Here is a 54,352-nt window from a genome sequence, read left to right as displayed (position 1 = left end):
TCCGGCATCCTGCCGTCGGGCCAGATGTACGCCTACATGCCCGACGGGAAGGGCGGCTTCGAAGCCCGTTCGGGCGCCTACGTATGGCCGCACCTCAAGTACGGGGTGTCGGTCGACCCTGACCTGACGGGTTACCAGGACGGCGCGTACCACGTCATGGACGACGGCACGCTGAACCTGTGGCGTGGCGGGAAGCTCAAGCGGGTGGCCACCGGCTGGGGCGGGTACGACAGCATCATGTCGCCCGGCACCCTGGGCGGCGCCACCCACCCCGACCTGCTGGCCCGCGACAAGCAGGGCGTCCTGTGGCGCTTCCAGACCAAGGCGGACGGTTCGCTGGCGCCCCGCGTCAAGGTCGGCCCCGGCTGGAACCAGTACACCCAGATCACCGGCCTCGGCGACCTGAGCGGTGACAGCAAGCCGGACATCGTCGCCCGCGACAAGCAGGGTGTCCTCTGGCTGTACAAGGGCACGGGCGATCCGCGGAAGCCGTTCGCCTCCCGCACCCGGGTCGGTAGTGCCTGGAACCAGTTCAACAAGCTGGTGGCCACGGGTGATGTCGACGGCGACGGCCGCAGCGACCTGCTCGCCCGCGACCCCAAGGGCAACCTCTGGCTGTACAAGGGCACGGGCAAGGCCTCCTCGCCGTACAAGTCCCGGGTCAAGATCGGCACTGACTTCAACCAGTACCGTGACCTCTTCTAACAGCCCTTACTGATGCACTGATCCGGGGGCCTGAGCATTTCTCCTCAGGCCCCCGGCCATCGACGATCCTGCTGGGGATCGCACCCTCAGCCGCGCTTCTGCTGGACACACGCGCCCGCCAGTAGTACGCCCAGCTCATGGCCGCGCGTCGCTCCTATCCCAGCCATCTGTCCGATGCCCGCTGGGCGCTGATCAAGCCGGTGCCGGCCGCCTGGCGGGCCGAGCGCCGGCGCCATGCGCTGGACATTGGCCGCCCGGCAAGAAGATCGTGGGCCGCAAGCGGAGCATCGTGACTGACACACTTGGCCTCCTGCTCGCGGTGCTGGTCACCGCGGCCAGCGTCCAGGACTCCGTGGCCGGCACCCGGCTGCTCGGGTCGCCGCCACCCACCCCGGCATCCGCAAGGTCTGGGTTGACGGCGGCTACCGCCAGCACTTCGTCGAGCACGCTGCCACCCCTCGGCATCGACACGGAAATCACTGCCCGCCGGGACCTGGGGATTCATCCCGATATCGAAATGCTGGACAGTCGAGCGGACCTATGGTGGCTCAGGCTCCACCGCCGCCTGGCCCAAGGCGCCGGCAGTTCCCGGTCAGCACCGGCACCGGTGTCGCCGAGCGGGATGTACCGGGCCGGGCAGTGCCGTGGCTGCGACCACTGCCCGGCCCGGGGGCCTCAGTCCTGTAGTACGAGTGCGGGGTGCTCGTGCTCGCAGGAGTCGTCGATGCCGTAGGTGTCCCACGCGGGGAACGGGTCGGCGGCCGGGAGGTTTTCGCCGTCCTGCATGAGACAGCCCGCCAGGGCGGTCCGAAGTTCCCCGGCGCGCAGGCCGGTGCCGATGAAGACCAGTTCCTGACCCTGCGCGCTGTCCGCGTCCCGTGCTCCGGAGGGTTCGAAGCGGGCGACGGAGCCGGCCTGCGACCACAGGCCCGTCACCCGGGGGCGGCTGGCCAGCCAGAAGAAGCCCTTGGAACGCAGGATCCGGCCGTAGGCCCCGCTGTCGAGGCCTTCGGTGACGAACTCCCACAGGCGGCCCGGGTGGAACGGGGTGTCGGAGCGGAAGACCGTGCTGGAGATCCCGTACTCCTCGGTCTCCGGGACGTGGTCCCCGTTGAGTTCCATGACCCAGCCTGGAGCCTGCTGCGCGCGCTCCAGGTCGAACAGCCCGGTCCCGAGCACGTCGCCGAGTGCCACGCGCCCGCGGGTGGCACCCACGATGCGGGCCGGCGGGTTGAGCCGGGCGAGGGCGGCCCGCAGCCGTTCGGCGCTCTCCGCGTCGACGAGGTCGAGTTTGTTGAGCACGATGACGTCGGCGAATTCGATCTGGTCCATCAGCAGGTCGCTGACGGTGCGTTCGTCGTCCTCGTACTGGTCGAGCCCGCGCTCGGCGAGCCCGTCACCTCCTTCCAGTTCCGGCAGGAAGTTGGCGGCGTCGACGACCGTCACCATGGTGTCCAGGCGCGCCAGGTCGCCGAGGGTGGCGCCGTCGTCGCGGGGGAAGGCGAAGGTCGCCGCCACGGGCATCGGTTCGGAGATTCCGCTGGACTCGATGAGGAGGTGGTCGAAGCGGTCCTCGCGGGCGAGGCGGTCGACCTCCTCCAGCAGGTCGTCGCGCAGGGTGCAACAGATGCACCCGTTGGTCATCTCGACCAGGCGCTCCTCGGTCCGCGACAGGGCGGCCTCGCCGCCGCGCACGAGGGCGGCGTCGATGTTGATCTCGCTCATGTCGTTGACGATGACCGCGACGCGCAGGCCCTCGCGGTTGCTCAGCACGTGGTTGAGCAGGGTGGTCTTGCCCGCTCCGAGGAAGCCGGACAGGACGGTGACGGGCAGTCGTCCGCGCATGCCCGTCAGCCTTCGGGGTGGAGCAGACCGCGCTCGTAGGCCTTGACCAGGCGCTGCGGCACCAGATGGGCGACGCCGTCGACGGTGACCGGCACGAGCTGCGGTGTGACCGCCTTCCACTGGGCGCGGCGGTGGCGGGTGTTGCTGCGGGACATCTTCCGCTTGGGTACGGCCATGGGTTCGGGGTCCTCTCCGGTCGGTGCAGACCCCGACGCTATATGAAAATGGATCCCATTACCAACTCATCTCCCACGGTTCCCGAGCCTCCGCTGGAAGGCACGCGGCCGCGCGGGGACAATGAGGTGATAACCGTTCCGGTTTCCTCTGTTCCCGGAGGACGCGTATGCGGATGCGGGCCCCTGGACCGGTCCTCCTCGCCGTGCTGTGCACGGCGGCGGCCTCCGGCTGCGGCGACGGGGCGGGGACCGGCCCCGGACCCACCGGCGGCACGGGCGGCACCGCCCCGGCGTCCGCCGTGCGGGTCGTGGCGTCCACGAACGTGTACGGCGACATCGCGCGGCAGGTCGGGGGCGACAAGGCCGATGTCGTCTCGCTCATCGACGACCCCGCCCAGGACCCGCACTCCTATGAAGCCGACGCCCGTAACCAGCTGGCGCTCTCCAGGGCGCGCGTCGTGATCGAGAACGGCGGCGGCTACGACGACTTCGTCGGCAAGATGCTCCGCACCGCGAAGAACCCGTCGGCCGAGGTCATCAACGCCGTACAGGTCTCGGGGAAAACGGCCCCGGCGGGCGGCGAGCTCAACGAGCACGTCTGGTACGACCTCACGACGGCCGGCCGGCTCGCCGACCGCGTCGCCGACGCCCTCGCGAAGGCCTCGCCCGGCGACGGTGACCTCTTCCGGAGGAACGCCAGGGCCTTCAACGACAAGCTGGCGCCCCTGCGCGCCGCGCAGGCCCGTATCAAGGCGGAGCACCGGGGCGCCGCCGTGGCGGTCACCGAGCCGGTGCCGCTCCACCTGACCGAGGCGTGCGGGCTGCGGAACAGCACACCGGCGGAGTTCAGCGAGGCCGTCGAGGAGGGCAGCGAGGTCTCCCCGAGCGCCATGCGGCAGATGCTCGGGCTGCTCACCGGAAAGCGCGTGGAGGCGCTGGTCGTCAACGAGCAGACGGCCGGGCCGCCGACGCAGAAGGCCGAGCGGACCGCGCGGGACAACGGCATCCCGGTGGTCCCGGTGACCGAGACCCTGCCCCGCGGCCAGGACTACATCAGCTGGATGCAGAACACCGTCGAGGCGCTCAGGAAGGCCCTGGACTCGTGACGGGCCGCGACGGATCCCCCGAGCCGGTGGTCAGCCTGCGCGGCGCCGAACTCGCCTACGACGGGAAGGCGCTGTGGCGCGGCCTGACCTTCGACGTGCGGCCCGGGGAGTTCCTCGCGGTGCTGGGCCCGAACGGCTCCGGCAAGACCAGCCTGCTGAGGGTCCTCCTGGGCCGGCAGCCCCTCACCGCGGGCTCGGTGACTGTGCTCGGCGGGCCCCCGCACAACGGCAGCAAGCGCATCGGCTACGTACCGCAGCACAAGACCCTGCCCGCCGTCACGGCGCTGCGGGCACGTGACCTGGTGCGGCTCGGTCTGGACGGCCACCGCTGGGGCCCCCGGCCCGCCTCCGCCGCCACCCGCAGCCGGGTGAACGAGCTGCTGGAGGTGGTCGGGGCGACGGTGTACGCGGACGTACCGCTCGGCAGTCTCTCCGGCGGTGAGCTGCAGTGCGTGCGGATCGCCCAGGCCCTTGCCACCGACCCGCGGATCCTGCTGTGCGACGAGCCGCTGCTCTCCCTGGACCTGCACCACCAGCGGTCGGTCACCGCGCTGGTGGACCGGCGGCGCCGCTCCGCCGGCACCGCGGTGGTGTTCGTGACGCACGAGATCAACCCCGTGTTGAGCATGGTGGACCGGGTGCTGTACCTGGCCCGGGGAGGATTCCGCATCGGCCCGCCGGACGAGGTGATGACCTCGGCGTCCCTGTCCCGGCTGTACGGCACCCGCGTCGACGTGGTGCGGGTGAGGGACCGGATCGTCGTCGCCGGAGCCCCGGACGAGAGCACCGTGCACAACCATGCGGGTGGCCCGGACAACGACAGGCCGGACGGCGGCGGGCCGAGCAACGGTGCGCCGCCGTGACCGGCAGCGTCCGTCCCGGAGGCTGCTCGGTCGGTCGCGTGCTCGCCGACGGGGAGCACGACATCGGCATCCTGGGGCAGATCTTCGGCTTCGACCACTACGGCGAACTGCTCGCGCTCGCCCAGGACGCGCTGCTCGCCGGCGCCCTGCTCGGGCTGGTCGGCGGGCTGGCCGGGGTCTTCGTCGTCATGCGGGACCTGCCGTTCGCCGTGCACGGCATCAGCGAACTGTCCTTCGCGGGCGCGTCGGCCGCGCTGTTCCTGGGGATGAACATCGTGGCCGGGTCCATCGTCGGCTCACTCGTGGCCGCGGGAACCATCGGCGCCCTGGGGGTGCGGGCGCGCGACCGCAATGCGGTCATCGGCATCATCATGCCCTTCGGCCTCGGCCTGGGTGTGCTGTTCCTGTCGCTTTACAAAGGCCGTGCGGCGAACAAGTTCGGCGTCCTGACCGGCCAGATCGTCGCCGTCGCCACCCCGCAGACGGCATGGCTCGTCGGCACGTCCGCCGTGGTACTCGTCGTTCTCGCGATCATGTGGAGGCCGCTGACTTTCGCCAGCGCCGATCCGGAGGTGGCCGCGGCCCGGGGCGTGCCGGTGCGGGCCCTGTCCCTGGCGTTCATGCTCGTCCTCGGCCTCGCCGTGGCGCTGTGCGTACAGATCGTCGGAGCGCTGCTGGTCCTCTCGCTCCTCGTCACCCCGGCGGCCGCCGCCGCGCGCCTGACGGCGTCGCCCGTGGTGCTGCCGCTGCTCAGCGTCACTTTCGCGCTGGTGTCGATGGAGGGCGGTCTCCTGCTCGCCCTCGGCAGCACGCTGCCGGTCAGCCCGTACGTCACGACGATCTCCTTCGCGATCTACCTCGGCTGCCGCCTGGCGGGCGCGCGCCGGACCGCCGGGGCCTGACGCGCCACGGAGCCGGAGCGGCTGCCGGTGCCGAGGCCCGTACATCCCGTACACCTTGTATGCCTCGTCCGTTGATCAGGCGCACACTGGATACGAGACTCCGAACAGCCCCGTCCCGGCAGGTACGGAAGGAGCGCTCCATGCACCCCGTCGCTCTCGCCGGCGCCGCAGCCGGCCGTCTCGCGCACTACGCCGTCTCCGGGGTGGTGGGCGGACTGATCATCCAAGGAGCCTCCAAACGCCTCCCGGAGGCGAAGCCCGCCGCCAGAAAGGCGCTCGTGGGAAGCCTCGCCGGCGGCATCGTGGCCGGCCGGTGGCTTGCCTCCGCCGCCGAGGAAGCGCGGCTGAAGGCCGGGGACATGCTCGCCGAGGCCCGCACCACGCTGGGCGAAGAGGCGCCGCCGCCGTCCGCGGTCGGCACCGAGGACCACGACCACGGACACGAGCACTGATCATGTCCGGTGTGATCGTACGTTCCGTGGCGGCAGGCCGCGCCCGGCTGACGGTGCCATGGCTGCGGGCCCGCCCCGGCAGCGCCGGTCAGGTGGACGAGCGGATGGCGGGCGTACCCGGCTTCCGTGCCCTGCGGGTCTTCCCCCGCACCGGAAGCGTCGTCATCTGGATCGCGCAGGACGACCTGGACGTCGCACGGCTCGTCGCGGCACTGGAGGAGGCGCCACCTGCTTCGGCGCCGGTCAAGGCCACCCGCTCCCTGCCCGACTCCTCCACCGGTGAGGTCGCCCGGCTGGTCGTCGGCGGCGCGGTGCTCGCGCTCATCGCGCTGCGCCGCCTGCTGCGCCGGCCGCGCCTGGCCTTCGGCTCCTCCGGGTTCGCCGCCACCGTCACGATCTTCACCGGGCTGCCCTTCTTCCGCGGCGCCCTGCGCTCGCTCCGGGGCGGCAGCTCCCCCGGCACCGACACCCTGGTCACCGCGGCCACGCTCATCTCGCTCGTCCTGCGCGAGAACGTCGTCGCCCTCACGGTGCTGTGGCTGCTCAACATCGGCGAGTTCCTCCAGACCCTGACCCTGCGACGCACGCGGCGCGCCATCGAGGAACTGCTCACCATCGGCGAGGAACGCGTCTGGCTCGTGCGGGACGGCGTCGAGGTCGAGGTGGCGCTCGCGGACGTCGAGCCGGGGGACGAGGTCGCCGTGTACGAGCATCACCGCATCCCCGTGGACGGGCACGCCGTCGCCGGGGAAGCGCTCGTGGACCAGGCGGCCGTCACCGGCGAGGCGCTGCCCGTCTACGCCCGCACCGGCTCCCACGTCTACGCCGGCACGATCCTCACCTCCGGTTCGCTCACCGTCCGCGCGGCCTCGGTCGGGCGGGACACCACCGTGGGGCGGATCATCACCCGGGTCGAGGAGGCCCAGACGGACCGGGCGCCGATCCAGACCGTGGCCGCCCGCTTCACCCGGCGGTTCGTCCCCGTCTCCTTCGCCCTGGCCGCACTCACCTACGCCGTCACCCGGGACGCGCGCCGCGCGATGACCATGCTGCTCATCGCCTGCCCGTGCGCGGCCGGCCTGGCCACCCCCACCGCCATCAGCGCCGCCATCGGCAACGGGGCGCGCCGCGGCACCCTCATCAAAGGCGGCACCCACCTCGAGGGCATCGGGCGGGTGACCACCGTCGTCTTCGACAAGACCGGCACCCTCACCTTCGGACGACCGCTGGTCACCAGCGTGGTGACCCTCAGCGACAGGTTCACCGCCGACGAGGTCCTGAGCCTGGCCGCCTCCGGCGAGCTGCACGCCCTGCACCCCCTGGCCCAGGCCATCGTGGCCCGCACCGAGGAGGAGCGGCTCCACATCCCCATCCACCAGGCCTGCGAGGTCGTCCTCGGCATGGGCATGCGCGCCGAACTCGACGGCACCCGCCTGCTGGTGGGCAGCCCCGCCCTCCTGCGCCGGCACGGCGTGGAGCTCACCGAGAACGCCCAGGGCTGGACCGAACGCCTGCGCAGCGGCGGCGAGACCGTCATCTGCCTGGCCCGCGACGAGGACCTCATCGGCATGCTCGGCGTATCGGACGCCGTACGGGACGGCGCCGAGACCGTCATCCGGCAGCTGCGGGACCTCGGCGTCTCGCGGCTGATCCTGCTGACCGGCGACGCGCCCGAGACCGCCCAGGTCGTCGCCGACGCCCTCGGCATCACCGAAGTGCACGCCCACGCCCTCCCCGAGGGCAAACTCCAGCTCATCCGCGACCTCCGGGCCGAGGGGCACACGGTCGCGATGGTCGGCGACGGGACGAACGACGCCCCCGCCCTCGCCCTGGCCGACGTCGGCATCGCCATGGGCGAGCACTCCTCCCACGTGGCGCTGGAGACCGCCGACATCGCCCTGGCCGGCAACGACCTGCGTCAGGTGGCCGCCGTCGTCGAACTCAGCCGCCACACCCTGCGCGTCGTCCGCCAGAACTACGGACTCGCCATCGGAGTCAACCTGATCGGACTCCTCGCGGGCGCCGGCGGAACGATGAACCCGGTCCTGGCGGCCCTGCTCCACAACACCAGCAGCATCGCGGTCGTCGGGAACTCCGCCCGACTGGTCCACCACGCCCCCCACTTGCCCCCGATCACCGGTCACGAGCGCCGGGCAGCACCGTTCGAGGGCCACCGGGTGCAGTGACGCTCGCGCGTTGGCGTCACGCACACGAAGGGCCGGTCGACACCTGGCCGACCGGCCTCATGCCATCCGGGTGCCCTACGTCTGCACCCGGGTCTCCGTCATCCGCTGCACTGACAAGGGCTGCCCGACTGGCATCCACAAGAGCAGCCCGGTCCGCATGTGCAATCGGCGCTGTTCGCCGGGGCGGGCTCGTAACGGGTCATGGCCGGCTGTCCTCCTTCGACGCGCGGTTCTCCTCGCTCCAGCGAACACCCGTCCGGTTCCGGCTGCAAGAGGCTGCGCACGGCTCGGGGAAGATCGCGTTCGTGATCTCGCGCAGGTCGTGTTCGGGCGGGCGCCCGATGTCCAGCGCATGGCGCCGGCGCTCGGCCCGCCAGGCGGCCGGCACCGGCTCGGTCAGCGCCCAGCGGGCATCGGACAGATCGCTGGGGCGCCCCCTGCTGCGATGAGTTCCGGCCGGGCCGCGAGTCTGTTCCGGTGAGCGTCGTAGGACGTGGTACGACGCTGCCTGGCACGAGACACCACGGAGGACGCCATGACGACCACGCCCGGCAACGCGAGCAGCAACCTCCCCGGCAAGCCGCCGGTCGTCGACCTGGCCACCTGGCAGGCGGCGCGCGAGGAGCTGCTGGTCCGCGAGAAGGCGCACACCCATCAGGGTGACGCGATCGCCGCGGCCCGGCGGCGGCTGCCGATGGTCGAGCTCGACGGGACGGTCGAGGTCGTCGGACCCGACGGGCCGGTCCCGTTCCTCGACCTGTTCCAGGGGCGCGACGAGCTCGTGGTCTACCAACACATGTGGTACGACGGCGCGCCGCACCAGGGGCAGTGCGAGGGTTGCACCACCACGGCCTGGCACGTGAAGGACGCCGTCTACCTCAACGCCCGGGGCGTCTCGTTCGCCGTCCTGACCTCGGGTCCGTGGGAGGAGGTGGCTCCCTACGTCGAGTTCATGGGTTACACCCAGCCCTGGTACTCGGTGCGGGGCGTGGAGGCGCCGGTCGGCGGTGAAATGGGGCACCTCGTCTGTTTCCTGCGGGACGGCGATCGCGTGTTCCTCACGTACTCCACGACGGGCCGTGGCAACGAGGCGGTCAACGGGTCCTTCGGCCTGCTCGACATGACGCCCTACGGCCGCGGCGAAGCGTGGGAGGACAACCCCGACGGCTGGCCCGTGATCGGCGATGTCCGCGAGGGGTACCCGGCCGAGGGCCGCCAGGCCTGCTGGTACTGGCGCTCGGACGCGGATGGGAACGCCACCTGGGGCCCGACCAGCCGGCCCGTGCCGCAGTGGACCCGCCCCGGCGCGACCCCCGTGAAGACTCTCGGCCGGCACGGCCACCACCACTGACGCGCCTTCGTCGACGGCGCCGGCAAAGGGTGTCAGGTCTCAGGTGTCGGGCGGAACCTCTGGACGATGCGAACGGCCCCCCTCGCGTGCTTGATTGGTGGGCGATTCAGACCGGCGCCCGGCCCGACGGTGGTGCGTGCCCAAGGGGCGCCTCGCCGGCGTTCGGTAGGACGTCGTTTCCCTCCCGGCCCGTGAATGATCGGCGCCCTGTATAAATTCCTGTATGACGCATGCATTATCACGCCGTTCCATGACGCTGACGCTCGCTCTGGCGGCCCTCGCGGCCCCGTCCGTTGCTACCGCGGCAGCGGCCGGGCCGCGGTCCGGCCGTTCCCCCGCCGCGGGTCGTTCCCCCGCGCCCGGTCCCTCGTCGGGCCCGGACGTTGCTGTGGTGGCCGGGCTGGAGCGGTGCGCCCATCCGTTGCGTACCGCCGAGCCCGGCGGGCCGGGAGGTGATCTCGCCGCGTTCGCCTCGATGACCCGGGGCGCGGCGATCGTCGGGGTCGGCGAGGCCTCGCACGGCTCGAGGGAACTGTTCACTCTCAAGGACCGGTTGTTGAGGGAGCTGGTGAAGCGGGAGGGGTTCTCCGCGTTCGCCACGGAGATGACCTGGTCGGCGGCGGCCCGGATCGACGCCTGCGTTCGTACCGGCGAGGGCGACCTGCGGCAGATCATGCGGGAGGAGCTCCAGGACGCGTACTCCCTGTTGAACACGGAGCAATTGCTGAACCTGTTCAGCTGGGTGCGGGAGCACAACCGCACCAGTCCCCGCCCGGTCCGGATCGTGGGCCTGGACTTCTCCGATGCCGGACCCGAGCAGTACGAGCGGATCCTCTCCTGGGCGGGGCGCAACGCGTCCGCGCTCGTGCCCGAGCTGAGCCGGCGGTATGCCGCCCTGCGTGCTCTGCCGGCGGGGGTCGGTGCGCGGCTGGCGGCGTACAGCGCGCTCCCGCTCGCCGAGCGGAAGGCGATCGCGCAGGACGCCGATGCCGCACACCGGCTGCTGGCGGGCGCCGGCAAGCGGGATCCCTGGGTGCTCCAGGAGGCCCGGGTCCTGGCCGAGATGGCCAGGTCCTTCGCCTTCGACACCGACGACCCGGCCCAGGCCACGGCCGTGAACCGCCACCGTTCCCGGACCATGGCCGAGTTCGCCGTGTGGTGGCAGCGGCAGACCGGTGACCGGGTCGTCGTGTCGGCCCACAACGGGCACATCGCCTACGAATCGCCGATGCCCGCCTTCTACCCGGTTGCGATGGGCGGGGTCCTGCGTGAGCTCGTGGGCCGTGAGTACGTCGCCGTGGGCACTTCCCTCCACGGGGGTGACTACCGCGCCCGGACGGCGACCGGCGGGGTAGGAGTGTTCAGCGTCGGCCCGGCGGCGCCCGGCAGCAATGAGCACACCCTCGACCAGGTGCGCTACCGCGACTTCTACATCGACCTGCGCACGGCGGCCCGCGACCGGCTTCTGGGCGAGTGGCTGAACACGGCGCGCCCGACGTTCGTCATCCCCGGGCGCTACCCCAACCAGCCGACGGCGCCGCTCGCGCTGGGCCGTACCTTCGACGTCGTGGTGCATCTGCACAAGGTGCGGGCATCGGTGCCGGTGCCGGTGTCGGTGTCGGTGTCGCAGCCGGGGTGACGGCCGGCCGGGGGAGGGGGAGAGGGGGATTGGTGGTCATCGTGCCTGACGTCAACCCCGAGCCCCCCGGCCCCCCGGCGCGCTCCCTCCCGCCCTCGCCCGGGCACCGGTCCTACCGTGTGCTTGTCTCCTACCGGTATCGCCGGGCCATTTCCTCGTAGAGGGGGTCGGTGAGGTCGGTGCGGACGCCGCCTGCCACGGCGGGCGGCGGGCCCAGTGAGGAGTGGCGGGCGATCGAGGTGAAGGGCATGTTGATCTGCGGGAGCCCGAGAGCTGTGAGGCGGGCGTTGGACGTGCCGAAGGCCACGGCACGAACGCCCGCCCACAGCAGGGCGCCCGCGCACATCGGGCACGGTTCGGCTGTACTGACCACCGCGTGCTCCGGCATCCGCAGGCCCCTGGTGGCGGCGGCTCGTAGCAGGTTGACTTCCGCGTGGGCGGTGGCGTCCCCGCTCTCCACACTGTTGGCGGCTCTGGCTACTAACTCGCCACTGTTCACGTTGACCAGTACCGCCCCGAACGGCCAGCGTGCTGTGCGCGCGCACGTCACTGCCTGGGGCATGGCCCGTGCCGTCGCCGCTTTCAGCCCTGGTGGCCATGGCCCGCTCCGCTCCTGCCCGTTCGGCTCCTGCCCGTCCGGCTCCTGTCCGTCCCACGGCTGATGGGCAGCCGCTTTCCCGGTCCCCGGCAGTACTCCCGCAGCACCGGCCGCCATCGACAGGAACCATCGGCGCGAAGAGAAGAATGAGTTCACCCGGCCTGATCTACCAGACCGCGATTACCCTGCCTGCACAGGCGCGTCTGATTGCCCTGCGATTCGTAGGCGCTGTTGCGCCCCCACGTCTACGAATTGAAGGGAGTGAGTCGGCTCTACCTTTACCTTGATCATCTGTCCCTCCTTGTCGGCCTGCGCTCTTTGCTGAGCGCTTGGCGCCTGCCTGGGCCCGTGCTCGTCCCACCCACCCGCCAGGGCAGCACGTTCACTCCGTTGCCACCGATACCGCCTGGCAGCCTTGTCCGGCGTTGGGTCGCGCTGCCTGCCGTGAATCGTCCGGTCTTCCTCCGGCCTCAGGGCTGTCCCGTGATCACTGCGGAGCGTCTGTTCCTCTGACGTGCGTGATGCGGTCTGGTTGGCCCAGGCCGGCGGTGTCGATCCACCCGCCGCCGCGGTCGAACCCGTCGGCGGTCAGGCGGTCGGTCAGTCCGGGCGGGGCGAGGCGTGTCACGTAGCCCTGGCTGAGGCCGAGGCCGGTGTCCGCGTAGAGGTACCGGGTCGCGTACGTCTGCCCGGCGTGGAGCCACTCGTAGCGGACCAGGGGCCGTCTGAGAATGGCCTCGAACCAGTCCGCTGTCCGGATCGCTGTGCCGTGGGGGCTCCCGGTGACCTCAAGGGCCAAGGCGGACGGGCTGCTGGGGAGGGTGAAGTCTTGGTTGTGGAGCTTGTCGCCGCGGGCCCCGGCACCGTCGAAATGGGCTCCGACCGTCAGCACGGTGCGATTGCGCTGCGGGTCATCGATGTCCAGGTAGGCCAGTAGCCGGCCGTATGGAGTGTGGTCCGGGGGCAGCAGCACGGTGTCGATCGGCTGGACGGGCCAGGACCGCGCGCGGTCCCTGAGGACGTGGACGAACTCACGCTGGGCGGGGTCCAGCTCTTCGTCGTCGCACTCGAACCAGGGGATCTCTTCCACCCTCGCACCCTATGGCGCGTCGGTTGGGCCGGGGGCCGGGGTTGGCTTGCGCGGCATCGAGCTGACCGAGCTGACCGACGGGACCATCACCGAGCTGGAGATGATCGTCGGCTTCGATGACGGCCTACCTCTGCCTGGCCAGACGCCGTGTCGACGTCCTGTTCGTCGTGCTCCGCGACGGCACCTTCTACGAGCCCTGGCCTGCCGCGGCGGTCAGTTGAACTCCGAGGGGATCCGCCAGCAGCACCACGCGATCGGCCCCGGGGTCGAACCCGAGCACCGGGTTCCCATAGTCGCCTTCTCCAGTCATCAGCACGGGCCTGCCCAGCCGGCGCCCGATCGTGCCGAGGAGGCCGCACAGGACGTCCACTCCTTCCTGGCCCTGCAGCTCCCGAAGGTCGACATCGAAGTCGATCTCACCGGCCGACATCGGCCAGAAGTTCACCTGCACATCTGCGACGGGCCATACCTTCAGCAGGGCCGTGTCCGCGTCTGTGGGCCGTGACAGCACCTCCTGCGCCGAGGGCAGGGGCATCCGAATGCAGCCTTGCTCGTACTCCCATGTCCATCCGCTCGACCGGACCAGGTCGAACACCGCCTGCCAGTCATCGACCGAGGTGTCGGCCACGGACACATCCGGCAGAGCACCCATCAAGTCAGGGTCGAAGAAGTTCCTGACGTCATCCCACAGCAGATCCGGCATCCCGCCATACTGCCCGGCAGGCCGCCCAAACGCAGCTCGATTCCTTGACGAACCCCATAGAGGTCCCCCCCGCACCACAGGCCCCGGTGATGGCGTTCGCACCTCGTTTGACTTGGAGCGCGCTCCAGCACCTAGCGTCATGGGCAGATGATGACGAGTTCAGGAGGCTGCAGCATGACCGACGTTCCTACCCGGTACCTGGGCGATCTGGTGGTCTCCGCGCAGGGCCTGGGGTGCATGGGCATGAGCCACGGCTACGGGGCCACGGACGATGCGCAGTCGGTCGCGACGTTGCACCGTGCTCTCGAGCTCGGGGTGACGTTCTGGGACACCTCCGACTTCTACGGTGCCGGGCACAACGAGGAGCTGATCGGACGGGCGGTCGCCGGGCGCCGTGACGAGGTGGTGCTGGCCACGAAGTTCGGCTTCGCGAACCGTCTGGGCGAGCCCACCCGGGTCCGCGGCGACGCCGCCCATGTGCGGCAGGCGTGCGAGGCGTCGCTGCGCCGGCTCGGGGTCGACCACATCGACCTCTACTACCAGCACCGGGTCGATCCGCGGGTGCCGATCGAGGAGACCGTCGGTGCCATGGCCGAGCTGGTGAGGGCCGGGAAGGTCCGCTACCTGGGGCTGTCCGAGGCCGGCGAGCGAACCATCCGGCGGGCGCATGCGGTGCACCCGATCACAGCGTTGCAGAGCGAATGGTCGCTGTGGACCCGCGACCTGGAGGCGGAGATCGCCCCGGTCTGCCGTGAGCTGGGCATCGGCCTGGTCCCCTTCTCACCGCTGGGGCGCGGCTTTCTGACGGGCCGATACAGTTCGGTCGAGGGACTGGCGGAGACCGATTTGCGGCGTGGCCAGCCGCGTTTCGCCGACGGCAACCTCGAGCGGAACCTGGCGATCGTCGCGAAGCTGAACGAGCTGGCCGCGGCGAAGGGAGTCACCGCCGGCCAGCTCGCCCTGGCCTGGGTGCAGCACCGGGGCGAGGACGTGGTGCCGATCCCCGGTACCCGGCGGCAGCGGTACCTGGAGGAGAACGTCGCGGCCGTGGCCGTCGAGCTGTCCGCCGAGGACCTCGCCACCATCGAGGCCGCCGCCCCGCCCGGGCAGGTCGCGGGCACCCGCTACGACGCGACCAGCCTCACCTTCGTCAACGGCTGAGCCCGCCCGGCGGCGCCCGGTCCCGGGGACCGGTTCCCGCGGCCCCCCAGAGCCGGCCCAGTGAGCCGGTCCCTGGAGGGGACGGGTGACGATTCCGCCGTCACCCTTCAGGATTCGTTCGGACCTGGTTCTCGTGGAGCCGGCCGGCAGCCAGGAGGAGGTTCGGCCCGGGCGTCGTCCTCGGCTTCTTCACGTCCCGCCCTGAGCTCTGTCCGTTGGTGCTGGGACTGCCGTCTCACCCAGGAGGAAAGCCCCCGGGGGCCGCGGGGTAGGGACCCCCCGCGACCCCCGGCTGCTGTTTACCAGCTCCAGTATCCGTGCGAGATCCAGCCGGAGACGCCGGTGTTCACGTCGTAGACCTTGTCCCACTGACCGTCGCCCGAGACGTCACGGTGCGCCAGGCGGTGGTCGCTGTAGCAGAGGCCGACGACCGAGCTGGACGTGCTCGCGGCGGCGCGGATGCGCACGCCCTCGCCCGTGCAGTGGCCGTAGACGTCGTCGGCGTACGCCGGCGCCGCCAGAGCCGCGCCGCCGAGCGTGGCGGCGACCAGCAGGCCCGCCACGGCAGCGGCACGCTTGCCCGCGCTCTTCCCCCGAATTACGGAATTCACTTGTTTCTCCTCAACGATGGTCCAGCCGGGTGCAGATGATCTTGAACCCGACGAGACGGGAACCTATCAGCGAGATGATCTTGAAAAGGGCCCTGAAACGGTTTCAAGACATGTCCATGACCGATTGGTGACAGTCTGTCGCGTCGCAGGTGCGGCGGGGATGTCCCTCTTGGCGGCGCCGGCAGCGCTGGCGGGCTGGCGGGGGCTGGCGGCGGTCTGTGGTCTGCTGCTGATGTGGCGCGAGCAGCCAGGGGGGCGGGCGATTCTGGACAGACCGCCTCACGGGACACGAGCCCTACCGCGTACGCGCCCGGGGGCCGGGTCGAACACCGCGGCCGGTACTCCATTGGGCCGGACCGGATGCCGTGACGTGCGCACGGACGTAACCTGCAATCCTCCGGCCTTCTTCAACTCAACCGATGAGGAGTGATGGAGGTGCCCCCCGCCAACGAATCACCCTGCGCCATGATGAAGCGTCTGGCAAAGGAACTCGAGAAGGAAATTCGTCGCACGGAAGAGCGAACTGGCGAGCTCGAAGACAAGATTGCGAGCCTCCAGGCTCAGCCGGACCCACCTGAGAAGGAGATCCAGGCCCTCAAGCAGACTCTGGAAAGCCTCCGCTCCAAGGTGGCCGAAGACAACAACTCCCTCGCGACCCTGCAAGACGTGATCACCGAGAACTGCTGAGCTTGTTCTTCGGCCCTTCAACCGTTGCAGGGCGATGAGTCATGTCGCAGCGGGGCGCCCGCCGCCCGTTCCCCATCCCCTGCTTTTGGCTTCCCGGTCCGGTCCGGGCCGGGGTGTCGGGGATGCGGTGCGCTACTCCTCGTACTGGATGCCGTAGGGGGCGGCGATGGGGTTGAGGCTGGCAGGGTTGAAGGTGCCGTCGGGGTTGTGGGTGGTGGGTCCGGCTTCGGCGAGGTCTTCCAGGTAGCACTCCCAGCCGCCGGGTGAGGAGATCTGCAGTACGCGGGGCGGTATGTCGGTGGCGCGGCTCAGTGCGTGCGGGACGCCCTTGGGCAGGAGGATGAAGGAACCGGCGGGGACGGTGAGGTCTTCGCCGTCGAAGTGCACGCCGAGTTCGCCTTCCAGGACGTAGATCATCTCGTCCGCGAGGTGGTGGGTGTGCCGGGGAATGTCACGGACCAGCGTGACTTCCAGCAGGGACAGGCGGCCTTCGGTGTCTTCGGTGCGGGCCTTGAGCTGGAAGGGCGGGGGTAGCACGACGCGGCCGGGCCTGCGCTCGCCGGGCAGCAGCTTGATGAATCGCTCGTGTGACATGAGGGTCCTGTCTCTCGGTGCCGGAGGAGAGGGTGTCTCGAGTGGTGGTTCACCGGTCGGGGTCGGCGGCCTGGAGGACCTCGGCCAGTCGGGTCAGGGCGGCCACGACCTGCTCACGGTCCTCGCCGAGGCCGGCCAGTAGCTCGACCTCACGCTCCAGCAGGCGGGGGAAGAGCGTGTCGATGGCCTGTGCGCCCGCCTCGGTGATGACGACCTCCACCGACCTGCGGTCCGCCTCGCTGGGGGTGCGCCGGATGTAGCCGCGGTCCTCCAGGCGGGCCAGGCTCTTGCTCACCGCCACGCGCGAGATCCCCAGATGTGCGGCCAGACGGCGGGCGATGACCGGCCCCGACGCGTGCCGCAACGGAATGAGCAGGTCCAGTTCCGGCGCCGTGACCGGCGCCGCCTCATGCAGCGGACGCAACGCCCGTTCGTGCAACGTGTGAACCCGCCGGATCAGCGCGATCACCTCCATCGGGGAGGTGTCCATGTCCGGATGCTGCGCCGTCCACCGCGCACGCATGTCCTCAAGGGAAGGAAGCACACCCAACCAATCGTTAACCGGTGAACAATAGGTTTCACTATAGGTCACTCGGGTTGCCGTCCCCGGACCGGGTGCCGCCCAAGCGATCGCCGAATCCGGCGCGCGGAAGCGGGAACCGGCAGAGCCTGCAGGTTTGTTGACCGGACAATCAGGTGGGGGGCAGGAGTGCCAGTGTGGAATTCCGGGGATCCTGATCGTCCTGGCCGCCGCCGTCGGGGTTCTGCTCAGCCGCTGGCTGGGTCGGCGAGTTGTCGTTGGTGGTGGGTGTGCCGGCCGGCCGGCCATGGCATTGTCGGGGGCGCGGGTGGTGGCTGGACCGGGGTGTTGTTCTCGGTGATGGGCTGGGCGCCGATGACGCTGAGGAGCCTGAGCCGGGTGGAGGCGTCGCTGCCGGGGGCGGCGGTGTAGGCGACGATGCGCAGGTCGCTGCCGGGAGTCGTGAGGACGTCGCAGTCGAGGGTGAGTGTTCCGGCGTCGGGGTGGTGGACGGTTTTGGTGTCCGTATCGTGAACCCCCACGATGCCTGTGTTCCACAGGTGTGCGAAGTGGGTGCTGTTGTCCCGCAGGTCCTTGATCAGGGAGCGCAGGCCGGCATCGGTGGGGTAGCGGGCGGTCGCCGCTCTGAGGTCGGCGACTACGGCCGCCTCGAAGCGGGCCTCCTGTGCGGGGGTGTGGCTGACCCGGCTGGGGAGGTCGGTGAAGTGGCGCCAGGCGACGTTGCGCTCGCGTCCGCGCTGTGCGGAGGCGTCCCCGAACAGGGCAGCCCACAGCGGGTTCCACAGGATCAGGTTCCAGGCCGCGTCGTGAACGCTCAGCGGCGTACCGTCGAGCTGGTCGAGCAGTCTCCGCACCCCCGGCGGTATGTGTGCCGACAACTGTCCGGGGCCCGGTGCCGTCTGGCCCGCGAGCAGGTACAGGTGCTCGCGCTCGGCCGCCGACAAGCGCAGGGCGCGGGCCAGGGCGGAGAGGACCTGCGGGGAGGGGGAGGTGGCCCGGCCCTGTTCCAGGCGGACGATGTAGTCCACTGACAGGCAGGCGAGCTGGGCCAGTTCCTCGCGTCGCAGTCCGGCGGCGCGCCGTACTCCGCCGGCGGGCAGTCCGGCCTCGGCGGGAGTGGTGCGGTCGCGCCAGCCGCGCAGCGCTCTGCCGAGTTCCCTGGATTCATTCACGCCCCCAGTATCCGGCCGCCGCGCCCGGACAGCCTGGTACTGGCAGTCCACAGGCAACGGCGAGTACTGCCTGTTCGCGCGCGGTGCGATGAGGGTGGAGGCATCACCGTCCCACCGATTACCGGAGTGAGCGCATGACCACCACACTGATCACGGGAGCGAACAAGGGCCTCGGGTTCGAGACGGCCCGCCGTCTGGTCGAGGTCGGGCACACCGTCTACGTCGGGGCCCGTGATGCCCGGCGCGGCCGGGCGGCGGCCGCGGAGCTCGGCGCGCGCTTTGTTCAGATCGACGTCACCGACGAGGACTCCGTCACGGCTGCCGCCGATTTCGTTCGTGAGGACGCCGGGCGCCTTGACGTCCTGGTCAACAACGCCGGGATCTCGGGCGCGGGCAAGCCGGTCGGCGAGGTCACCGGGGCCGATATGCGGACCACTTACGACACGAATGTCTTTGGCGTCGTACGCGTCACGCACGCGTTCCTGCCGCTTCTGAGCGCCGGTGACGCGGCTGTCGTGGTCAATGTGAGCAGCGGTCTGGGCTCGCTGGCGGCGACCGCCGACCCGGGCCGTGTGGAGTTCCATGTGGCGCTGCTGGACTACAACTCCTCCAAGACGGCGCTGGTGATGGTCACCTCGCAGTACGCCAAGGCCTACCCCGCCATCCGGTTCAACGCTGTCGACCCCGGCTACACCGCCACCGACCTCAACGGCCACCGGGGCACCAGCAGCGTCGAAGAGGGCGCGGAGATCATCGTCCGTATGGCCGTCATCGGATCCGGCGGCCCGAGCGGCGGTTTCTTCGACAAGGCCGGTCCGGTCGTCTGGTGACCCGGAGCGACCCCCCCCACTTCAGGAGGAAGGAAACCGTGGCGCGATGCCGGGGCGGTGTTACTCCTCGAGTGCTGCCGTCATGTGGTCGAGGTCGGCGAGGAACTGGGCGAGGCGTTGGGTGGGGACGGCTTGGGTCATGCGCTGGTCGATGGCGTAGACGGCGGAGCGTGCCGCGGTGAGGCGGTGGTGGCCCTGTTCGGTGAGGTGGGCGGGCAGGGCGCGGCCGTGGTCGGTGGTGGCGGGGCGGGTGATGAGGCCGGCGTCCTGCAGTCCGCGCAGGACGGTGTTCATGGACTGGCGGGTGACGAAGGTGCCGCGGGCGAGTTCGGCGTTGGACAGTCCGGGGTGCTGGTCGAGGAGTTCGAGGCAGGCGTACTGCGGCACCGTCAGGCCGTGTTCGCGCAGTGCTTTGTCCATCGCGCCGCGCAGGGCCGAGGCGGTGCGCTTGAGGCGGTATCCCAGGCGCTGGGTGACGTCGGCGGGCGGGGTGTGACTGGAGGGCGTCCCATCGTGCATGTCAGGAGTTTGACATACCGGTGCGGCGCCGCCTAACTTCCCCCATGTCAAAGTCCTGACATGCAAAAGATCGGGGAGAACTCATGACTGCCACCGTCACCGGGCCGGACTTCATCGCTGTGCAGGTACGCGACGTCGAAGCGGCCGCCGCCTTCTACGAGAAGCACCTCGGGCTGCGCCGGACGCCCGCCTCGCCGCCCGGCGCCGTGGTGTTCGCCACCGAGCCGGTTGCCTTCGCCGTCCGCGAGCCGCTGCCGGGAGTGGATCTCGACGCCGTCGAGCGGCCCGGCCTCGGAGTCGCCCTGTGGTGGCGGACCAGCGACGCGCAGGCGCTGCACGACCGGCTCCACGCCGCCGGGGTCCCCATCCTCAAGGCGCCTCAGGACGGTCCGTTCGGCAGGATGTTCACCTTCGCCGGCCCCGAGGGCTACGCGATCACGATGCACGACGCCTGACCCGGTCCGGCCAGGGTCGGTCCGGCCAGGTTCGGGCCGGGAACCTGACGGGCCGGGGCGCCGGCGGTGCCTAGTCCTTGCCGCCCGCCAGGGCGCGTGCCCCGGGCGCGCAATGCTCCCGCAGGGCGGCGAGTTCAGCCGCGGGCAGCCGCCGGGAGGCGCCTCGGCGGCTGCTGTCGAGGCGGGCGCTTGCGGCGTCGAGCCATTGCGGGAGCGGCTCGACGCCGATGAAGCGTGCCAGCCGGGTCAGTTCCTTGCGGGGCTCGTCGAGCAGGTCCTCGTAGGCGAGCGTGGTCCGCATCGCTGCGGGCACCTGGCTGAGATGGTCCACGCCCCGGGTGACGAGTTCCGACCACAGGGCCCCGAACCGGGTCAGCGGCAGGTCGCGGTCCAGCACGAGCGCGGGGTCGAAACGCTCCGCCAGCAGCTCGGACAGCTCGGGCGGCAGGGAACGGACCTGGTCCTCGGTCAGGTCGCCCGGGCGCTCGGCACCGGTTCGCGCGAGGATTTCCCGAAGCAGGAGGATCAGCCGGAAGCCGGTGTGCCGGCTCATGGACAGGGCGCAGTCGGGCCCGTCCCTGAACAGGTGCACGAAGTGCGCCTGTGGGAAGACCTGGCGCAGGAGCGGGATCCGCTCCGCCGAATAGCCGGACCGCTCGACGACGGCTGTGCGCCCGAATCGCGCGCACAGCAGGTCGAACAGGGCCTCGTAGTGCTCCGCGGCGGTACGGTCCGGCCAGCGGCATACCTGCTTTTCGAGCTCGTCGAACAGCCCGTCCGGGTCGTCGGTGAGGTGCGGAAGCACCATCAGACAGAGGGCGGGGATGCCGGTGGTGTCCGTCGCGAACCGTCCGGGGCGGCGGGTGTAGAGGAACTCCGGCATCGGTACCCCGCTGCGGATCATGCGCTCGAACATCGCATTGGGGCCGGCGAGCAGCCTCCAGAACTCCTCACCCCCGAGGGGTCCTTCGGGGAAGCCCCGGCTCTGCACCGACGACAGCAGCTCGTTGAGGCTGAGCACGTCCGGATGCGCATTGACGATGCCGGACAGTGCGGTCGACCCGCTGCGGCCCGTACCGACGACGAACGTCAGAGTGCGCATGTGGCCGTTCCCCTTCGACGACGGACCGTGCCGATCGCGAACAGGCTTCCCCCGGCGTCGCCGCCCGACTCCTTGCCCAAGGGGAGGAGCGCCCCTGGTGACCACTGATGACCATGCCGGTCGACAATTGGAACAGCCGACCGGTCCCGCTCGACAACCACCGTCCAGCACCGACTGCACGCCGGACACCGCTGTCGACTGGCGATCACATCGTGACGATCTGATGCCAGATCGTCACTGCAGTCGCCGCCTGCAAGGTGAGGAAGGCGATCTGCCCGGAGAGGCCGTGCACCTGGTAGATGGATGTCAGCAGACCGAGGCGCTTTGTCCAGTAGTGCCGTTCACGGCTGAATGTGTCGGTGTCCATCCACATGCTCGTCAGTGTCAACACCATGAGCATGAGGACTACGTTCAGGACTGCCAGGGCCAGTTCCCTGCGGTCGATACCGTGGTTGAGCGCCGCCACCAAACCGATGGGGACGAGCCAGGCGATGAAAAGGTTGAAGGCCCGCACTGGGCCGCGCTCTCCAGGTAGTACGCGCCACAACGCCCCCAGGACCAGCCCCGCACCGGCGAAGGAGATCTCCTGCGTCAGGAACTTCCCGACCATGTCGGGGATGCCCATGGATGAGTTGAGGGTGAACGTCCAATGCTCAATGTCGTATGCGTTTTCGTACCAGGCGGTTACCATGCTCGGGAGAATTCCGAAGATGGAGGCCCAGCGCGCAGCTTTGAGGGCATTGTTCCACCAGTGCCGGCCTGGTCCCCAACTGAGGGCGACGTCGACCACGGATACAGGATCCGGTAGGCAGTCGCGGCTGCATCCGCTGGGTCGCCAGTGGTGCAGTGAGCGGAGCTGTTTCTCCAGGTTTCGTCTCGTCGTCTTCTCCTCGCGGCCCTGATCGACGAGGTGCAGGCGGCGGAGCAGATCACGGCAACGGCGGGCGTCTTCCATCAGCTGCCGGTACCCTGCCGACGTGCTCAGTTCTGCTACGACGCAATTCTCTTCTTTCTTTACAGTGAGGCAATTCGCTGCTTTTTGGCCCACTCGGCCCAGTACCGACCATCGATTCCCCGCCTTCACCGTGGCGTAGAGTACGACCATGTTGAGAGGGAGCCAGAAGCCGTACACCGCAGAAGAGCTTCCGGCGAACTTGGTCCCCCTCAATGCCACGGCGACAGCGAAGATGCCTGTCACCAGCAGCAGATCCCATCCCTCCGGCCCGAGCGTTTTTTTCGGGTTCAACCGGTAGCTGCTGTGGAGTAGCGCGACGAGTGCGATTCCCGACAGTACCCATGTGTGGGCGTATGCCCATGTTGGGCCAGCGGATGAGAGCTGTACAAGCTGTTGACTCAGAGCGCTTCTGTGGTCGTGGCCGAAAATTGTGCTTGCTTCCCCCATCCAGTTGGCGCGTTCCCACCTGAGCTCGAAGGACAGCACACGGCAGCCCACCACTGCGACCGCGGCCGCAGCGAGTATGACGCCGATTGCAGTGATATTGCGGAGGCGATGCTCGGACTCGGTTGTGATCGAAGCTTCACCCAATCTTCCTTCTCGGGTAAAGCGCCATGCCCATGCGGCCATCGCGGTAAACCACAGCCACAACATGGACATGTCCAATAGGGCCAACCCGGCAATTCCTAGGGGCGGAGGTTGGGTTGTCGGCATGAGGTTCGGCGGGAGGCCGAATAGGTGGGGGGCTATGATCACCAGCAGGCCGATTACTGCCGCTGCGGAGACGGTGGCGACCACCACTGTGCGCCTCTTCGTCCCTTTCTTGATTTCATCGGAGCCCTGTGCCGATGGAAGCCATGGCCGCGCGAGGAGTACGAGAGCGAGTCCTGAAGAAATTCCGATGAGGGCGCGCCAGCGGTTGGCGCTGGGAGAGGGCTGAAGCAGGAGCAGCAAGGTCAGACCGAGGGCTGCACTCAGCCCGGCCCACTGCAATACAGTGGTGGCCAGGACCCTGGCAGCGGCATTCTCGGGTTCGCCGGCGGTCTTCTTGCCAAGAAAAGGCCATGCTGACAAGGCGATCACGGCCGAGGCGCACACCCACCAGGAGACGACACCCAGGGACCCGACCCAGGGGGCATGGCGGCTCAGCGCCGGGGCAAGATGCTGCGGTGGCACGATCTTGGCCTCGGAGTCCGGGCCGTGTGCGATCCATACTCTGCTGGCTTCATTTGCGCTCGACGCTCCGGGGGCGTCGCTGATTTCCAGACCGCCTGGGTCGATCTCGATCGTCTTCCGCGGGACTCTGCTCAGAGCGTCCGGTGAGTGGAGGACGGCCTTCCAATCCTCGCCGGGTGCGACTTTGAGGTCCCATGGACCCACTTCGAATTCACCAGGGCTGTTGATCAAATTCCATGACTCGTACTGCACCGCGACAACGCCTTTTTGCTTGGTTGCCGGGGAACCGGTTGTTCGCCATTCTGGGTGCCATTCGCTGGACTTCGTCTGCGCTTTTCTGTCCTCACGCAACAAGCAATGCATAGCATTTCGGTGTTTGGGGCTATCCGTGCTCAGTGTCAGGTTGTTCGCAGGCGCCCACTGCCGTTCGGGAACCTCGATTCGTGTTACCTGTCGCACCTCAACGAAATCGGGGTGATGCTGATCGAAAGTGAGCTTGTACTTTACATTTGTTTCTTCGGGATGTTGGATTGCCGGACAGTTGGTCGTATCGGCGGCATACGCCTGTGTTGGTTGCGCTAGCCACCATCCGAGCGTCGCAAAGGTCAGCGCGATCAACCGCCGTGGCAGGGGAGTCATCTCTGAGGCGGGCGTCGGGTATAGAGGGCGCGCACAAGGGCGATCCTGTGGGAATCGTCGGCGAGGCCTGTGCGGCGTGAGTAATTGTCGCCGCGGAGGATGCATGCCTTCGTGGCGATCGCCTCGATCGGGACCTTGTGTGCAGTCAATGGGGCGTGGGCTTGTGACAGGCATTGACCGAAGGGCTTGAGGTTGCCGTGCTTGTTCAAGTCCGCGGCGAAATCTCGGACGAATGGCGCGACCTGCGGCTTGACGGGTTCGGCGTCTTCGAACCGCGGAATATCCGGCCTCGAGTCCGCCTTCAGAGAGTCCACTGCCACCTCTCATCACTTAAAGTGCCGAGAAAATTACCGTAAGTGTTCAAGGGGTGGAGTGCAACAGGAAGGCGCAGTCAGGGCCGTTCATGGATCGCTGGTCGGACCGGGACGAGGTGACCGTACGTGCACACTGCCAGGGCGGCCGTTGGCAGAGAGAGGAGACCGTCTTCATCGAGGTCTGTTGATGCCTTCGATGTCGTGGTCGCCGATGGTGAACCCCGGGATGCTCTCGGAGGTCGCGATGTCCGCCCGCCATGACACCTGCTCCTGCGACTCGCGGATCGCCTCGCCAAGGAAGTGGGCAGACAGTCCCACGGCGATCCCGCACACCAGACCGCCGCCGATACCGGCGAGTACCTCGATCCTCGGTTCGGAATCCGGTTCCTTGATGGCCATTCGCCAGGCGCGGATGGCGAGACGTGGAGCGGGGGCGCCCCAGAACGATCGGTAGCCGGGTGTGAGCACAGCTGCCTGATCGCACGGCGAGACGCTGCGCGAGGGCAGGGTCACCTGGAAGACGACGACCTGGAAATCCTCGAACGACCCGGACTTCATCGCGAAGATGCAACCGGATCCTGGCCGGCTGAGGGCGACCTACAACCGGTACAGCGGGGTGAGGCACATGCTCGCGGCCCTCGACCTGCCCAGCGGCATGATCTACTACCGCATCCGCAGGCGAAAGCGCTGGCGCGAGTTCCTTGGCCTGCTCAAGGCCCTGCAGGCCCGCTGGACGGGAGAGACGCACCTTGCAGCGGCGTGACCCTTCCTACCGCACCAGGAACCGTTGTTCGGGCAGGAGGTCCACACCGAACCGCTCGTGCAGGGCCGCCATGTCCCGGCGGTCCTCGTCATCGAGCTCGTACCCCGTGTGGCACAGCACTTGGCCCTGCGCGGTCAGGCACCGCACCGGCTCACCCTGAAGAATCCCGGTCCCACCGAGCCAGGCGGCCTCGTACACCCACACCTCGCCGTTCTCCATCGTGTAGTCGCCGTTGCCCTCCCCGTCGAACACCACGGGATGGACATCGACACTCCTTCCCTCCTGATCACGCAGGACGAAACATGAGGAAAGGAGGCCCTCCGCAACGGCGAAACCCAGGCCCCGCAGGGCCTGGACCGCGGCCTCAGCCTGGTCGACCCGGAGGATCAGATCGACATCCTTGTGCGGACGGGTCTGCTCGCCGAGGAGGGCATCAACTCCCCAGCCGCCGTCCCCGAGCCACACCTCCACACTCTGCGTCTGCAGAGCCCTGATCACAGCCAGCGCGTTCGTAGCATCCATCATCATCACGCCAGTATCGACATAGAACCGGCGGATGCCGCGGGATTTACCTGGTCGACGCTCTGAGACAAGCTACGAGCTGCCGACGGGAGCGCGTAGTCGGAGTGTCGGGGCCGGCGGTTCGGGGCGTCCTGTCAGGTGTGGTGGCTGTGCTGGGGGCCGACTGTGCTGGGTGGGGTAGTGGCGGTGGTGGGGGTTGGGGTGGTCCAGGTCAGGAGCATGCGGAGGGCGTCGTGGGAGGGGGTGTGGGGCTCGGCGGTGTAGGTGATCAGGGCCTGGTCCGGGTCGTCCGCGGCCCGCAAGGTGTCGTAGGTGAGGGTCAGGTCGCCGACGAGGGGGTGGTGGAACCGTTTGGTGCCGGAGGTTTTGTCCTGGACGGGGTGTTCGGCCCACCACCGGCGGAAGTCTGCGCTCTTGACGGACAGTTCGCCGATCAGGCCTGCCAGCTCGGGGTCGTCGGGGTGTCGGCCGGCTTCCAGGCGCAGGTAGGCGACGTTCTCGCGGGCGCAAGTGCTCCAGTCGGCGAAGAGATCGCGGGAGGCGGGGTCGAGGAAGGTGATGCGGGGGATGTTGCGTTCGGCGGGTTCCAGGGCCGCGTAGTCGCCGAGGAGGGCGCTGGCGGCCGTGTTCCAGGCGAGGACGTCCATGCGCCGGCCCATCACCATCGCGGGGACGTCGCGCAGTTCGTCGAGCAGTCGCCGGAGCATGGGGCGCACCTGTTGCTGTCCGGGCCGGGGCCGGGGGGTGTGCCGGGTGGCGGGGCGGGGCTGGCCGAGGCGGTGCAGGTGCCGGGTTTCGTCCTCGTCCAGGCGGAGGGCGCGGGCGAGGGCGTCGAGGACGGCCGACGAGGGGTTGGGCGCGCGGCCTTGTTCCATGCGGATGTAGTAGTCGACGCTGACGCCGGCGAGCTGGGCGATCTCTTCGCGGCGTAGTCCGGCGACGCGGCGCCGGCCGCCGAAGTCGGGCAGGGCGACGTCCTGGGGGCGAAGGCGGGAGCGGCGGGTGCGCAGGAACGCCCCCAGGTCGATCGTTGTGCTCATGCGGTGCATTGTGCCTGGTCGCCTGGGCGGTGTGCCTGGCCCTGCCAGGGCCAGGCAACGCCGGGCGTGCACGGGCCCGGCCCCTGCGAGGGGCCGGTGAGATGGCAAGGCGTGGTGCCGGGCCCCGTAGGCCGGTATACCGGCCTACGGGCATTCCACTACCGACGCCGCTGCCCTGCCCCCTGGTCCTGCCGCCTTGGGCATTCCCCCAGCCGCTGTCCCGGTGTGTGCCCGGGAAGGGTCAGGCCTGGCGGGTGGGCAGGATGACCGACTGGCGCAGGTTGACGTGCCGGGGGCGGCTGACGGTGTAGGCGATGAGGTCGGCGATGTCCTCGGCGGCAAGGGCGGGCATCGCGGTGAACATCCCGCCGAGCTGCTCGCGCAGTTCCGCATTGTCGATGTGCCCGCCGAGTTCGGTGTCGGTCAGGCCCGGCTCGATGGTGCTGACCCGCACATCACGCGGGCCGAGCTCGGTGCGCAGCGCGGCGGACAACTGGGTGAGGGCGGCCTTGGTCGCCCCGTACACCGCGTAGTTGGGGAAGAGGACGTGGGAGGCGATGGAGGAGACGTTGACCAGGTCGGCGGTGTGGCCGTCGGCGGCGGCCGCGGTGAGGTCGGGGGTGAAGGCGCGAATGACGCGCAGGGCACCGGTGAGGTTGGTGTCGATCATGCGGGTCCACTCGTCGAGCCGGCCGTCGGCGAGGGGGTTGGGCAGCATGACGCCGGCGTTGTTGACCACCAGGTCGACCCGGCCATAGGTGTCGTGGACGGTTGTGGCGGCGGCGTCGACAGAGGCCTGATCGGTGATGTCGGCGGTGACGGCGAGGGCCTGGCCCCCGGCTGCGGTGAGTTCGCCGGCCAGCGCCTCCAGCCGGTCGGTGCGCCGGGCGAGCAGGGCGACGCGGGCGCCTTGGGCCGCGAGCAGGCGGGCGGTGGCCGCGCCCATGCCGCTGGCGGCTCCGGTGACGACGGCGGTGCGGTCGGCGAGGGCGGGGTAGTTCATGGGTGCTCCTGGATCTGCAGTGCGGACCGGCCCGGGTGGGGCCGGCCTGGTGCCCTGCCGGGGTGAGCCCGGCGGGCGTGGTGCGGTGGGCTGATGCGGACCATCCTGTGTCCGGCCGGGACGGTGATCCAGAGCTCTGCCTTTCCTGGGAGAGCCAGTACCACCCTGGACCCGAGGCATGCCCCGGGCTGCTTCCTGACCACGGCCGGTCGCAGGTCGAGACCCGGAGAATTCGGCCGGTCCAGGACGGCAGGCGCGCCACCGCCACCGCGGGAGACGAAGCGGCCAAGGCCGCGAAGAAGTAGCCGGCGCCTCGCCGACAGCCGGCACGCCGGCCCCGACCCGTTGCGGCCAGGCGCCCGCCCGCGGGGTGGTGCCGTCACCTCAGGGCGATCTCGGCGACCTTGGACCGGACGTAGGAGCGGGCCGTGACGGCAGGGTGGGGCACTCGGCCGATCGGGGCGGGGAGTGACTCGACGACGGTGTGCGGATCGCAGTCGTAGAAGTAGACCAGGGACATCAGCTCCTCGGACGGGGCGTCGGCGGGCGGGGCCAGGACGCGGTGGCGGCCGGAGCGCCAGCGGTCGCCGGTCCAGCGGGCCATCAGATCACCGATGTTGACGGTGAGCGCCTCGGGGTCGTAGGGGGCGTCCTGCCAGCCGTTGTCCTCCGTGTGGATCTGCAGGCCGCCCTTGCCGGGTTGCCGGTCGAGGACGGTGATGGTGCCGAAGTCGGTGTGCGGGCCGACGCGGAACTGGCCGGGCCGCGGTGCTCCCGTGGTGGTGATGGCGGGGTACCAGTTGAGGGTCAGGGTCCAGTCGGGGCGCATGGTGTGGCGGGTGAAGAAGTCGAGCGGCTGGCGCAGGGCCGCCGCCAGGAGTTCCAGCAGTTCGTCGGCGAGCGCTCGCATGGAACGTACGTACCGCGCGAGGAGGGGGCGCAGTGCCGGGGGCTGGGAAGGCCAGGCCTTCGGCAGCAGTTCGGGCTCGGGGCGCTCGGCAGCGGAGTCGTACGGGCCAGGGGCAGTGGCGTGGTACGGGCCGGGGGCCGCCGACCAGGTTTCCACCAGGTCGGGTGGCGTCATCAGGCCTTCCGCCCGGCCGGCGGCCACCGCTCCCGGACCGCTCCAGCCGTACTGGCCCGCCTCCGCCAGGAACGGCAGCTTGGCGTAGGTGGGCTGACGGAAGAAGGCGCGGGCCGCGGTGCGGATCGCGGCGGGCAGGTCCGGGTGGACGCCGTGACCGGTGACGAGCAGGAAGCCCGCCCGCTCGAGCGCCTGGTCGACGACCATGGCCAGACGCTCGCGGCCCTGGCGGTCGCCGGCCCGCCATGCCGAGAGGTCGATCGTGGGAATGGTGGAAGCGCTCATGCTGCCCTTCTCCTCCATGTTCATCCGCGTCCCCGGGTGGTGAAGCGGTCCGGCCATGGTCGTTCGAGGAGCGGGCGCCACCCAGCCGGCCGCCGGGAAACGGGAGGAACAGGCGACCTCGGCCGGTGGGACGGGAGAATGCGGCAGGCCGCGGGCGCGGCCGGCACCGGGCGCCTATCGTCGGACCCTGCCGCGGACAGTCGGTCCCGGTCGCGGGCAGTCGGTCCCTGTCGCGGGCCGTCGGCCCCTGTCGCGGACAGTACGAGATGGCGCCGAACGCACGGGAGGTCACGGTGGGGGAGTCGGTCACCTTCGACGTTGTGGAACTGGGACTGTTACAAGCCCTCCAGCTCGACGGCCGGGCGGCACTGAGCCGCATCGCGCACCGGCTGGGCGCCTCGGAACGCACCGTGGGCCGCCGCTACAGCCGACTGCGCACCCTGGGCCTGCGCGTCGTCGGCCAGGCGGTCCCGGCACGGCTGGGGATGACCCGTTGGCTGCTGCGCATCCACTGCGCTCCCGACTCCGCGGGCTCCGTCGCCCAGGCCCTGGCCCGCCGGCCCGACACCAGCTGGATCTCGCTCACCTCCGGGGGCACCGAGCTGTACTGCGCCCTCACCACCTCCACACCGCACGAGCGGGACGCCCTGCTCCTGGAGACACTGCCCCGCACCCCGCGCCTGACCGGCGTCGGCGCACACTGCCTGCTGCACCTCTTCACCGGTATCACCAGCACCTGGTACGCCCACGGGGTGCCGTTCGGCCCGGCCCCCACGGACGAGGACGGCATCCCGCTGCCGGCCTCGGAGCGCCCCGGACACCCCGAACCCTTGGCTCTGGATGCCACCGACCGCGCTCTCCTCACCGAGCTGGCCAAGGACGGCCGGGCCGGCCTGCCCGAGCTCGCGGCCGCCACCGGCCGCTCGCCCTCCAGCGTCCAACGCCACCTCGAACGCCTCAGGACCCAGGGCGCGCTGGGCTTCTCCGTGGACTTCGCGCCCCGGCACCTGGGCTACCACCTGATGACCCACCTCTGGCTGCGGGTGGCCCCCGGCGACGTCTCCGCCGCCGGCCGCGCCCTGGCCACCCACCCCGAAATAGCCTTCGCCGCCGCCACCACCGGTCCGCACAACCTCGTGGCCACCGGGGTCTTCCGCGGCGGCCACGACCTCCACCACTACCTCGACCACCGCATCGGCTCACTCCCCGGCATCCAGGCCGTCGAGACCGCCCCCATCCTCCGCGAGGTCAAACGGCTCACCACCGGCACCTGACCGGCATCGACCCGCTCCGACTTCCGCCCACGAGGAAGAGCAGCGCCGCGCCCTGCTGGCCGGGCGTGAGTCCCTTCCGGGGCAACGTGCCGCCGGCCCCGACCCTCAGCGATCCGGCCCGCCTCGCACGACAGCGCCCCGCAGCATGAGGGTCGGCCTCGGGTCCAGACGCGCCGAACGAGGCACTGGAGCGTGTGCGGTGGGGCCGGTCTCTCGGCCAGGGCTGTCTCCAGCTCTCCAGCCGCCGCACCAAGAACTCATTTGGCCGAGCGGCCCGTTCGCGTCTAGGAGGCCCTGTGCCGTGTGTCTACCGTCGTAGGCACGTATGGAGGAGTCCTGGAACCCGACGGCGAGATCGGCGCTGATGTACTGCCGTTCACATACCGGTGGTCGTCTGCTCCGCAGGCCCCTCGGATCGTGGTGCCCACGCCGGTCTGCCGCGTCGAGAACTTTCTCGGAACGGCACGAGCCGATGCGCTGCTCTCCTACGCCGTCTCCCGGCAGGGACCGTGATGGACCCGCTGACCGGCGTGCTGTCACACAAGGACCGCGACTCGCTGGTGCTGCCGGTCCGGACCACCTGGATGTCCGCGCCGACCACGACCCCCGAACCCGTGGCCACCAGCCAGGCTCTGCGCCGGCTCGTACAGGCCGCAGAACACACCCGCCCACTGCCCGGCACCGGACGCAACCATCACGGAGCCACCGCCAGCTCGCTCCCGCCTCGTACCACTGCACAACCGACCGCCTGACCCGTGGGACCCGCCCCAGCCCGGCCGGGGGCCGATCTGCAACCGCCCATGGGCAGCTGCGGACCAGTGCCCGGTTCGCCATGACCCCACTCGAAGTACGAATCTGACCACAGGCAGTTCCGTGATCCCTGGGGGTTGAACGAACGCGAGAAGCCGCAGCCGACCCCTCGCCGGGGCAAGGCCCTGGGGCCCTCGTCCGAGTGCAGCGCGCGACCGTCCCGGTGCGGCGAACATCGGCCTGATCGACATCGTCGCCCGCTACGCCCTCGACGCCGGGTACCACGTCATGGTCGAGGGCATCCTCTACGCCGACCACTACGGCGACATGCTCGCCCGGCTGCGCACTGACCACCGCGGCCCGACCTACGGCTTCTACCTGGACGTGCCCGTTCGGGGAGACCCTGGCCCGGCATGCCACCAAACCGCAGGCGAGCGAGTACGGCGAGGCGGAGATGCGCTCGTGGTACCGGCCCTTCGACGTCCTGCCCGGCGGCAACGAGACCGTCATCGGCGCGGACAGCACCCTGCAGGAGACCCGTCGACCGCTGGGACCACCCCAGCCCCGGCGCCTGAGGACAGGGCCCCTGCCCGACGGCAGCGAAATCCATCCGCTCGAGAGCTCTACTCTTTTGGGCTACCAGGGGTGGGAGCAGGGGCCTCAGCGGTCCTCGTGGTGGCTTTCCGCCTCGCAGATCCGCTCGGACCAGTCCACGCCGAGCACCTCGGCGAGCCGTTGCAGCGCCTGCTCGGTGCGTCCGTAGGCGATTCACCGGCATCGCCTTGCCGGAGCCGGCAGAGGTGTTCCCCGTCCCGGTGTGGCCCGGAGCGTTCCATTCAGGCGTTCCAGGCCGCTTACGTCTCCCCTGGTCAGAGCTCACTTTCGCGTTCCAGCGTCCCGAAGTGTCCGGGTTTCGTGGCGGCCGGGACGCATTACCCCGCAAGCTCGGGTGGTCCAAGCGCCACATCCAACGATCTGGTGCGTATGCAGAGATTCGGGCGGTGCCGGGTGGCGCCACCGACTTGAAGGAGTACCTTTCTTGACCACTCACCTTCGACATGGCGCCGGCCCGCGGAGGGCACTGGCGGTGCTGGCGGCACTGTGCGGGATCATCGGTGCCACCGCGCTCGGTACGACCTCGGCGGCAGCAGCCGATCAGCGCCACGCGATCTACGCCATCGCGCACCGGGTCGACACCGTGGACGGCGTGGACGCCGCGCTCAAACATGGCGCCAACGGCATCGAGATCGACGTCTGTGCCTGGTGGAATCCGAACGAATGGCGCGCCTATCACGACTGTTCCTCAGCCGGTGACAACCGGCGGGGCCCCAGCTTCGACAGCATGATCGACCGCATCGTCTCCAACGCCAACGCAGGGCGTCGGCTGGCGTTGGTCTGGCTGGACATCAAGGACCCGAACTACTGCGGGGAACAGCAGAACCGTGGGTGCAGCGTCGCCGGACTGCGGGACAAGGCGCAGAGGCTGACGGCTGCCGGGATCCAGGTGCTCTACGGCTTCTACGAGTACCACGGCGGCAGCACCCCGGACGTCGGCGGCAGGGGCTGGAAGAGCCTGGAAGGCAAGCTCGGCAAACTGGAGGGCATCACCACGACCGGGACCCGCGATCAGGTCCGAAACGCCTTCAACCGGTCCGGCTCCGGATTCCCGGCCGGTCGCCGGGTGATGGACTACGGTGACGGCAATATCGCCAACGGTTTCGGCAACTGCACCGAAGCCAGCCGCAACACGTGCGCGGAACTGAAGAAGGGCGCCGCGGACCGCGCCGCCGGACAGCTCGCGGCCACGCTGTCCTGGACGACCACCTACAACGATCCCTGGTACGTCGACAAGCTGCTGGGCGATGCGCGTGTGGACGGCATCATCGCGGGCTACGGCAACTTCACCGGAGAGCACGAGTACGACAACGGCTGGCAGTGCGCCAACGCCATCAACCTTGTCCGTGACTGGGTGAACCGTCACAGCTCCAGCCACCGCATGGCCACCAGCGGAGACCGCCTGTTCAGGTAGCGGACAGCCTCAGGCCGGGTCCGGGCCGCCCTGCGCCCATGGACCCCTGGGCCCCTGGACCCCCTCAGTCCGTCGGCCGGGATTCCCGGCCGACGGCTTTCGAGCCTGCGGAGCTCGGCGCGCGGCAGCGCGCCAACCGACGTACGGGAGAGGTGTGAGGCGGTTACTCCGCCCCTTCACGGAGCAACGCGCGAAGCCGCCGATGCGCCCCGCGACTCCCCCTGCTGCCGGCGACCCCGCCGGCTCGGGGGTCGGCCAGGCAGCGCCCTTCAGCCGGCTTTGGCCCGCTCGGCCTGCGCTTTGGAGGCTGAATCGGAGCGGCGACCGGCAGCTCACCGGGCGCTGCACACGATCGTACTGATCCGCATGCGCATCGACCCGGCCACGGCGGCCGGCCAAGGAGAGCCTGACGTCCGCCAACAACCTTGTGATGGCCACCTGACGGATACAGCAGCCTCGAAGACCGGCGCAACTGCCGTAGCATCGGCGGCCGGACGGCCGTGAAGTCTTCCCATGGACAACGTAGACAACGCCCTATTGTCTGGGGCCTCGCCGAGTGCGGCCTGCGGCGATGTCGCCGAGCCGCTGCGCGAAGCAACCCCCGTTGTCCGCGGCAAGGGAGGGGGCCGTCCGTCGTGGATCGGTTGTGCGGGTGAGTGGCGAGGGGTCGGGAATGAGGAGCGGGCACCGGCTGGGACGTCTGCTCGGACCTCGGCTGGGGCGGCGGTTCGGGTGGCTCTGGGGAGCGTACGGGACCAGCGCGCTCGGCACGTGGCTCGCCTTCGGCGCGTTCCCGCTGATCGCCATCCAGGTGCTGCACGCCGGACCGGCCGAGGTCGCCGCGCTCTCCTCCGTGGGGGCTGCGGTGGGCGCGGCCGTGGCGGTGCCGCTCGGCCCGTGGGTGGAGTTCCGCCGCAAGCGGCCGGTGCTGATCGCGATGGATCTGGTGCGGTTCGCAGCGCTGCTGACGATCCCCACCGCGTTTGCGCTCGGCGTGCTCACCTTCCTCCAGCTCCTGCTGGTCTCGGTCGTCGTCGCGGCGGCCGACATCACCTTCCGCGCCGCCTCCGGCGCGTACCTGAAGACGCTGCTGCCGGCCGAGGACCTGCTCGTCGCCAACGCCCGATTCGAGTCCACGGCCTGGACGACCACGATCATCGGACCACCGCTGGGCGGCGCGGCGATCGGGCTCCTCGGTCCGGTGGCGACGGTGGTGGCCGACGCGGTCAGCTACCTGCTCTCGGCCCTGGGCATCCGCGCGACGGGCGGGCACGAGCCGCGGCCCGAGCCCCGGGAGGCCGCGCGCATGCGGGCCCGGGACCTGCTCGACGGCTGGCGGTACATCCTCGCCGACGCGACGCTGCGTCCACTGTTCTTCAACACCGCCTTGTTCAACGGCCTGGTGATGGCCGCCCAGCCGCTGCTGGCCGTCCTGATGCTCGGCCGACTCGGGTTCGCACCGTGGCAATACGGCCTCGCATTCGCCGTGCCCTCGATCGCCGGCCTGCTCGGTTCGCGGCTGGCCCGACCGCTCGTCACCCGATTCGGGCAGCACCAGGTCCTGGTCGCGGCCGGAGTACTGCGCGCGCTCTGGCCCGTCGGCCTGGCCTTCCTGGGGCCGGGCACCGGAGGGCTGCTGCTGGTCATGGGAGTCGAGCTCGGGCTCATCTTCTGCTGCGGAGTCTTCAACCCCGTCTACGCCACCTACCGCCTCGAGCGCACCGCAACCGACCGGGTCGCCCGCACGCTGTCCGCCTGGGCGGTGACGACCAAGGCCTCGACCGCGCTCCTGACGGCCGTCTGGGGCGTGCTCGGCGGCCTGCTCGGCCTGCGTACAGCCATCGGCCTGGCCGGCGTGCTCCTGCTGGCGACCCCGCTGCTGCTTCCCCGCCGCGCGGCAGCGCTTCTCTCCGAGCCGGAGCCAAAGCCGGAGCCGACACCGGGCCGCGCCTGATGCGCGGCATCCCGCGAGTTCTCCTGAGCCCCGCCGAGTCCCTGCCCTGTGGCCAGGGCGTTCTTCCTCCTTCGCATGCTCTGTTGGCTTGTGACGTACTGCCGGCCCCGCCAACCCGAGCCTCCTCGCCTTCGACCCGACCGCCCGGAACTACACCGCCTCGAAGCTGATGTCCCAGGCCGGCCTGCGGGTGAGCGAGGCATGCGGGATCGGCCTGGACGTCATCTGCGTCGTGCTCGACTGCGAGATCGCGAGCTGCTGATCCCGGAACCGCAGAAGGTCACCCGTCCCGGCCAGGAGAACGTCCCCCAGACCGCTGTCGGCGCCGCCGCACCGGTTCCGGCGGTGGTGCCCAAGCGTCGCGACAGCCGGTCGCTGCCGACGGCATGAGCCGGTATCCGAAGGGCTAGGCCGTGTTTTGAAAGGACCGAAGTAACCCTGCATGTAAGAGGCTCTCTGCCTTGCATCCCTATACTGCGTTCCATGGAGTTCATGACGATCAGGCGTGCCACCGCGGTGGACGCGGAGGGCCTCACCGCACTGATGCAGGGGTCCAGTGCGTACCGGGGGCAGTACGCCACGGTCATCGCCGGCTACCGGGTCACTGCTGAGTACATCGAGCAGCATCAGGTCTTTGCCGCTGTCGGCGCGGCCGGACAGCTCGTGGGCTTCTACTCGTTGGTACTGGAACCCGCTGAGCTGGATCTGGCGTTCGTGTCTGACGGGGCGCAGGGCTCGGGGGTCGGACGAATGCTCATGGAGCACATGCTCGGCGAGGCGGGGAGGGCGGGCTTGGCCTACGTGCGTGTCGTATCGAACCCTCCAGCGGAACAGTTCTACCTGCGCATGGGTGCCGAGCGGGTGGGGACGGTTCCCCCGACTCCACCGAAGGTGACTTGGGAACGTCCAGAGCTGCGATTCGCCATAGTCCACCAGCGTGCCGTTGAAACGGCCGTCACAGCCATTCGTTGAATTGCGGCGATGGAGACGGTGGCCTCGAAGCGGACCGTGAAATTGTCGAAGCGGGTGGCTACTGCCCGGTTGCGCGTCAGACGGTTGATGCAGCACTCGACTGCGTTCCGGGCCTTGTAGTTCTCGCGGTCGAGAGCCGGAGGCCGCCCAGCAGACGTCCCCCGGCGTCTGCGGTGGCCGGCCTGATCGGCAGGTCCGACGGCGTCCGCCCGGGCCTGCGGCCCAGTCAGCACCGCCGACCGGACCCCGTCACGCTGCCACGCCTGAAGAGTCCGTAGACCGTCTGCCACGTCCCGTACTCGGCTGGCAGGTCCTGCCAGGGGGCGCCGGTTCGCACCCGCCAGCGGATCCCGTCGATCAACCTCCGCCGGCCCGCCGACGCCCCGTGTTCGACTGCTTCTCGCGAGTTCCTGCCCCGCGTTGTCGTTGTTTTCACGGCCTGCACGGAGGGGTGACCTTCGCATCAAGGCACCAGCACCAGGCGACCGCGCAGCCCACCCGCCGCCAGCCTGCGGTGCGCCTCGGCGACCTTGTCCAGCGGCAGGACGTCGGCGACCCGCGGACGCAGCCCGGCTGCGGCCAACTTGGCGAGGCGGGGGCCGTCCGCGCGGATCCACACGTTGCCCACCCGGATGCCGCGCAGCGGCGTCGGCGCGTTGCCCAGCACGCTGACCAGCGAGCCCCCGCCGCGCACCGCGTCCAGCGCGAGCATGCCCACGGACGCCGCGTCGACCGCGGCGTGCACGCCGCCGGGCACCAGGTCGCGCACCGCGGCGGGCAGGTCCGCAGTCCGCGGCACGAAGAACTCCGCGCCGAGGTCGCGCACCAACTCCTCGTCGCCGCCGCCCGCGACCGCAACGACCCGCAAACCGGCCAGCGCGGCGAGCTGCACCGTGTAGCCGCCCACCGCCCCCGCCGCTCCGGTGACCAGCAGCGTCTCGCCGGGCTCGGCCCCGGCGACATCGAGTGCCTGAGCAGCGGTGAGCCCGCCCAAGGGCAGGGTCGCCGCAGCCACCGGGTCGGTGCCGGCCGGCACCGCAGCGACCGCGTCCGCATCCAGCACCACGTACTCGGCCTGCGTCTTGAGCCGCAGCGCCAGCCGGTCGGACAACCCGATCACCGCGTCGCCGAGTCGGAAGCCAACGACCTCGGGCCCGAGCGCATCGACGGTGCCGGCGACATCCCAGCCGATGCCGATGACCTCCCGCTCAGGGAGCAGGCCGCCCGCCGTGAGCGCGCCGGAGCGGGTCTGGACGTCCACCGGGTTGACAGCCGCGGCGGCGACCCGGATCCGGACCTGGCCGGAACCCGGTACCGGCACCGGAACCTCCGCCACCTCAAGGACTTCCGGGCCACCGAAGGAACGAACGATCACAGCTTTCATATCCACGAACCTACGGGGTGTTACTCTCCGCCGGGAAGTACGCACTTCGGAGTGCCTAACCGACCCAGGAGTGTCATGGCCACCCGCACCGCCGCCCAGCGCCGTGCCGACGAGCGCGCCGCCTACGATGCCTACCTCGCCACCTGCCCGGCCCGGCAGTTGCTGGACCGGATCAGCGACAAGTGGGTGAGCCTGGTGTTGAACGCGCTGGCCGACGGGCCCCTGCGGTACCGCGACCTGAACCGGATCATCGCCGGGGTCAGCCAGAAGATGCTCACCCAGACGCTGCGCGCCCTGGAACGTGACGGCCTGCTCACCCGCACGGTGACCCCGTCGGTGCCGGTCCGGGTGGACTACCAGCTCACCCCGCTCGGCCGCAGCCTGCTGCCGGTGATGGCCTCGATCAAGGCATGGGCCGAGTGCCATATCGAGGAAGTCCAGACCGCCCGTATGGACTACGACCGGGGCGTGGCTGCGGAGCCGCCCGTACCCGGTCCATGACTCTCGACCCCGCCATGCTCTTGGGGGAACACCGGTACAGCCGTTGGCGCTGACCACGATCACGGCGATCTCCTCGGAGGTCAGCGGGTCTTCCGGCCGGGCCGGCGGATGTGGACGGGCTTGGGTCGCAGCGGCAGGCCGTCGTCCGCCGCGGCTTCCTCGTCCCGCCGAACGCCTTGCCGTAGCCCGGCAGCGCACTCACCATGCCTGGCGCACCGAGTGGAAGCGCCGCACCGTGCAGTGGCGCCTGGAGGGCGCGGAGCTCGCCGCGGACCTGGATGCCGCCACGCTGCGCCGACTGTGACCGCCGGAGCTGGGCAGTCCGTTCAGCCTTCCCCGATCTGCCGAAGGTGCCTGAAGAAGCAGCTGATGCCTATGAGGCATCTGCCCCGGGTGCTCCTTGCTTAGCATGCTCACAGCTAAACCTGATCATGGAAAACGGCGGTGAACGGGCGCCCCACAGTGTGCATCCCGGGCAACCACACTAAGGAGCTGTGCATGAACGAAGCCCTCACGATGGGCCTGCTGGTCCTGGCCGTCTTCGGCTCGGGGTGTGCATTCCTCACGTGGCAGCTGGTCGGTCGGCTGCTGTCGCTGTTCGGTGGCATAGCGGTGGAGGGCCGCTGCGTACGCCGCTACTCGACTGAGTCGAGCGAGAACGGGACGCAGTGGCATCACGTCTACGGCTTCACGACTCAGGAGGGCCAGTACGTGGAGTTCGAGGAGGACGCCATGTTCATGGCGCAGGGTCAGGTCGTGACTGTCCGCTACCGGCCCGCGAAACCTGCCCGTTCGGCCACGATCATGGGACGGGGAGGAGCCTGGTCGCCGCTGTTCGGTCAGCTCCTGGGCATCTTCGTCACGGGCATGTTCACGCTGCTGGGTGTGATCTGGGTCTGGGTTGGAACCGGCAAGCCGGGCTCGTAGAGGCGTCGTACATCACGGTCCAACCACCGCGAGGCCGTAGTCCGTCGGGACGTGGACCGTCTGCTCACCCGTCAGTCCGTTATGCGCGGCCCAGTCGTCCGTCGGCATACGGGTGTGCCGCGCCGCCGTCCTCGTTGCGCATGGGGAGCAGGGGAACGGCGGCGCGGGTCCGGATCCGGGTCTGGTTCGTGGTTCAGTGCGGCCGGTTGTGGGCGGGGGCTTCGGCAGCGGTCTTGAGGTCGCGCAGCCATGCTTCGAGACCCTGGCGGAGGATCTTGGTCGCGGTGGGGACGTCCGCTTCGACCTCGGCACCGGTGTGGGTCTCTTCGGTGCTCACGCGGACGCCACCGTTGACCTTGGTGAAGTTCCATACATGGACGCCGTCGATGCGCAGTCCTTTGCCGACCGCGGGGCCGGTCCAGCGGATGCAGGAGTTGTGTTTGAGCTGCTCGACGCTCGAGGTGATCTCCAGGCTGGTGGCGGGAGTTGTGGGGTTGGGAGGTACCGGGGTCGTCCAACGGAACGCCGAACCCTTGCGGAACGGGCCGCCATCGAGGCGTTCCACGGTCGTGACGGCGTCCTGCCAGGACGGCCAGCGCTCCACGTCGGTCTGCAGCTTCCAGATGGTGCGCAGCGGCGCGTGGATCACGGTCTCGGTTCGGTAGCGGACGCGGGCGTTGGGGTCGACGCCTTCCCCGCGGCAGGTGAGGGGCTTGGCGGGGTGAGAGGTGGCGGCCCCGGCCGGTGCGGCGGCGGTGCCGAGGACACCGATGGCGACGAGCGGGACGGTGAGCAGGGTGGCGCGGGCGCGGGTGCTGCGGATGCCGGACATGGTGTTCCCCTTGTCAGTCGGCGGGCGAGCGTTGTCTGTTGAGCGCGCGTTTGCCGTCGGGTGGGTGCCGGGTCGTCAGGCCGGCGCGTCACCGGCTGCGGGCATTCCTTGCGGCGACGGCGCCGGGCGGGTTCGGAGCGGCCTAGAAGCTCACGTGTTCGTTAGAAGTTATAACGCGAAGCGATGTGAGGGGGCAACGGGTGCGTGATAACCTCTAACTAAATTTTGAGGGTGTAGCCATATGGGTGGGGAAGGTGACAGGCCATGGCGGATGCAGAGGCGGACGCGAGGACCCCGCGGGAGCGCTATCGCGCCCAGGTGCGCACGGAGATCAAGGGGCACGCCTGGGAGCAGATCGCCACGGCAGGGGCGTCCGCGCTCTCCCTCAACGCGATCGCCAAACAGATGGGCATGAGCGGCCCCGCGCTCTACCGCTACTTCGCCAGCCGCGACGAGCTGATCACCGAACTCATCCGGGATGCGTACCGAAGCCTCGCCGAGACCCTCCGCACTGCCTCCGGCACCGGTGCCGGCCTGGCCGGACTGGCACACGCCCTGCGCGGCTGGGCCCGGGAGGACCCCCAGCGCTACTTCCTCATCTACGGCACCCCCGTCCCCGGCTATCACGCGCCCGAGGACATCACCGGCATCGCCGACGAGATCATGAAAACCCTGCTCGACGCGTGCACGGCGCTCGCCCCGGACGGCCCCCCGTCTCCGTTCGACGCCCACCTGGAAGACCACCGGGACTGGGCCGCCGGCCACCCCGCCCCGCCCACGGCCCTCCACCGGGCCCTGACTTTCTGGACCCGGCTGCACGGCGTTCTGTCCCTGGAGCTCGCCGGCCACTTCACCAACATGGGTTTCGACCGTGACCTGTTCTTCGCAGCCGAGCTGGATGACTTGCTGGCACACAGAGCTTGACACCGCACGCGCTGCAACGCCTGCTCGAATCCCGTTCCGCAAGACCCGGAAGCGAATTTTGCTGGTGCTGTGCTCGCGGTGCGGGTCGCGGAAAATGGCAGCGCCGCAAGGCTTGTGGGGATCCAGTGCATCAGGGAATCGGTGCCGACCTGCCAGGTATGGCCGCTCAGGGGGGTAATTCCTCGGCCGCTCGGTCTTGCGGATGGCCGGCGCGACCGGTGAGGTGCGGCGGACGACGGCCCGCCGCGACGGCGGAACACTCCAGCGACGAGGATCTGGCGGGTGACGTGATCACAGTGACCGTTGCGTTTCTTTGACCCGCTGGACCCGTCCAAGGCCTGTCCGGTGAGTCGAGTGACAGGATCCACCGGACAGGCCCTCGCCATGACGCCCGCGCCGTGGCCGAAGGACTCAGCTCGAGTGCAGCCGGCGAGCGCGGAACCACATCACCACAGTCGTGATCGCGGTGAAGTACGCCGTGCCGGCCAAGAAAGTCACGTCCTGGACGTACTGCTCATAGCCTTCCGCGCGCAACTGAAACGCGAAGAACACAAGTGCAGTCCCGAGCACTGCGAGCGCAACGGCGCCGAATGGGACCTGTTTCATTCCATGTCCTCCCAGCAGTGAAACGACCTGGTCATCGTTGACTCTACGTGTGCGCCGTCAACGCCCCCCCAGGTGCCTGGTACGGCGTCACTCCCCGGTGCCGAGGCCCCCGTTCTAGCCACAGTCACCAGACCGATCGCTCCACGTCAGCTGAGCCAACCAGCCTGGGGGCGCACCAACCGACCTGTCGGACAGCCCCTAACGCACCCGGTACACCTGCCCCGTCTGCGCCCCCTCGACCGAGCGGACGTAGGCCGTCGCGACGCGGGCCGCCGGTACGGGCTCCATGCCCGCGAAGAACGGACCGTAGGCGGGCAGGGACTCCTCGGCCACCGTCGGGCTCACCGCGTTGATCCGCTGCGGCGGGAGCTCGATCGCGGCGGCCCGGACGAACGCCTCGACCGCGCCGTTGGCCGCGGACGCGGCGGCCCCGGCCACGATCGGCTCCTCCGTGAGGATCCCGCTGACCAGCGTGAACGAGCCGGTCGCGGCCACGTGCCGGGCGCCCTGGCGGACCAGCTCGAGCTGGCCGAGGGCCTTGCCGCGGAACGTCGCCGCGAAGTCGTCCGCGGCCAGCTCGGCCAGCGGTTTGAACACGGCGTCGCCCGCCGCGACGGCCACCGCGTCCAGCGGACCGGCCTGCGCGTACATCCGGGCCACGGCCTCCGGGTCGGTGACGTCGCAGACCAGGTCCCCGCCCGTGCGGCCCACGCCGATCACCTCGTGGCCCCGCTCCGCGAGCGCCTTGTGCACCGCCGAGCCCAGCGTGCCGCCCGCGCCGACCAGAAGAATCTTCACAGCTAACCGTCCAATGCCTGAATAAACGAATGCCCGGAAATACCGGGAGCTCCCTGGGAGTGCCCCAGGAAGGGAAGCCGGGCGAACCACCCGGCACATCCGACGCTACGGATCGCGCTCCGCACCCGGAAATACCGTCTGGGCAGCGACTATGCTTCCCAGGCATGGATGTGGAGCTGCGTCACCTCAAGGCCCTGGCCGCCATCGCCGAGGCGGGCACCGTCACCGCCGCGGCCGCCCGGCTGCACATGACACAGCCCGCCCTCTCCCGCACGCTCGCCCAGCTGGAGGCGCGCGTGGGCGTCCGGCTGGTCGACCGCTCCTCCCGGCATCTGGACCTCACCCCGGCCGGGACGACCCTCCTCGGGCACGGGCGCGCCATCCTCGCCCACCTCGACGCGGCACTCGCCGACACCCGGGCCGTCGACCGACCGCTGCGGCTCGGCTACACGTGCGCGGTCCTCGGGCAGCAGACCGTTCCCCTGCTGCGCTCATGGAGGCGGGCGTACCCGCACGCGCCGCTCGAAGTGGTCCGTCAGGACAACAGCACCGCGGGCCTGGCCACCGGCGACACCGACGTGGCGGTGCTCCGCACCGCCCCCGCCGACCCGCGCATCCGCACCGAGGCCCTCTACACCGAGGACCGCGTCGCCGCCCTGCCCGACGACCACCCGCTCGCGGCCCGCGACCGGGTGCGCCTGGCGGAGCTCACCTCCGGCCCGGCCCTCCCGCTGGCCCTGTGGCCGGACACCGGCACCGCCTCGGTGGACCTCTGGCCCCCGGCGCAGCGCCCGGACCGCACGGTGGAGGTGCGCAACGTCGACGAGTGGCTGAACCGCATCGCCACGGGCGGCGCATTCGGCATCGGCGCCGCCGGCACGGCGGAGAGCCACGGCCACCCGGGGGTGCGCTTCGTCCCGGTCGACGACGCGCCCGCCGCCACGGTCTACCTCGCCCGCCCGGCCCACCCCACGCACCCGCGCACGGAGGAGTTCCTCGCGGCAGTGCGGGAGGTGGTCAGCGCCTGAGGGCTGTCCTGCGGGTCACAACCGGGACCCTGGCCGGGACCACAGCTGCTTGCCCCGCACCGTTGGTATCCGGGCCCAGAGCGGGTGGGCGCCTCGGGCTCATCACTTGCGACGCCCGTCCGAAGAATCACCGTCATCGCCTGTGGCGGTGGACCGCCCACTGGCATGCGGCCCTCTGCATACGCGATGTCCAGTCGTCGGGTGCGGCTCCAGCGATCTCGTCCCAGAGGTTTCGCTGTGCCTGAGCGAACGCGTCGACACCCCGCGTGGGTGCGACCTGCCAGGCGGTGGTCCTGCCGGCCCAGGACTCGGCCTGCGCGGGGGTGTGGCCACCGGCGATGAGCCAGATGACCCAGAGGGCGGGGTCGATCCATCCCGCGCCCCGCGAGGCCCAGGCCCAGTCCACCATGCGGGCGTCCTGAGCGATCAGCACGTTGGTGGTGTTCCAGTCGGTGTGGAGCAGCCGGTCTCCGTCGAAGAGTTCGAGCGCGGTCTCGTCGTCCACGTAGGACTGCATCCGCTGGGACATGGTGCGGAGCGGAATTCGGGGGGCGGCGATGTTCGAGAGCCTGTGGAGCGCTTCGACGACCAGGGGCAGGTGTGGTGAGCCGGGGTTGTAGTCGGCATGTGGTGCGTCGATGTCCTCGAAGCCGAGCAGGTTCCAGCCCTCCTCGCGAATGTGCCACAGGAGCGAGGGGGCGATGGGACGTACGTAGGGGTTGACGGCGGCTTCTCGGTCCTGCGTCCACGCTCGGGGGTGGTCGCTGCGGAGTCCCTTGACGAAGACGGTGCCGTCCGGGGTGTGCAGCCGGGCCGCGATCTCGCTGTTGAAGCCGGCGGAGAGCATGTCGACCTTCAGTACGGGCCCGGTGACTGACTCGACGGCGTCCTGCACGGCGGTGGGGATCTCATCGAGGCGGTGAGTCGGCATGGAGGCAGGCTGCCAGACGACAGCGGTCGGGGAAGCGGGTAAGGCGAAGTGCGTCACGATCTCGCCGGCACGGCGAAATGGTGACCGTCTGGTGATCAGTTTTGATCTTGGGCCGGCTTACTGCCTTGGTACTGGTGGGCTCGTGCATGCAACTGTCGCCAATTCTCGGCCCGTCCGGCGTGTTGGTGACGGTTTGTGGTCGTCATCGGCGGCTAGTGGGTGCGGGCCTCGACGCCGAGAGCGGTGTTGTTTAGGATCATGGGCACGGCATCGCGTGTCGGTCACCGGCTGGGTGAGGCATGGAGGTGCCCGTGAGATTGCCTTGCGGAGGCATTCCACACATGTCAGTCGAGTTGAATCACACCATCATCCATGCCCGGGACAACCGGGAGTCGGCCGAGTTCCTGGCGCACATCCTGGGACTTGAGGTCGGGACCGAGTGGGGCCCGTTCATTCCCGTGGCCACCAGCAACGGGGTCACCCTGGACTTCGCCGCCATCCCGGCCGAGTCGATCGTCATGCAGCACTATGCGTTCCTCATCTCCGATGAGGAGTTCGAAGCGGCATTCGCGCGCATCCAGCAGGCCGGGATCACGTACTACGCCGATCCGCATCTGAAGCAGCCTGGAGAGGTCAACCACCACCACGGTGGGCGCGGACTGTACTTCATGGATCCGGCCGGGCACGGCATGGAGATCATCACACGGCCCTACGGCAGCCACGAGCAGCCGCCGACGGCTTCGTGAGGCAGTGGCAGGTCAGGGAGTGCACGGAGTGCCCTGGCCTGCCGCTCCGTGGCGTAGTTCAACTGCCATGAGTTCCCCGCGGAGTTCAGCCTGCTGGTGACCGTGTGAGGTCGCCGGGGCGTATCGGCTCCAGGCCCCGACGTTCTCCCGTCTGACGAAATCCATGTGGACGCGAAAGTGTCAGCGGCCGCAGCCGGCTCCTGCCCCAGGCCAGGGCGATTGCAAAGTCTTGTTGATCTTGCAGGTGCGCAGGTGCGCAGGTGCGCAGGTGCGCAGGTGCGCAGGTGCGCAGGTCAAGGGTGTGCGGCAGGTGGGTCAGCTCAGGTGAGGAGTTTCGCGAGCAGGGCCATCTCGGTGGGCGGGTCGATCACCGGCTGGATGAGGAGTTCGTCGACGCCGGCCTGTTCCAGGGTGGTGATGCGGGCGAGGAGGTCATCGCGGGTGCCGACCAGGGCCAGGGTGTTCATCAGCGAGGGCAGAACCAGGTCCCGGTCCTGCGGTGCGATGCGTCCGAGGTAGTTGGGGTAGAGCTTGGTGTGCCGGTCCGGCGCGGTGGCGGTAGTGCCGCGCCGGTCGAGGAGCCGCCGCACCGCCTCGCGTTCCTCGGGGCCGAGCTGCTCGGCGAAGGCGGGTGTGTCGGCGGCTGTGTCGGCGGCGAAGGCCAGCAGCGACAGGACGAGGTGGCCCGTCGCGTCCCGGGCCGCGTCGCCGTGGGGGTCCTCGTCCTCGTCGAGCAGGTGGAGCGAGGTGACCACGTAGGAGTCCGCCCGGGAGTCCGTGTGGGAGTCGGGGGCGCGGGGTGCGCCCTGGGCGGCGTGGCGGCGGGTGTCGTGCAGCGCGTGCCATGCTGTGGGGTCCAGCAGGCCGAAGGAGATGAGGCCGGTGCCGCGGCGGCCGGCGACGGCGGCGGCCTTCGGTCCGAGCAGCGCGGCCACGACGAACTCGATCGGGTCGGCGGTGTTCACGTGTGCCCCGGCGTGCAGGAACCGGATGTCGCGGACCCGGTCACCTTCGCGGTACTCGGTCGAACGTCCGGCGCACAGGTCCTGCAGTGCGACGGTGAAGTTCTCCAGCCTGGCGGCCGTGGTCGGCCGCATTCCCAGGGTGCGCCGGGCGGTGTTTCCGGTGCCGACCCCGCAGATGATCCGGCCCGGTGCCAGGGCGTTGAGGCTGGCGAGCCCGCTCGCGGCGGCCGGGGCCGAGCGCAGCGCCGGTGAGGTCACGCCGATGCCGAGCCTGATGCGGCTGGTGGCCTTCGCACACAGGCTCAAGGCGACGAAGGGGTCGCCGTGGACCATCGGGGTGTCGTTGACCCAGAAGCTGTGCAAGCCCAACTCCTCGGCCCGCACGGCGAGGTCCTCCACACCGGGCTGCGCGGCGACAACGACGCCTGCACGCATCAGAACCTCCAAGGTGTGAGGATCGAATCGAACCCGCTCAGCATGGCAGGTCCCGGTGCAGGGCCGTTGCGGAGTCGCGTGATCTTGTAGCGTCGCAGGGCGGGGTGGCCGTGCCTGACGCAACCCAGCGCCGCGATCATCCGCCGGGTGCTGGAGCGGGTCTGCCCAGGTGGGCCGGCCGTCTTGGCCGGGGGCGATCCGGCCGGGGCTACCACAGTCGCAGTGGACGGCAAGAGTGCCCGCGGCTCCCGCAACGGCCACGTCCCGTCCGCACACCCAGCGCGAGCACGTCCGCTTCCTCCCCCGGCACCAGTAGGCGCACTACCTGCTGGCGGTCAAGAACAACCAGCCTTCCCTGTTGGGGCCTTGAGCGGCTACATCTCGGAATGAGGTCAGCTGCCGCAGGAGCATCCTGCTGCAGCCTTGGCCTCGGCCGGAGTCCGGTCGGGGTCGATGGCCTGCTCGTCGGGGGTGCAGCAGGAGGTGGTGCCGCAGCACGCGTCCGGGGTGTTGTCGGCGCTCTTGCTGAGGGTGTCGGCGTCGGCCTTGACGACGTAGACCTCCCAGGGCTCGCGGCCGGGGCCGTGGACCCAGACCTTGTCCTGGAGCGCGTAGCAGCAGGAGGTGTCGTTCTCCTCGAAGGTGGCCAGCCCGGCCGCCTTCAGGCGCTCGGCGGCGGCCGTGACCACCTCGGTGCTCTCGACCTCGACGCCGAGGTGGTCCAGGCGGGTGTCCTGGCCGGCCTCGCCCTCGATGAGGACGAGCTTCAGCGGCGGCTCGGCGATGGCGAAGTTCGCGTAGCCGGGCCGGCGCTTGGCGGGCTCGACGCCGAAGAGCTTGGAGTAGAAGGTCACCGACGCTTCGAGGTCGGCGACGTTGAGGGCCAGCTGAACGCGGGACATGACGATCTCCTCGATCCTCTTGTATCGATGATCCCCTTGTATCGATCGATTTCGATACAAGGTTGCGCCTTGAATCGACAGGTGTCAACATAGACATATGTCGAATCAGGAATTCGTTGTGCTCGGGCAGGAAGGCGCTGACGGCTGCTGCCCCGGTCTGCTGACCGCCCCGCTGGCCGAGGACCAGGCCGTGGAGCTGGCCAGGGTCTTCAAGGCCCTGGGCGACCCGGTCCGGCTGCGGCTGCTGTCGATGATCGCCTCCCGGGCCGGCGGCGAAGTGTGCGTCTGCGACCTCACCCCGGCCTTCGACCTGTCGCAGCCGACGATCTCCCACCACCTCAAGCTCCTGCGCGAGGCCGGGCTGATCGCCTCGGAGCGGCGCGGGACGTGGGTGTACTACCGGCTGCTGCCGGAGACGACCGACCGCCTCGCCGGCATCCTCACCCGCCCTGCCGGGCAGCCCCTGCCCGAGCCTGTCGAGGCCCCCTCGTGACGCGCCCGACGGCCGCCCCGGTGGCGGCCCGGCTGTCCTTCCTCGACCGCTACCTCGCCGTGTGGATCCTCGCCGCGATGGGCGCCGGCCTCGGCCTGGGCCGCCTCGTCCCCGGCCTGGGCGACGCGCTCGCGAAGGTCACCGTCACCGGCGTCTCCCTGCCGATCGCGCTCGGCCTGCTGGTGATGATGTACCCGGTCCTGGCCAAGGTCCGCTACGACCGCCTCGACACCGTCACCCGCGACCGCCGCCTCCTGATCCCGTCCTTGGTGATCAACTGGGTGCTCGGCCCCGCGGTGATGTTCGCCCTCGCCTGGCTGTTCCTGCCGGACCTCCCCGAATACCGCACCGGCCTGATCGTCGTGGGACTCGCCCGCTGCATCGCCATGGTCATCATCTGGAACGACCTGGCCTGCGGCGACCGCGAGGCCGCCGCCGTGCTGGTGGCGCTCAACAGCGTCTTCCAGGTGATCACGTTCTCCGCGCTCGGCTGGTTCTACCTCTCCGTCCTGCCCGGCTGGCTGGGTCTGGAGACCACCGGCCTGAACGTGTCCGTACGGGAGATCGCCCGCAGCGTCCTGATCTTCCTGGGCATCCCGCTGGCCGCCGGATACCTCACCCGCCGCCTCGGCGAAAAGGCCAAGGGCCGCACCTGGTACGAAGCGAAGCTGATCCCGCGCATCGGGCCGTTCGCTCTGTACGGTCTGCTGTTCACGATCGTCGTGCTGTTCGCCCTCCAGGGCGACGCGATCACCTCTCGGCCGCTTGACGTTGCCCGGATCGCGCTGCCCCTGCTGGCCTACTTTGCCGTGATGTGGGCCGGATCCATGGCCCTCGGCCGCGCGGTCGGCCTGGACCACCCGCGCACGACGACACTCGCGTTCACCGCGGCGGGCAACAACTTCGAGCTGGCCATCGCAGTCACCATCGCCACCTTCGGGGCTTCCTCCGGCCAGGCCCTGGCCGGAGTCGTCGGCCCGCTCATCGAAGTCCCTGTCCTCATCGGCCTCGTCCATGTCGCCCTGGCCGCCCGCCGCTACTTCCCCTCACCCACCGCCGACCTGTTGGTCACCGCCCCGGAAGGTTCCGCCCGTGCCTGAGACCAAGCCCTCCGTCCTGTTCGTGTGCGTCCACAACGCCGGACGCTCCCAGATGGGCGCCGCCTTCCTCACCCACCTCGGCGCAGGCCGCGTCGAGGTCCGCTCCGCCGGCTCCGCCCCGGCCGAGACGGTCAACCCGGCCGTCGTCGAGGCCATGCGGGAGATCGGCATCGACATCTCCGCCGAGACCCCGAAGGTCCTCACGGCGGAAGCGGTGCAGTCCTCGGACGTGGTGATCACCATGGGCTGCGGAGACGCCTGCCCGTACTTCCCCGGCAAGCGGTACCTCGACTGGAAGCTGGAGGACCCCGCCGGTCAGGGCGTCGCCGCCGTCCGCCCGATCCGCGACGAGATCGAGCAGCGCGTCCGAGGCCTGCTCGGCGACCTCGGCATCGAGGCCCGCGCGCGATGACGGTCGCCGCTGCCTGCGTCACGGCGATGCGGGCCGAGCACGCCGAGCAGGTCCTGGCCATCTACGAGCTCGGAATCGACGGCGGCGGCCATCGTCGGCCGGTGGCGGCTTGCCCTGCGCCGTGCAGCCGCTCGTCCGAGGCCGACCCGTGCGTCCCGGCCCCGGCCCACTCCAGGCCGTGTTCGGCCTCGCGCCTGCTACGTCCGTACCTGCGGCCCTGGTCCGCGCGGAGGAGAGCTCGACGCGTGCCGAACAGGGACCGCGTGCCGAACAGGGGACTGGGCCCCCGCTACCGCGGTGCGACCGGGTTCACCGTGCTCCAGTCCTCCTCGCCTCGTCCCTCGGCGAGCGCGGCGGCGAAGAGGGAGAGGACGCCGTCGAGGAGAGGGTGGCGGTCCTGGCCGGTCCCTTCGGCCATGCGGGCCGCGTAGGTGAGGTCCTTGTGGGCCCATGCGGCGGAGAAGTTCAGCGGCTCGGGCGGGGTCAGGTAGCTGTCCCAGGCGAGTCGGGTGACCACACCGCCGGGGCGGTCGAGCAGGGCCTCGCCGACCTGGTTCGGGTCGAGGCCCGCCGCCTCGGCCAGGCGGAGCGCCTCCCCGAACCCCGCCAGGTGGACGGCCTGCAGGGCGTTGAGGATCAGCTTGAAGCGGGTGCCCGCGCCGGCCGGCCCGAAGTGCCGTACATCCCGGGCGATCGCGTCGAACACCGGCCGCAGTGCGGGCAGGCCGCTCGCGTCGCCGCCCGCGAGGAGAACCAGGTTGCCCGTACGGGCGGCGGCGGCTCCGCCGGTGAGCGGCATGTCGTAGAAGGTCACGCCCTGCCCCGCGCACCGGGTGGCGAGGTCCTCGATCCAGTCGACCGACAGGGTGGCGGAGGCGATGAGGACGGCGTTCCGGGCGGCGCCTGCCAGGATGCCGTCGGGCCCCAGCCAGACGGCGCGGGAGGAGCTGTCGTCGGCGGTCACTTCGAAGACGACGTCGGCGCGGGCCGCGGCCTCGGCCGGGGTGGCCGCCACGGTGGCTCCCGCGCCGGCGAGTTCGGCCGCCTTGTGCGGGGTTCGGTTCCATACGGTCACGGTGTGACCGTGCTTCAGGAGGTTCTCGGCCATCCCCTGACCCATGATGCCGAGCCCTATCACTGCCACGTTCGCCATTGCTGTGGTTCCTTTCGCCTGGCTTCCTACGACGGCCGTCTGCTGCGTCGGTTCACGGCCGCCGGGGCCCCAGTCTGCGTGGGCGGGACCCCTTCGGGGACACCCGGTCAAGAGGGGCCCTCGCAGGGCCCCTCTTGCGTGGCGGAGTGATCGTCATACTCGACACGTGGACATCGACAACGCACCCGGACTGGGAGAGTTCCTGCAGACGCGGCGGGCCAGGGTCACGCCCGAGCAGGCCGGCCTGCCGGCAACAACCGGGCGCCGGCGCATCACGGGCCTGCGCCGCGAGGAGGTGGCGCTGCTCGCGGGCGTCAGCATCGAGTACTACCGGCGGCTGGAACAGGGCAAGCAGCACCGTCCGGGTCCGGCGGTCCTGGAGGCGGTCGCCCGGGTGCTCCGTCTGGACGAGGACGAGCGTCGGCACCTCTTCGAACTCGCCAAGGCGCCCCGGGACGTTGCGGAACCGGGGACCGCGCCGCAGCGTGTCCTGCGCCCGGATGTGCTGCGCATGCTGGAGATCGTCGACCCCTGTCCCGCGTACGTGCTCAGCCGGGCCAACGACCTGCTGGCCGCCAACACACGCGGTCTGCGTCTCCTGCCCGGCATCGAGGAGTGGCCCGGGCCGCGCCGGAACACCGCCCGCTACACCTTCCTCCACCCTGCCGCGCGCAGGCTGTACGGCAACTGGGAGGACGTCGCGGCAGCCACCGTCGCCCATCTGCGTGCGGCGGCCGGGCGGTACCCGGACGCGCCCGACGTCACCGGCGTGGTCGGCGAGCTCATCGTCAAGAGCGAGGAGTTCGCGACGCTGTGGCAGCGGTACGAGGTGCGCAACCGCACCAACGGACGCAAGCATTTCACCCACCCTGCCACCGGGACCATGATGTTGAGCTACGAGGCGTACGAGGTCGCCCGCACCGACGGCCACCGGCTGATCGTCTACCAGGCCGAGCCGGACAGCCCCGACCATGACGCGATGCTCCTTTTGGGGCACGCGGACGCCTCGTGCGCCACAGGGGGGCAACGCCCCATGTGAATTGGGCACTTACGGCGCCGAGCACGCCCTGCCGCGACCGGTACGACGACGGGCACCATTCGCCCTCCGCGAGGCACTGGTCCTTGTGATACTTTCAGCCCGCCGTGCAGTACCGCGAATTCGAGGAGGTGAGACCGATCAACGCTGTGACAGGTCGGGGCTCCCTCTCTCGCATGGCCTAGGGAGCGCCCGCACAAGGCATCCCGAAAGGCTTGAAACGCTGATGCGCTTCACCTCTCAGACGTCGTCGGACGACGTCACCGAACAGTTCTTCATCCTCGACGAGATTCCCGGCGTGCTGTGGACACCGCAGGACGCCAACGGTAGCCGTCCCCTGATTCTCCTGGGCCACGGCGGCGGGCAGCACAAGATGGCTCCCGGCATCGCGTCCCGTGCGCGCCGCTATGCGGCCGAGGGCTTCGCAGTCGTCGCGATCGACGCACCGAATCACGGTGACCGCCCCAAGGACGAGGAGTTCGGCCGGATCGCGGCCGAGATGCGGACCGGCATGGCCGCAGGCGAGAATCCCGGCGCGCTGGTCGCCGCCATGCACAGTCATCTGGCGGGTCAGGCGGTCGCGGACTGGCAGGCGGTCCTGACCGCGGTCCAGCGCCTCGACCAGGTCGGCGATGGCCCAGTGGGTTACTGCGGCATGTCGATGGGCTGCGGGCTCGGCATCCCGCTCATCGCCGCCGAGCCCCGGATCCGCGCCGCGGTGCTGGGCCTGCTCGGTGTGCACGGGCTGGCCGAGGACGCCGCACGGATCACCGTCCCCGTGCAGTTCCTGGTTCAGTGGGACGACCAGATGGTCCTGCGGGACCAGAGCCTGGCCCTGTTCGACGCCCTGGCCTCAGCCGAGAAGACGCTGCACGCCAACCCTGGCAAGCATGGGGACGTGCCGGGCTTCGAAGTGGACAGCTCGCTGGAATTCTTCGCCCGGCACCTGAGCTGACACAGAATCGCCGTGCCGGGCGCGCTAAATTTCGGGCGTGTTATTGAATTCGAACATGCATCGCCCGTCGCGGCGGGCCTTCCTCCTCTCCGCGACCGTCGGCGTCCTGGGGGCCGGTGGCTACGCGGGGTGGGAATTCCTGCGCGACGAGGACGTCCCCGCCCCGCCGCTGCGGACACCCACGTGGACCTACGAGGCGCAGGATGAGCTGCGCTGGAGTCTGACTCACGACGGGCACAGCCTCTTCACCTCCACGCAGTACCCTCCCCACCTGCTCGCGGTGGATCCCGCCACTGGGCGCGGCCGCTGGAGCGTGCAGGTCGGCAAGGAGCACCGGGAGGGCGGCCCCATCGCGGTTGCCGAGGGCACTGTGTACCAAGTCGCTGATGACGGCGTGGTCCGGGCGCACCGGGCGGAGGATGGGCGGGAGCTGTGGTCCGCGGGGCCGGTGGGGACGGGCTCTCCGTGGACGCCGGTGGTAGTCGGCTCCACCGTCTGCGTCGACCTGCAGCGCAGTACCGACGACGAGGCTCCTTTTGCGCAGGGTGTTCTGTGCGGTCTGGACGCTGCCACCGGACGGGAGCGCTGGAGCGCCCCGTCGTCCAGGATCTTCCGGGCCCTGCCTCGGCAGCGGCTTCTGCTGGCCCGTACCGGCAAGCTCACCGACGCGAAGGCCGACACGCGCCCGGTCGGGGCATTGGATCCGCGCACCGGTGTGGCGCGCTGGAAGGCACCGGCCTTCGGCGAGGGGGATGCCATCGATCTCGCGCCGGACGGTGGCACCGTCTACCTGCTCGACGAGCAGCTCCGGTTGTGTGCGTACGGCACCGAAGCGGGTGAACGCCGGTGGCGGGCGGAGGCCATGGACGGGGCGATCACCGCTGCGGCGGATGGCAGCACCGTGTACGTGTGCACCTCCGGTGGGGACCTCGCCGCCTATGACGCCGCAAGTGGTGAACAGCGCTGGCGGCGGACCGTCACCAAGGATGTCTGCCGCCCGTTCCCCCTCCGGCACGGTGGGCGTATCTTCCTCACTTCCGATGACGGGTACGGGCACGGGACCGGTGACTTCTTCGGCATGGGAGGGAGCCGCGGCTATGTGCTTGCGCTGTCCGCGGACAGCGGAAGGAAGCTGTGGCGTACCGATCGCCTGGAGACGTGCTGGTCGGTGCCCTTGGCCGCCGGTGACGACGTGATCGTCGCCCACGACTCGGACTGGTGGGCCTACAGCACCTGCACCGGCAGACCGACATGGCGCCTGACCACCGGCGACGCCTATTCGGGCACCCCGTATGTCATCTCAGGGGTCCTGTACGGAGTCTCCTCCAAAACGATTCAGGCTGTCCGGCTCTGACGCGCCCCGGCCCGGGCGGGCCTGCCTGATCAGCGAGTCAGGGTGGCGGTAGGCGGGTGGGCCGCCGTCCGGAGCTGGCGGCCCGGCGGGGGTGGTTGTCGCCGTGGGCCTCTGCCTGCCAGGCCGGCCCAGAGGCCCACGGCAGTGTTCCGGTTGGAGGGTCAGGTGGTGCGGATCCGCGCGGACGCGTGTCCGGTGCGGTGACGAGGTGTGGGCCCCGGACACCGACGCCCGCGAGGAGTCCGGCAACCGCTCATTCGCCCTGACGGAGCACCGTCGCCGCCTGCTTCACCGCGGCGGCGACGGCCGCGGTGGCATTCGGGTTGAAGACGCTGGGGATGATGTAGTTGGCGTTGAGTTCGTCGCCGGCGACGACGTCGGCGAGGGCGCGGGCGGCGGCGAGCATCATGTCGGTGTTGACCGTGCGGGACTGGGCGTCGAGCAGGCCGCGGAAGACGCCGGGGAAGACCAGCACGTTGTTGATCTGGTTGGGGAAGTCGGAGCGGCCGGTGGCGACGACGGCGGCGGTCTGGCGGGCGATCGCGGGCTCGACCTCGGGGTCGGGGTTGGCGAGCGCGAAGACGATGGCGTCGTCGGCCATGGCGGCCACGTCCTCGCCGTTCAGGACGTTGGGGGCGGAGACGCCGATGAAGACGTCGGCGCCGCGCACGGCTTCCTTGAGGGTGCCGGTGATGCCTTCGGGGTTGGTGTTGTCGGCGATCCAGCGCAGCGCGGATCCGGGGTCGGCGGAGACGAGGTCGGGGCGGCCGGCGTGGACGACGCCGTGGATGTCGGCGACGACGGCGTGCTTGACGCCGGCGG

General features: G+C 70.0%; 57 protein-coding genes and 3 pseudogenes (1 of these 60 cut by a window edge). 31 read left to right on the top strand and 29 right to left on the bottom strand.

The genetic code is table 11. The features are described from left to right. On the top strand, positions 1 to 705 hold the 3' portion of the coding sequence (locus tag IE295_RS25300) for an FG-GAP repeat domain-containing protein (protein ID WP_224323299.1). Its footprint begins 216 nt before the window's first position; only the last 705 of its 921 coding nucleotides appear in the window; its start codon lies beyond the left edge, outside the window; its stop codon occupies positions 703 to 705. Positions 706 to 961: 256 nt separating this feature from the next. Further along, positions 962 to 1,054, top strand: a pseudogene (locus IE295_RS33760) (IS5 family transposase); the annotation flags it as partial. Between the two features lie 326 nt (positions 1,055 to 1,380). On the opposite strand, the gene IE295_RS25290 reads toward IE295_RS33760, so the two are convergent. After that, positions 1,381 to 2,550, bottom strand: coding sequence for a GTP-binding protein (locus IE295_RS25290; RefSeq protein ID WP_190066073.1), 1,170 nt, complete (start codon positions 2,548 to 2,550; stop codon positions 1,381 to 1,383). Between the two features lie 5 nt (positions 2,551 to 2,555). Beyond that, positions 2,556 to 2,726 carry a 50S ribosomal protein L32 gene (gene rpmF, locus IE295_RS25285; RefSeq protein WP_190066072.1) on the bottom strand — a complete coding sequence of 57 codons (171 nt, stop codon included), beginning with the start codon at positions 2,724 to 2,726 and terminating at the stop codon, positions 2,556 to 2,558. Positions 2,727 to 2,899: 173 nt separating this feature from the next. Here rpmF and IE295_RS25280 point away from each other — a divergent pair, with 173 nt between their 5' ends. The 5 genes from IE295_RS25280 to IE295_RS25260 all read left to right on the top strand — a co-directional run bounded on the left by IE295_RS25280 (position 2,900) and on the right by IE295_RS25260 (position 8,235). Next, the gene (locus IE295_RS25280) at positions 2,900 to 3,832 is read left to right on the top strand and encodes a metal ABC transporter solute-binding protein, Zn/Mn family (protein ID WP_190066071.1); all 933 of its coding nucleotides are present in this window, start codon (positions 2,900 to 2,902) and stop codon (positions 3,830 to 3,832) included. After that, positions 3,829 to 4,695 carry a metal ABC transporter ATP-binding protein gene (locus IE295_RS25275; protein ID WP_224323298.1) on the top strand — a complete coding sequence of 289 codons (867 nt, stop codon included), beginning with the start codon at positions 3,829 to 3,831 and terminating at the stop codon, positions 4,693 to 4,695. The genes IE295_RS25280 and IE295_RS25275 overlap by 4 nt, the downstream gene beginning before the upstream one ends. Positions 4,696 to 4,757: 62 nt before the next feature. Further along, entirely contained in the window at positions 4,758 to 5,597 is an 840-nt protein-coding gene (locus IE295_RS25270) for a metal ABC transporter permease (protein WP_190066236.1), read from the top strand. Positions 5,598 to 5,737: 140 nt separating this feature from the next. Continuing rightward, positions 5,738 to 6,049, top strand: coding sequence for a DUF1490 family protein (locus IE295_RS25265; protein ID WP_190066070.1), 312 nt, complete (start codon positions 5,738 to 5,740; stop codon positions 6,047 to 6,049). 2 nt (positions 6,050 to 6,051) lie between these two features. Further along, positions 6,052 to 8,235, top strand: a complete 2,184-nt coding sequence (locus IE295_RS25260) for a heavy metal translocating P-type ATPase (protein WP_190066069.1) — start codon at positions 6,052 to 6,054, stop codon at positions 8,233 to 8,235. Positions 8,236 to 8,476: 241 nt separating this feature from the next. Here the strand turns inward: IE295_RS25260 and IE295_RS33755 are convergent. Beyond that, a pseudogene (locus tag IE295_RS33755) lies at positions 8,477 to 8,656 on the bottom strand (hypothetical protein); the annotation flags it as partial. A gap of 114 nt (positions 8,657 to 8,770) precedes the next feature. Here IE295_RS33755 and IE295_RS25255 point away from each other — a divergent pair. Together IE295_RS25255 and IE295_RS25250 are read left to right on the top strand one after the other, a co-directional pair. Next, positions 8,771 to 9,586 (top strand): DUF899 domain-containing protein, encoded by an 816-nt coding sequence (locus tag IE295_RS25255; protein WP_190066068.1) that lies wholly within the window; start codon positions 8,771 to 8,773, stop codon positions 9,584 to 9,586. Positions 9,587 to 9,977: 391 nt separating this feature from the next. Next, positions 9,978 to 11,225, top strand: a complete 1,248-nt coding sequence (locus IE295_RS25250) for an erythromycin esterase family protein (RefSeq protein WP_190066067.1) — start codon at positions 9,978 to 9,980, stop codon at positions 11,223 to 11,225. 130 nt (positions 11,226 to 11,355) lie between these two features. Here the strand turns inward: IE295_RS25250 and IE295_RS25245 are convergent, their stop codons facing one another. From IE295_RS25245 to IE295_RS25235, 3 genes are all read right to left on the bottom strand, one after another. Next, positions 11,356 to 11,787 (bottom strand): nucleoside deaminase, encoded by a 432-nt coding sequence (locus tag IE295_RS25245; RefSeq protein WP_190066066.1) that lies wholly within the window; start codon positions 11,785 to 11,787, stop codon positions 11,356 to 11,358. 523 nt (positions 11,788 to 12,310) lie between these two features. After that, entirely contained in the window at positions 12,311 to 12,913 is a 603-nt protein-coding gene (locus IE295_RS25240; protein ID WP_190066065.1) for a hypothetical protein, read from the bottom strand. Positions 12,914 to 13,100: 187 nt separating this feature from the next. Then, positions 13,101 to 13,616 (bottom strand): hypothetical protein, encoded by a 516-nt coding sequence (locus IE295_RS25235; protein WP_190066064.1) that lies wholly within the window; start codon positions 13,614 to 13,616, stop codon positions 13,101 to 13,103. A 174-nt stretch (positions 13,617 to 13,790) separates the two neighbouring features. On the opposite strand from IE295_RS25235, the gene IE295_RS25230 reads away from it, so the two are divergent. Next, positions 13,791 to 14,777: an aldo/keto reductase gene (locus tag IE295_RS25230; RefSeq protein WP_190066063.1), complete on the top strand. Its 987-nt coding sequence runs from the start codon at positions 13,791 to 13,793 to the stop codon at positions 14,775 to 14,777. Positions 14,778 to 15,076: 299 nt separating this feature from the next. Here the strand turns inward: IE295_RS25230 and IE295_RS25225 are convergent, their stop codons facing one another. Further along, positions 15,077 to 15,388, bottom strand: coding sequence for an SH3 domain-containing protein (locus tag IE295_RS25225; protein WP_190066062.1), 312 nt, complete (start codon positions 15,386 to 15,388; stop codon positions 15,077 to 15,079). Positions 15,389 to 15,823: 435 nt separating this feature from the next. Here IE295_RS25225 and IE295_RS25220 point away from each other — a divergent pair, with 435 nt between their 5' ends. Then, positions 15,824 to 16,075, top strand: a complete 252-nt coding sequence (locus IE295_RS25220) for a hypothetical protein (protein ID WP_190066061.1) — start codon at positions 15,824 to 15,826, stop codon at positions 16,073 to 16,075. 132 nt (positions 16,076 to 16,207) lie between these two features. Here the strand turns inward: IE295_RS25220 and IE295_RS25215 are convergent, their stop codons facing one another. The 3 genes from IE295_RS25215 to IE295_RS25205 all read right to left on the bottom strand — a co-directional run bounded on the left by IE295_RS25215 (position 16,208) and on the right by IE295_RS25205 (position 18,382). Beyond that, positions 16,208 to 16,669, bottom strand: coding sequence for a cupin domain-containing protein (locus tag IE295_RS25215; RefSeq protein WP_190066060.1), 462 nt, complete (start codon positions 16,667 to 16,669; stop codon positions 16,208 to 16,210). A gap of 49 nt (positions 16,670 to 16,718) precedes the next feature. Continuing rightward, positions 16,719 to 17,159 carry a MarR family winged helix-turn-helix transcriptional regulator gene (locus IE295_RS25210; protein WP_224323297.1) on the bottom strand — a complete coding sequence of 147 codons (441 nt, stop codon included), beginning with the start codon at positions 17,157 to 17,159 and terminating at the stop codon, positions 16,719 to 16,721. Positions 17,160 to 17,437: 278 nt separating this feature from the next. Beyond that, positions 17,438 to 18,382, bottom strand: coding sequence for a helix-turn-helix transcriptional regulator (locus IE295_RS25205; protein WP_190066058.1), 945 nt, complete (start codon positions 18,380 to 18,382; stop codon positions 17,438 to 17,440). Positions 18,383 to 18,516: 134 nt separating this feature from the next. Between IE295_RS25205 and IE295_RS25200 the strand changes: the two genes are divergently transcribed. Then, the gene (locus tag IE295_RS25200) at positions 18,517 to 19,212 is read left to right on the top strand and encodes an SDR family NAD(P)-dependent oxidoreductase (RefSeq protein WP_190066057.1); all 696 of its coding nucleotides are present in this window, start codon (positions 18,517 to 18,519) and stop codon (positions 19,210 to 19,212) included. A 60-nt stretch (positions 19,213 to 19,272) separates the two neighbouring features. On the opposite strand, the gene IE295_RS25195 is transcribed toward IE295_RS25200, so the two are convergent. After that, entirely contained in the window at positions 19,273 to 19,731 is a 459-nt protein-coding gene (locus IE295_RS25195; RefSeq protein WP_190066056.1) for a MarR family winged helix-turn-helix transcriptional regulator, read from the bottom strand. 83 nt (positions 19,732 to 19,814) lie between these two features. Here IE295_RS25195 and IE295_RS25190 point away from each other — a divergent pair, with 83 nt between their 5' ends. After that, positions 19,815 to 20,186, top strand: coding sequence for a VOC family protein (locus tag IE295_RS25190; protein ID WP_190066055.1), 372 nt, complete (start codon positions 19,815 to 19,817; stop codon positions 20,184 to 20,186). Between the two features lie 70 nt (positions 20,187 to 20,256). Here IE295_RS25190 and IE295_RS25185 read toward each other — a convergent pair whose 3' ends face one another. From IE295_RS25185 to IE295_RS25175, 4 genes are all read right to left on the bottom strand, one after another. Next, positions 20,257 to 21,288 (bottom strand): sulfotransferase, encoded by a 1,032-nt coding sequence (locus tag IE295_RS25185; RefSeq protein ID WP_190066054.1) that lies wholly within the window; start codon positions 21,286 to 21,288, stop codon positions 20,257 to 20,259. Positions 21,289 to 21,493: 205 nt separating this feature from the next. Next, positions 21,494 to 24,037, bottom strand: a complete 2,544-nt coding sequence (locus tag IE295_RS25180) for a DUF6185 family protein (RefSeq protein WP_190066053.1) — start codon at positions 24,035 to 24,037, stop codon at positions 21,494 to 21,496. A 17-nt stretch (positions 24,038 to 24,054) separates the two neighbouring features. Next, positions 24,055 to 24,372, bottom strand: a complete 318-nt coding sequence (locus IE295_RS33750; protein ID WP_224323296.1) for a hypothetical protein — start codon at positions 24,370 to 24,372, stop codon at positions 24,055 to 24,057. Positions 24,373 to 24,543: 171 nt separating this feature from the next. Further along, the gene (locus IE295_RS25175; protein WP_190066052.1) at positions 24,544 to 24,930 is read right to left on the bottom strand and encodes a hypothetical protein; all 387 of its coding nucleotides are present in this window, start codon (positions 24,928 to 24,930) and stop codon (positions 24,544 to 24,546) included. Positions 24,931 to 24,937: 7 nt separating this feature from the next. On the opposite strand from IE295_RS25175, the gene IE295_RS25170 reads away from it, so the two are divergent. Then, positions 24,938 to 25,135, top strand: coding sequence for a hypothetical protein (locus IE295_RS25170; protein ID WP_190066051.1), 198 nt, complete (start codon positions 24,938 to 24,940; stop codon positions 25,133 to 25,135). Positions 25,136 to 25,141: 6 nt separating this feature from the next. Here IE295_RS25170 and IE295_RS25165 read toward each other — a convergent pair whose 3' ends face one another. The 4 genes from IE295_RS25165 to IE295_RS25150 form a co-directional block, all read right to left on the bottom strand. Beyond that, complete coding sequence (locus IE295_RS25165; RefSeq protein WP_190066050.1) at positions 25,142 to 25,663, bottom strand: nucleotidyltransferase domain-containing protein; 522 nt, start codon at positions 25,661 to 25,663, stop codon at positions 25,142 to 25,144. A 128-nt stretch (positions 25,664 to 25,791) separates the two neighbouring features. Further along, positions 25,792 to 26,697 (bottom strand): helix-turn-helix transcriptional regulator, encoded by a 906-nt coding sequence (locus IE295_RS25160; protein ID WP_224323295.1) that lies wholly within the window; start codon positions 26,695 to 26,697, stop codon positions 25,792 to 25,794. Between the two features lie 241 nt (positions 26,698 to 26,938). Next, the gene (locus IE295_RS25155; RefSeq protein WP_190066048.1) at positions 26,939 to 27,700 is read right to left on the bottom strand and encodes an SDR family oxidoreductase; all 762 of its coding nucleotides are present in this window, start codon (positions 27,698 to 27,700) and stop codon (positions 26,939 to 26,941) included. Positions 27,701 to 28,079: 379 nt separating this feature from the next. Further along, on the bottom strand, positions 28,080 to 29,069 hold the full coding sequence (locus IE295_RS25150) for an isopenicillin N synthase family dioxygenase (protein WP_190066047.1): 990 nt from the start codon (positions 29,067 to 29,069) through the stop codon (positions 28,080 to 28,082). Positions 29,070 to 29,335: 266 nt separating this feature from the next. On the opposite strand from IE295_RS25150, the gene IE295_RS25145 reads away from it, so the two are divergent. The 6 genes and pseudogenes from IE295_RS25145 to IE295_RS25120 all read left to right on the top strand — a co-directional run bounded on the left by IE295_RS25145 (position 29,336) and on the right by IE295_RS25120 (position 36,048). Continuing rightward, positions 29,336 to 30,343, top strand: a complete 1,008-nt coding sequence (locus IE295_RS25145; protein WP_190066046.1) for an Lrp/AsnC family transcriptional regulator — start codon at positions 29,336 to 29,338, stop codon at positions 30,341 to 30,343. Positions 30,344 to 30,855: 512 nt separating this feature from the next. Next, the gene (locus tag IE295_RS25140) at positions 30,856 to 31,095 is read left to right on the top strand and encodes a hypothetical protein (protein ID WP_190066045.1); all 240 of its coding nucleotides are present in this window, start codon (positions 30,856 to 30,858) and stop codon (positions 31,093 to 31,095) included. 208 nt (positions 31,096 to 31,303) lie between these two features. After that, positions 31,304 to 31,631: pseudogene (locus IE295_RS33745) on the top strand (P-loop NTPase family protein); the annotation flags it as partial. A gap of 501 nt (positions 31,632 to 32,132) precedes the next feature. Further along, complete coding sequence (locus IE295_RS25135) at positions 32,133 to 33,122, top strand: PI-PLC domain-containing protein (RefSeq protein ID WP_190066044.1); 990 nt, start codon at positions 32,133 to 32,135, stop codon at positions 33,120 to 33,122. 673 nt (positions 33,123 to 33,795) lie between these two features. Then, positions 33,796 to 35,076 (top strand): MFS transporter, encoded by a 1,281-nt coding sequence (locus IE295_RS25130; RefSeq protein ID WP_190066043.1) that lies wholly within the window; start codon positions 33,796 to 33,798, stop codon positions 35,074 to 35,076. A 483-nt stretch (positions 35,077 to 35,559) separates the two neighbouring features. Next, entirely contained in the window at positions 35,560 to 36,048 is a 489-nt protein-coding gene (locus IE295_RS25120) for a GNAT family N-acetyltransferase (RefSeq protein WP_190066042.1), read from the top strand. Positions 36,049 to 36,274: 226 nt separating this feature from the next. Here the strand turns inward: IE295_RS25120 and IE295_RS34495 are convergent, their stop codons facing one another. Both IE295_RS34495 and IE295_RS25110 read right to left on the bottom strand, forming a co-directional pair. Beyond that, a complete protein-coding gene (locus tag IE295_RS34495) occupies positions 36,275 to 36,385 on the bottom strand; it encodes a transposase (protein ID WP_372479098.1) in 111 nt (36 codons plus the stop codon). A gap of 126 nt (positions 36,386 to 36,511) precedes the next feature. Then, positions 36,512 to 37,432, bottom strand: coding sequence for an NADP-dependent oxidoreductase (locus IE295_RS25110; protein ID WP_190066041.1), 921 nt, complete (start codon positions 37,430 to 37,432; stop codon positions 36,512 to 36,514). Between the two features lie 75 nt (positions 37,433 to 37,507). On the opposite strand from IE295_RS25110, the gene IE295_RS25105 reads away from it, so the two are divergent. Both IE295_RS25105 and IE295_RS25100 read left to right on the top strand, forming a co-directional pair. Beyond that, positions 37,508 to 37,933, top strand: a complete 426-nt coding sequence (locus IE295_RS25105; protein ID WP_190066040.1) for a winged helix-turn-helix transcriptional regulator — start codon at positions 37,508 to 37,510, stop codon at positions 37,931 to 37,933. A gap of 498 nt (positions 37,934 to 38,431) precedes the next feature. Continuing rightward, positions 38,432 to 38,860 carry a DUF3592 domain-containing protein gene (locus tag IE295_RS25100; protein ID WP_190066039.1) on the top strand — a complete coding sequence of 143 codons (429 nt, stop codon included), beginning with the start codon at positions 38,432 to 38,434 and terminating at the stop codon, positions 38,858 to 38,860. A gap of 193 nt (positions 38,861 to 39,053) precedes the next feature. On the opposite strand, the gene IE295_RS25095 is transcribed toward IE295_RS25100, so the two are convergent. Beyond that, the gene (locus tag IE295_RS25095; RefSeq protein WP_190066038.1) at positions 39,054 to 39,692 is read right to left on the bottom strand and encodes an SRPBCC family protein; all 639 of its coding nucleotides are present in this window, start codon (positions 39,690 to 39,692) and stop codon (positions 39,054 to 39,056) included. 264 nt (positions 39,693 to 39,956) lie between these two features. On the opposite strand from IE295_RS25095, the gene IE295_RS25090 reads away from it, so the two are divergent. Beyond that, on the top strand, positions 39,957 to 40,616 hold the full coding sequence (locus IE295_RS25090; RefSeq protein ID WP_190066037.1) for a TetR/AcrR family transcriptional regulator: 660 nt from the start codon (positions 39,957 to 39,959) through the stop codon (positions 40,614 to 40,616). A gap of 411 nt (positions 40,617 to 41,027) precedes the next feature. Here IE295_RS25090 and IE295_RS25085 read toward each other — a convergent pair whose 3' ends face one another. Further along, positions 41,028 to 41,222 (bottom strand): SCO3870 family protein, encoded by a 195-nt coding sequence (locus IE295_RS25085; RefSeq protein WP_190066036.1) that lies wholly within the window; start codon positions 41,220 to 41,222, stop codon positions 41,028 to 41,030. Between the two features lie 198 nt (positions 41,223 to 41,420). Beyond that, a complete protein-coding gene (locus IE295_RS25080) occupies positions 41,421 to 42,020 on the bottom strand; it encodes a short chain dehydrogenase (RefSeq protein ID WP_190066035.1) in 600 nt (199 codons plus the stop codon). 164 nt (positions 42,021 to 42,184) lie between these two features. Between IE295_RS25080 and IE295_RS25075 the strand changes: the two genes are divergently transcribed. Further along, complete coding sequence (locus IE295_RS25075; RefSeq protein WP_190066034.1) at positions 42,185 to 43,048, top strand: LysR family transcriptional regulator; 864 nt, start codon at positions 42,185 to 42,187, stop codon at positions 43,046 to 43,048. Between the two features lie 133 nt (positions 43,049 to 43,181). Here the strand turns inward: IE295_RS25075 and IE295_RS25070 are convergent, their stop codons facing one another. Continuing rightward, on the bottom strand, positions 43,182 to 43,979 hold the full coding sequence (locus IE295_RS25070) for an aminoglycoside phosphotransferase (RefSeq protein WP_190066033.1): 798 nt from the start codon (positions 43,977 to 43,979) through the stop codon (positions 43,182 to 43,184). A gap of 341 nt (positions 43,980 to 44,320) precedes the next feature. Between IE295_RS25070 and IE295_RS25065 the strand changes: the two genes are divergently transcribed. After that, entirely contained in the window at positions 44,321 to 44,725 is a 405-nt protein-coding gene (locus IE295_RS25065) for a VOC family protein (protein ID WP_190066032.1), read from the top strand. A gap of 320 nt (positions 44,726 to 45,045) precedes the next feature. Here IE295_RS25065 and IE295_RS25060 read toward each other — a convergent pair whose 3' ends face one another. Beyond that, positions 45,046 to 46,125, bottom strand: coding sequence for an LLM class flavin-dependent oxidoreductase (locus IE295_RS25060; protein ID WP_190066031.1), 1,080 nt, complete (start codon positions 46,123 to 46,125; stop codon positions 45,046 to 45,048). Positions 46,126 to 46,517: 392 nt separating this feature from the next. Continuing rightward, positions 46,518 to 47,027 (bottom strand): ArsI/CadI family heavy metal resistance metalloenzyme, encoded by a 510-nt coding sequence (locus tag IE295_RS25055; protein ID WP_190066030.1) that lies wholly within the window; start codon positions 47,025 to 47,027, stop codon positions 46,518 to 46,520. A gap of 97 nt (positions 47,028 to 47,124) precedes the next feature. On the opposite strand from IE295_RS25055, the gene IE295_RS25050 reads away from it, so the two are divergent. From IE295_RS25050 to IE295_RS25040, 3 genes are read left to right on the top strand one after another with little or no spacing between them, the layout of a single operon-like run. Beyond that, a complete protein-coding gene (locus IE295_RS25050) occupies positions 47,125 to 47,520 on the top strand; it encodes an ArsR/SmtB family transcription factor (RefSeq protein WP_190066029.1) in 396 nt (131 codons plus the stop codon). Continuing rightward, positions 47,517 to 48,620, top strand: a complete 1,104-nt coding sequence (arsB, locus tag IE295_RS25045) for an ACR3 family arsenite efflux transporter (RefSeq protein ID WP_190066028.1) — start codon at positions 47,517 to 47,519, stop codon at positions 48,618 to 48,620. Before IE295_RS25050 ends, arsB begins: the two co-directional genes overlap by 4 nt. Next, on the top strand, positions 48,613 to 49,032 hold the full coding sequence (locus tag IE295_RS25040) for an arsenate reductase ArsC (protein ID WP_224323294.1): 420 nt from the start codon (positions 48,613 to 48,615) through the stop codon (positions 49,030 to 49,032). The genes arsB and IE295_RS25040 overlap by 8 nt, the downstream gene beginning before the upstream one ends. 289 nt (positions 49,033 to 49,321) lie before the next feature. On the opposite strand, the gene IE295_RS25035 is transcribed toward IE295_RS25040, so the two are convergent. Then, positions 49,322 to 50,185, bottom strand: a complete 864-nt coding sequence (locus tag IE295_RS25035; RefSeq protein ID WP_190066026.1) for an NAD(P)-dependent oxidoreductase — start codon at positions 50,183 to 50,185, stop codon at positions 49,322 to 49,324. 166 nt (positions 50,186 to 50,351) lie between these two features. On the opposite strand from IE295_RS25035, the gene IE295_RS25030 reads away from it, so the two are divergent. From IE295_RS25030 to IE295_RS25020, 3 genes are all read left to right on the top strand, one after another. Continuing rightward, positions 50,352 to 51,224 carry a helix-turn-helix transcriptional regulator gene (locus IE295_RS25030; RefSeq protein ID WP_224323293.1) on the top strand — a complete coding sequence of 291 codons (873 nt, stop codon included), beginning with the start codon at positions 50,352 to 50,354 and terminating at the stop codon, positions 51,222 to 51,224. Between the two features lie 223 nt (positions 51,225 to 51,447). Next, positions 51,448 to 52,176, top strand: coding sequence for a dienelactone hydrolase family protein (locus tag IE295_RS25025; RefSeq protein ID WP_190066025.1), 729 nt, complete (start codon positions 51,448 to 51,450; stop codon positions 52,174 to 52,176). Between the two features lie 37 nt (positions 52,177 to 52,213). Beyond that, complete coding sequence (locus IE295_RS25020; RefSeq protein ID WP_190066024.1) at positions 52,214 to 53,530, top strand: outer membrane protein assembly factor BamB family protein; 1,317 nt, start codon at positions 52,214 to 52,216, stop codon at positions 53,528 to 53,530. Positions 53,531 to 53,783: 253 nt separating this feature from the next. Here the strand turns inward: IE295_RS25020 and IE295_RS25015 are convergent. Further along, positions 53,784 to 54,352, bottom strand: a 569-nt coding sequence (locus IE295_RS25015; protein WP_308437408.1) for a malic enzyme-like NAD(P)-binding protein, incomplete at its 5' end; no start/stop codon positions are given.

Source organism: Streptomyces griseocarneus (genome assembly GCF_014655595.1).
In the GTDB taxonomy this organism is placed as follows: domain Bacteria; phylum Actinomycetota; class Actinomycetes; order Streptomycetales; family Streptomycetaceae; genus Streptomyces; species Streptomyces griseocarneus.
This window is presented reverse-complemented; position numbering and strand designations above follow the sequence as displayed.

Bases quoted from the DNA above. Each gene is read 5' to 3' on its own strand.
- IE295_RS25290 (WP_190066073.1), bottom strand. From the start codon at position 2,550: ATGCGCGGACGACTGCCCGTCACCGTCCTGTCCGGCTTCCTCGGAGCG.
- rpmF (WP_190066072.1), bottom strand. From the start codon at position 2,726: ATGGCCGTACCCAAGCGGAAGATGTCCCGCAGCAACACCCGCCACCGC.
- IE295_RS25280 (WP_190066071.1), top strand. From the start codon at position 2,900: ATGCGGGCCCCTGGACCGGTCCTCCTCGCCGTGCTGTGCACGGCGGCG.
- IE295_RS25265 (WP_190066070.1), top strand. From the start codon at position 5,738: ATGCACCCCGTCGCTCTCGCCGGCGCCGCAGCCGGCCGTCTCGCGCAC.
- IE295_RS25260 (WP_190066069.1), top strand. From the start codon at position 6,052: ATGTCCGGTGTGATCGTACGTTCCGTGGCGGCAGGCCGCGCCCGGCTG.
- IE295_RS25255 (WP_190066068.1), top strand. From the start codon at position 8,771: ATGACGACCACGCCCGGCAACGCGAGCAGCAACCTCCCCGGCAAGCCG.
- IE295_RS25245 (WP_190066066.1), bottom strand. From the start codon at position 11,787: ATGCCCCAGGCAGTGACGTGCGCGCGCACAGCACGCTGGCCGTTCGGG.
- IE295_RS25235 (WP_190066064.1), bottom strand. From the start codon at position 13,616: ATGCCGGATCTGCTGTGGGATGACGTCAGGAACTTCTTCGACCCTGAC.
- IE295_RS25230 (WP_190066063.1), top strand. From the start codon at position 13,791: ATGACCGACGTTCCTACCCGGTACCTGGGCGATCTGGTGGTCTCCGCG.
- IE295_RS25215 (WP_190066060.1), bottom strand. From the start codon at position 16,669: ATGTCACACGAGCGATTCATCAAGCTGCTGCCCGGCGAGCGCAGGCCC.
- IE295_RS25210 (WP_224323297.1), bottom strand. From the start codon at position 17,159: ATGGACACCTCCCCGATGGAGGTGATCGCGCTGATCCGGCGGGTTCAC.
- IE295_RS25200 (WP_190066057.1), top strand. From the start codon at position 18,517: ATGACCACCACACTGATCACGGGAGCGAACAAGGGCCTCGGGTTCGAG.
- IE295_RS25195 (WP_190066056.1), bottom strand. From the start codon at position 19,731: ATGCACGATGGGACGCCCTCCAGTCACACCCCGCCCGCCGACGTCACC.
- IE295_RS25190 (WP_190066055.1), top strand. From the start codon at position 19,815: ATGACTGCCACCGTCACCGGGCCGGACTTCATCGCTGTGCAGGTACGC.
- IE295_RS25185 (WP_190066054.1), bottom strand. From the start codon at position 21,288: ATGCGCACTCTGACGTTCGTCGTCGGTACGGGCCGCAGCGGGTCGACC.
- IE295_RS25175 (WP_190066052.1), bottom strand. From the start codon at position 24,930: ATGAAGTCCGGGTCGTTCGAGGATTTCCAGGTCGTCGTCTTCCAGGTG.
- IE295_RS25170 (WP_190066051.1), top strand. From the start codon at position 24,938: ATGCAACCGGATCCTGGCCGGCTGAGGGCGACCTACAACCGGTACAGC.
- IE295_RS25165 (WP_190066050.1), bottom strand. From the start codon at position 25,663: ATGATGATGGATGCTACGAACGCGCTGGCTGTGATCAGGGCTCTGCAG.
- IE295_RS25160 (WP_224323295.1), bottom strand. From the start codon at position 26,697: ATGAGCACAACGATCGACCTGGGGGCGTTCCTGCGCACCCGCCGCTCC.
- IE295_RS25155 (WP_190066048.1), bottom strand. From the start codon at position 27,700: ATGAACTACCCCGCCCTCGCCGACCGCACCGCCGTCGTCACCGGAGCC.
- IE295_RS25150 (WP_190066047.1), bottom strand. From the start codon at position 29,069: ATGAGCGCTTCCACCATTCCCACGATCGACCTCTCGGCATGGCGGGCC.
- IE295_RS25145 (WP_190066046.1), top strand. From the start codon at position 29,336: ATGGCGCCGAACGCACGGGAGGTCACGGTGGGGGAGTCGGTCACCTTC.
- IE295_RS25140 (WP_190066045.1), top strand. From the start codon at position 30,856: ATGGACCCGCTGACCGGCGTGCTGTCACACAAGGACCGCGACTCGCTG.
- IE295_RS25130 (WP_190066043.1), top strand. From the start codon at position 33,796: ATGAGGAGCGGGCACCGGCTGGGACGTCTGCTCGGACCTCGGCTGGGG.
- IE295_RS25120 (WP_190066042.1), top strand. From the start codon at position 35,560: ATGGAGTTCATGACGATCAGGCGTGCCACCGCGGTGGACGCGGAGGGC.
- IE295_RS25110 (WP_190066041.1), bottom strand. From the start codon at position 37,432: ATGAAAGCTGTGATCGTTCGTTCCTTCGGTGGCCCGGAAGTCCTTGAG.
- IE295_RS25105 (WP_190066040.1), top strand. From the start codon at position 37,508: ATGGCCACCCGCACCGCCGCCCAGCGCCGTGCCGACGAGCGCGCCGCC.
- IE295_RS25100 (WP_190066039.1), top strand. From the start codon at position 38,432: ATGAACGAAGCCCTCACGATGGGCCTGCTGGTCCTGGCCGTCTTCGGC.
- IE295_RS25095 (WP_190066038.1), bottom strand. From the start codon at position 39,692: ATGTCCGGCATCCGCAGCACCCGCGCCCGCGCCACCCTGCTCACCGTC.
- IE295_RS25090 (WP_190066037.1), top strand. From the start codon at position 39,957: ATGGCGGATGCAGAGGCGGACGCGAGGACCCCGCGGGAGCGCTATCGC.
- IE295_RS25085 (WP_190066036.1), bottom strand. From the start codon at position 41,222: ATGAAACAGGTCCCATTCGGCGCCGTTGCGCTCGCAGTGCTCGGGACT.
- IE295_RS25075 (WP_190066034.1), top strand. From the start codon at position 42,185: ATGGATGTGGAGCTGCGTCACCTCAAGGCCCTGGCCGCCATCGCCGAG.
- IE295_RS25070 (WP_190066033.1), bottom strand. From the start codon at position 43,979: ATGCCGACTCACCGCCTCGATGAGATCCCCACCGCCGTGCAGGACGCC.
- IE295_RS25065 (WP_190066032.1), top strand. From the start codon at position 44,321: ATGTCAGTCGAGTTGAATCACACCATCATCCATGCCCGGGACAACCGG.
- IE295_RS25060 (WP_190066031.1), bottom strand. From the start codon at position 46,125: ATGCGTGCAGGCGTCGTTGTCGCCGCGCAGCCCGGTGTGGAGGACCTC.
- IE295_RS25055 (WP_190066030.1), bottom strand. From the start codon at position 47,027: ATGTCCCGCGTTCAGCTGGCCCTCAACGTCGCCGACCTCGAAGCGTCG.
- IE295_RS25050 (WP_190066029.1), top strand. From the start codon at position 47,125: ATGTCGAATCAGGAATTCGTTGTGCTCGGGCAGGAAGGCGCTGACGGC.
- IE295_RS25035 (WP_190066026.1), bottom strand. From the start codon at position 50,185: ATGGCGAACGTGGCAGTGATAGGGCTCGGCATCATGGGTCAGGGGATG.
- IE295_RS25025 (WP_190066025.1), top strand. From the start codon at position 51,448: ATGCGCTTCACCTCTCAGACGTCGTCGGACGACGTCACCGAACAGTTC.